This window comes from Burkholderia ubonensis (assembly GCF_902833085.1).
In the GTDB taxonomy this organism is placed as follows: domain Bacteria; phylum Pseudomonadota; class Gammaproteobacteria; order Burkholderiales; family Burkholderiaceae; genus Burkholderia; species Burkholderia ubonensis.
Map to the genome: position 1 here is coordinate 1 of NZ_CADFEB010000007.1, position 56,616 is coordinate 56,616.

The window sequence follows — 56,616 nt, forward strand, 5'->3', positions numbered from 1 at the left end:
GCCACCCGAAGTACCGCCACCCGAAGTACCGCCACCCGAAGTGCCGCCACCCGAAGTGCCGCCACCCGAAGTGCCGCCACCCGAACCACTGCCACCGGATCCTCCGCTGTTGGATGCATTGCCGGTGGCGTTGCCGCCGCTGCGACCGTTGCCGGTCGCGCCACCCGCGGTCGAGCCTATCGTTCCACCGACACTTGCGGGCCCGACGGTGCCGTTTCCGTTACTTCCGCTTCCGCCGCCCGGGCTGGCGCCGCTTCCACTGCCGGCACCACCGTTGCCGCCGACACCGCCGCTGGCGTACTTGCCTGGTGCGCATGCAGACGGATCGGCGGCGCATGCGGCCGCGTGCCCGGCAACGGGCACCGTGACGTCCTCTCCGCCGATTGCCAAGGGCGCGGCGTCGGGCATCGCGGTCTGCGCAGCCTGCAATGGCGCGGTGAAGGGTGGGGCGTCGTCGCCCGACTGTCCGGCGACGGGTCCGATGGACGTTGCGTCCTGCGCGACGGCATAAGTGCCGCAGCAGCAAGCGAACGCGGCCGCGGCCAGCAAGGTCGCGCGGTAGCACCGTCCCGCCGAGCGGAACGGCTGTTTGGTCTTATGCATCATTGGCCTCCCAAAGCGCGCGATGCCTCGTCGCCGCGCGGCTGTGTGCGTGTAGTGCCCGGGAGCCGGAGATGCGTTGTGGTTTCAGCGGCCGATCTCGTCCGGGCCGGCGCGTGGCGTCAGCCTGGAACATCGATCGGCACGCGGGCCCGCCGTGCGCAGCCTTATCCGCGAGATTCGTGCCATTGGTCGCTCAGGCCCGTGCCGCAAGGCGCGCGCGTGTCGCGCGACCGATGTTGAAACATCGGGGAGGGGGTTTGGTTTCCGGAATGAAACGTCTGGAGGAAGATCAGCGCGCCGGCGCGTGGGCCGCGCGCTGCCAGCGGTGGAACAGGATCGACGCGATCCAGAGAATCAGGAACAGCGCGACGATCCCGTATCCGAGCGCGCCGAACCGCTCGCCGACCGCGTCGAGCGCATCGCGCACGCGGCCCGTCAGCGCGAGCTTGTCCGCGAGCAGCCCCGCGGCCTCGATGCCGCCGATCGCAAGCGCGACGGCCGCCGAGACGAACGTGATGCTCGCGTTGTACAGGAGCTTGCGCTGCGGATCGTCCATCGCCCAGCCGTACGCGTGGATCATCAGCACGTTGTCGGTCGAGTCGATCAGCGTCATGCCGGCCATGAACAGCGCGGGAAACAGCAGGATCGCGTAGAGCGGCAGGCCCTGGCTCGCCTGCGCGGCGGCGATCGCGAGCAGGCCGATTTCAGTTGCAGTATCGAAACCGAGTCCGAACAGCACGCCGACCGGATACATGTGCCAGCTCTTCGTGACGAACCGGAACAGCGGACTCAGCAGGCGCGCGATGACGCCGGCCCTGCGATGCGTGTGCGCGGCGTCGGCGCCGGCGCCGCCCGATCCGCCGTTGCGGTATCGCCGCCACACGTCGCACAGGATCGCGAGGTTCACGCATGCGAGCACGAGCAGGAACGTCGCGGACACCGCGGTGCCGATCGTGCCGCCGATGTCGCGGAACGCATCGAAGCGCTCGCGCAGCGCGAACGCGGTCAGTGCGACGCCGAGCGTCGCGGCGACCACGATCGTCGAGTGGCCGAGCGAGAAGAACAGGCCGACCGTCAGTGGACGCCGGCCTTCCTGCATCAGCTTGCGCGTCGCGACGTCGATCGCGGCGATGTGATCGGCGTCGACCGCGTGGCGCAGCCCGAGCCCATACGCGATCGCGGCCGTGCCGAGCAGCAGCGGCCGCTCGCGCAGCGCCGCGAACGCCCACAGCCAGACGGCCGCATTGGCGGCGAGCAAGCCCGCATAGAGCATCAGCAGGCGGCGCAGGGCAGGGGTGGGCGGCATCGGCATCGATTCGTCAGACGGATTGCGATGGATTGTGGCACGGGCAAAAAAGCGCTGCGGCCCGGTCAAAAATCCTGCGCCGCGTTCTCCGGTCATCCTCGATGAACATAAAAAAAGCCCGTCCGCGAACGGACGGGCTTCAGGTGCAGCCTTGGCCGATGTTACCGCGTGTCGGTGCGCTTCGCGTTGATCACCGCATCCGACACGTTCGCCGGCGTCTCCGCGTAGTGCTTGAACTCCATCGTGTACGTGGCGCGACCCTGGGTGGCCGAGCGCAGCGACGTCGAGTAGCCGAACATCTCGGCGAGCGGCACCTCGGCGCGCACGAGCTTGCCGCCGCCGCCCGCGATGTCCTCCATGCCCTGCACGATGCCGCGCCGGCTCGACAGGTCGCCCATCACGTTGCCCATGAAGTCCTCGGGCGTCTCGACCTCGACCGCCATCATCGGCTCGAGCAGCACCGGCTTCGCGCGGCGCATCGCTTCCTTGAACGCCATCGAGCCGGCCATGCGGAACGCGTTTTCGTTCGAGTCGACGTCGTGGTACGAGCCGAACGTCAGGTGCACCTTCACGTCGACGACCGGGTAGCCCGCGAGCACGCCGCTCTTCAGCGTCTCCTCGATGCCCTTGTTGACCGCCGGGATGAACTCGCGCGGAATCACGCCACCCTTGATCTCGTCGAGGAATTCATAGCCCTTGCCGGGGTTCGGCTCGAGCTTGATCACCGCGTGGCCGTACTGGCCGCGGCCGCCCGACTGCTTGACGAACTTGCCCTCGACGTCGTCGGCCGCGGTGCGCACCGTCTCGCGATACGCGACCTGCGGCTTGCCGACCGTCGCCTCGACGCCGAACTCGCGCTTCATCCGGTCGACGATGATCTCGAGGTGGAGCTCGCCCATCCCGGAGATGATCGTCTGGCCCGATTCCTCGTCGGTCTGCACGCGGAACGACGGGTCTTCCTGCGCGAGGCGGTTCAACGCGAGGCCCATCTTTTCCTGGTCGGCCTTGGTCTTCGGCTCGACCGCCTGCGAGATCACCGGCTCCGGGAATTCCATCTTCTCGAGGATGATCGGCTTGCCCGGGTCGCACAGCGTGTCGCCCGTCGTCGCTTCCTTCAGGCCGACCGCGGCCGCGATGTCGCCCGCGCGCACTTCCTTGATTTCCTTGCGCTCGTTCGCGTGCATCTGCAGGATCCGGCCGAGCCGTTCCTTCTTGTCCTTGGTCGGGTTCAGCACCGTGTCGCCCGAATTGACGACGCCCGAATACACGCGGAAGAAGATCAGCTGGCCCACGAACGGGTCCGTCATGATCTTGAACGCGAGCGCGGAGAACGGCTCGTCGTCGCTCGGATGACGTTCCGCTTCCTTGTCGTCGAGCGTATGGCCGAGGATCGCGGGCACGTCGACCGGCGACGGCAGGTAGTCGATCACCGCGTCGAGCATCGCCTGCACGCCCTTGTTCTTGAACGCGCTGCCGCACAGCATCGGCACGATCTCGTTGGCGATCGTGCGCTTGCGCAGCGCGGCCTTGATCTCGTCCTCGGTCAGCGAGTTGTGGTCGGTCAGGTACTTCTCGAGCAGTTCCTCGCTGGCTTCGGCGGCGGCCTCGACCATCTTCTCGCGCCACTCGTGCGCGATGTCGACGAGGTTCGCCGGGATGTCCTCGTAGGCGAACTTCACGCCCTGGCTGTCGTCGTCCCAGACGATCGCCTTCATCTTGACGAGATCGACGACGCCCTGGAAATGGTCCTCCGCGCCGATCGGAATCTGGATTGGCACGGCGACGCCCTTCAGGCGCTCGCCGATCTGCCGCTGCACGCGGAAGAAGTCGGCGCCGACGCGGTCCATCTTGTTGACGAACGCGATGCGCGGCACCTTGTACTTGTTCGCCTGGCGCCACACGGTTTCCGACTGCGGCTGCACGCCGCCGACGGAGTCGTAGACCATGCACGCGCCGTCGAGCACGCGCATCGAACGCTCCACTTCGATCGTGAAGTCGACGTGCCCGGGGGTGTCGATGATGTTGATCCGGTGTTCCGGATAATTGCCGGCCATGCCCTTCCAGAACGCAGTCGTCGCGGCCGACGTGATCGTGATGCCGCGTTCCTGCTCCTGCTCCATCCAGTCCATCGTGGCCGCACCGTCGTGCACTTCGCCGATCTTGTGGCTCACGCCGGTATAGAACAGGATGCGTTCGGTAGTCGTGGTTTTGCCGGCATCGATGTGGGCGCTGATCCCGATATTGCGATAGCGCTCGATGGGGGTTTTGCGGGGCACGTGAACCTCCAGTGGTTCGGGTCGTAAGCCGGCCGGCGGCGCCGGACCGGGGGAATCAATTGAGATTTAAAGCATAGCGCTTGCGTGTGGCTTTTGCAGATGCGGGTCGCCTCGCCGGAATCAAGCGGGCGCCGCGCGAAAAAAAAGCCGGCGCGCGCGAGGCGGCCGGCCGGCATGCATGGCGTCGCGCGCGTTACTGCGGCTTCGGCAGCCCGTCGAGCTTCATGCCGGGCTTGATGCCCTTCGCCGCGAACCAGCCCTTGCTCATCTCGAGCGCATAGACGCCGTTGTTGCGCGGGCAGTGGTTGCTGGTCGTCTCGGCCTGCATCTCGTCGATGTCGGTGATCGTGCCGTCCGCGCGGATGAAGGCGATCGACAGCGGGATCAGCGTGTTCTTCATCCAGAAGCAGTGCACCGCGTTTTCGTTGAACACGAACAGCATCCCTTCGTTCGGCGCGAGCTGCGAGCGGTACATCAGCCCCTGTTCGCGGTCGGCGTCGTTGGCCGCGACGGCCGCGTCGATCACGTACATGCCGGCGCGCAGCTTCGCGCGCGGAAACTCGCTCGGCTGCTTGGCGCCGGGCGGCATCTGCGCGACGGCGGCTTGCATGCCGAGCGCGGCGACGCCGAACACGACGGGAAACATGGCGGCGCGCGCAAGGCGGCCGAGCGACGAGCGCAGGGAGAATCGCACAGCAGGGCTCCTTTCGGGAAAACGAGACCCGCATGGTACGCGAAGCGCACGTGCGGGCACACAAAAGAAAAAGGCAGATCGCCTTGCGGTGACCTGCCTTTCAACGCCGTAAGAACGGCAACTGCTGGTTCTTGACTGCGTTATTCTTACAGCTTGCTTACTTAGTTCGAAGCAGCAGCCGGGGCTTCAGCGGCGCTAGCAGCAGCCTTCTTCGAAGCGTGGTGCTTCTTTGCGTGGTGCTTCTTAGCAGCCTTCTTCGCCGGTGCCGAAGCAGCTTCTGCCTTTTCTGCTGCCGGAGCTGCCGGAGCAGCTGCCGGTGCCGAAGCTTGTGCGAAAGCTGCCGTTGCGAAGAGACCAGCGACCAGAGCGGCGATCAGTTTGTTCATGTTGTGTTCCTCAGCTTTAGTTAATTAACCAAATGACCCGGCATAGGAGTCATGTCGTCTAACGGTGCCATCCACCTTTCGGTTGACAGACGCTCCAAGAAATTTCTCTTTGCGCTGCGGGCGCCGAATCGCATTCGAAAAAACGTCGTTTGCACGACGCAAAGCGGCTCGGACGCCAATGCCGGATAGCTCTGGGTGGCATCTGCGTCGTTTAACGCACGATCTTCGCAGGTGGTTGACGAAAAAAATCACGCGTCACGCAAATGTCATTCGGTGCGCGCGAAACCGTCCCACGGCGCACGCGGCGGCAGGGTGATTGTTTCTCCCGGAGCAATGCCGAGCGCGAATATATCCAGTGAGCCGATGCCGACCCGCACGAGGCGCAGCGTCGGAAAGCCGACTGCCGCCGTCATCCGGCGCACCTGGCGGTTCTTGCCTTCGGTGATCGCGAGCTCGATCCAGGTGGTCGGGATCGCGGCGCGGTAACGGATCGGCGGATTGCGCGGCCACAGTGCGTCGGGCGGCTCGATGAATTCGGCGCGGCACGCGCGCGTCACGTAGTCGCCGAGATCGACGCCGCGCGCGAGCGCCTTCAGGTCGGCCGGCCCCGGCGCGCCTTCGACCTGCGCCCAGTAGCGCTTGACGAGCTTGTGGCGCGGCTCGGCGATGCGGGCCTGCAGCGCGCCGTCGTCGGTGAGCAGCAGCAGGCCTTCGCTGTCCGCGTCGAGCCGGCCGGCCGCGTAGACGCCGGGCATCTTTACCCAGTCGCCGAGCGACGGCCGCGTTTCGTGCGCGGAAAACTGGCAAATCGTACCGAACGGCTTGTTGAGGGCGATCAAGGTCATGGCAGGGACGCGCGCCCGGTGCGGCGGTGCGCGCCGGGCGGTCTATGGCAAATGGCGGAATCTTAATGCATAATACGGAACGCCAAGTCATCTGTCTTATATAAGACATAAGGGAAGACTTGATACGCAGCGCCGCGCATCGCGCCGCCGCGCCCGAATGGGGCGCTAGAATAGCGGCTCGCTGCGGCAGTCACGGGGGGTGGCCTTGATGCGCTCCCTGGCGCACGCAGCTTCGACCAGAATTACCTGCTCAGCCACGTCACTGGAGTCGATCATGCCGTATCAGCACATCAAGGTTCCGGACGGCGGTGACAAGATCACCGTCAACCAGGATTACACGCTCAACGTTTCCGACCAGCCGATCATTCCGTACATCGAAGGCGACGGCACGGGCTTCGACATCACGCCGGTCATGATCAAGGTCGTCGACGCCGCGGTCGAACGGGCGTACAAGGGCAAGCGCAAGATCCACTGGATGGAGATCTACGCGGGCGAGAAGGCGACGAAGGTCTACGGCCCGGACGTGTGGCTGCCGGACGAGACGCTGCAGGTGCTGAAGGAATACGTGGTGTCGATCAAGGGGCCGCTGACGACCCCGGTCGGCGGCGGCATCCGCTCGCTGAACGTCGCGCTGCGCCAGGAGCTCGACCTGTACGTGTGCCTGCGCCCGGTCCAGTACTTCAAGGGCGTGCCGTCGCCGGTGCGCGAGCCGCAGAAGATCGACATGGTGATCTTCCGCGAGAACTCGGAAGACATCTACGCGGGCATCGAATGGGCGGTCGGCTCGGAGCAGGCGAAGAAGGTCATCAAGTTCCTGCAGGACGAGATGGGCGTGAAGAAGATCCGCTTCCCGGAAACCTCGGGGATCGGCGTCAAGCCCGTGTCGACGGAAGGCACCGAGCGGCTCGTGCGCAAGGCGATCCAGTATGCGATCGACAACGACCGCAAGTCGGTCACGCTGGTGCACAAGGGCAACATCATGAAGTTCACGGAAGGCCTGTTCCGTGACGCCGGCTACGCGCTCGCGCAGAAGGAGTTCGGCGGCGAGCTGATCGACGGCGGTCCGTGGATGCGCGTGAAGAACCCGAAGACGGGCAACGAGATCGTCATCAAGGACTCGATCGCCGATGCGTTCCTGCAGCAGATCCTGCTGCGCCCGGCCGAATACGACGTGATCGCGACGCTGAACCTGAACGGCGACTACATCTCCGACGCGCTGGCCGCGCAGGTCGGCGGCATCGGCATCGCGCCGGGCGCGAACCTGTCGGATTCGGTCGCGATGTTCGAGGCGACCCACGGCACCGCGCCGAAGTACGCGGGCAAGGATTACGTGAACCCCGGTTCCGAGATCCTGTCGGCCGAAATGATGCTGCGCCATCTCGGCTGGACCGAGGCGGCCGACACCATCATCGCCGCGATGGAAAAGTCGATCCAGCAGAAGCGCGTCACGTACGACTTCGCGCGCCTGATGGAAGGCGCGACGCAGGTGTCGTGCTCGGGCTTCGGTGAAGTGCTGATCGAGAACATGTAAGTCCCTCCGGGGTGCGCCGGCGCATTGCCGGCCGCCCCGGCGCCTACTGCCGGCGCCGGGGCGTTTCGTGGATGGCAGGTTTGGCAGGGCGCTCCGGTGCCCGGAAACGCGACGCCGCGTCGCGGCCCGCGTGCCCTGCAAGGTAGAACATGACGGCCCTCGCAATACCCGCGCCCGGTTGAAGGTGCGCTTCTCTCTTACGCGACCGACCCGGTCGCCCTCCCGCCGGTTACCGCCGGCGATCTTCAGTCCCAATTCTCACGTAGCAACGCATCGACCATGTCCACTTCGCCCAAGATCATCTACACCCTCACCGACGAAGCGCCCGCGCTCGCGACCTACTCGCTGCTGCCGATCGTCAAGGCCTTCACGCGCTCGTCCGGCGTCGCCGTCGAAACGCGCGACATCTCGCTCGCCGGCCGCATCATCGCCGCATTCGCGGACGTCCTGCCGCCCGAGCAGAAGGGTTCGGACGATCTGGCCGACCTGGGCCAGCTCACGCTGAAGCCGGAAGCGAACATCATCAAGCTGCCGAACATCAGCGCGTCGGTGCCGCAGCTGAAGGCCGCGATCGCCGAGCTGCAGGCGCAGGGCTACACGCTGCCGGCCTATCCGGAAGAGCCGTCGACCGATGAAGAGAAGGCCGTCAAGGCCCGTTACGACAAGATCAAGGGCAGCGCGGTGAATCCGGTGCTGCGCGAAGGCAACTCCGACCGCCGCGCGCCGCTGTCGGTCAAGAACTACGCCCGCAAGCATCCGCACAAGATGGGCGCGTGGCAGGCCGACTCGAAGGCGCACGTCGCGCACATGAGCGAAGGCGACTTCTACGGCAGCGAGAAGTCCGCGTTGATCGCCGACGCCGGCAGCGTGAAGATCGAGCTGACGAAGGCCGACGGCACGCAGCAGGTCCTGAAGGAGAAGACGGCGGTCAAGGCCGGCGAGATCATCGACGCGTCGGTGATGAGCAAGAAGGCGCTGCGCAGCTTCCTCGAAGCGCAGATCGCCGACGCGAAGGCGCAGGGCGTGCTGTTCTCGGTGCACCTGAAGGCGACCATGATGAAGGTCTCGGACCCGGTCCTGTTCGGCCACGCCGTGTCGGTGTACTACCAGGACGCGCTCGCGAAGCACGCCGACGTGCTCGCGCGGGCCGGCTTCAACCCGAACAACGGCATCGGCGACCTGTACGCGCGCCTCAAGGACCTGCCGGCCGACACGCGTGAAGCGATCGAAGCCGACATCAAGGCCGTGTACGCGGCGCGTCCGCGCCTCGCGATGGTCAACTCCGACAAGGGCATCACGAACCTGCACGTGCCGAGCGACGTGATCGTCGACGCGTCGATGCCGGCGATGATCCGCGAGTCGGGCCGCATGTGGGGCCCGGACGGCGAGCTGTACGACGCGAAGGCCGTAATTCCGGATCGCTGCTACGCGGGCGTCTACCAGGCCGTCATCGAAGACTGCAAGCGGCACGGCGCGTTCGACCCGGTCACGATGGGCAGCGTGCCGAACGTCGGCCTGATGGCGCAGGCGGCCGAAGAGTACGGTTCGCACGACAAGACGTTCCAGATTCCGGCGGACGGCGTCGTGCGCGTCACCGACGAAGCGGGCAACGTGCTGCTCGAGCACGCGGTCGAAGCGGGCGACGTGTGGCGCATGTGCCAGGCCAAGGATGCGCCGATCCAGGACTGGGTCAAGCTCGCGGTGAACCGCGCCCGCGCGACCGGCGCGCCGGCCGTGTTCTGGCTCGATCCGGCGCGCGCGCACGACGCGCAGGTCATCGCGAAGGTCGAGCGCTACCTGAAGGATCACGACACGAACGGCCTCGACATCCGCATCATGACGCCGGTCGACGCGACCCGCTTCTCGCTCGAGCGCATCCGCGCGGGCAAGGACACGATCTCGGTGACGGGCAACGTGCTGCGCGACTACCTGACCGACCTGTTCCCGATCATGGAACTCGGCACCAGCGCGAAGATGCTGTCGATCGTCCCGCTGATGGCAGGTGGCGGCATGTTCGAAACGGGGGCGGGCGGCTCCGCGCCGAAGCACGTCCAGCAGTTCGTCGAAGAGGGCTTCCTGCGCTGGGATTCGCTCGGCGAATTCCTCGCGCTCGCGGCGTCGCTCGAGCACCTCGGCCAGGCTTACGGCAACCCGAAGGCGCTCGTGCTCGCGAAGACGCTCGACCAGGCGACCGGCAAGTTCCTCGACGAGAACAAGTCTCCGGCGCGCAAGGTCGGCGGCCTCGACAACCGCGGAAGCCACTTCTACCTGTGCCTGTACTGGGCGCAGGCGCTTGCCGCGCAAACCGACGACGCGGCGCTGCAGGCGCAGTTCGCGGGCGTTGCGAAGGCGCTCGCCGACAACGAGGCGCGCATCCTCGAGGAGCTGGGCGCAGCGCAGGGCAAGCCGGTGAGTATCGGCGGCTACTATCGCCCGAACGTCGAGCTGACGAGCCAGGCGATGCGTCCGAGCGCGACGCTGAACGGCATCGTCGACGCGGTCGCCTGACGTCGTCTGCATGATCGCCCGAACGGGCGCGATCGCACGCATGACGACAGGAGGCGGGTTGCGCAACGCGGCGTGGATCAGCGATCCGCGCAGGCGATGCCGCCCGCCGTCCGGATTGCCTGCCGATCGAAACGAAGACGCCCCGGATGCCCGGGGCGTTTTTCATGGTGGGTCATGTTCAGACGTGGACGATTTCCCACTCGGCGATCTCGCCCGGGATATCGAGGGTTGCCGTGTCCAGTTCGGACAGTTCCGGGCAGTTCACGCCGCGCGCGATGTGGTCGACCGCATGTTCGGGGCACGAGAACGCGCCGAGCAATGCATTGCCGAACGTCGCTTCCCAGACGCCGTTGCCCGGCAGGATGTAGAACGACCCGAGCGCTGAGCCAAAGCGAAATCCCTTCATTTCCGTTCTCCCTTTCTGATCACATGCGATTCGTTTGCGCCGCCTGCCGGTGTCCGGCAGGTTCCGGCTCGACTGGCGGTTGCGTCGGGTTCGTCGGTGGTGTGTGCCGAACGTCGCTGCGTAACGCCAGTGCATGTGAAGAAGTCTACGTCCGGGGTCCGCTCGGATGGTGCGTGTAGAAGCACTGATCCAAACAAAAATTCATTTTAAAAAACAATGAATTACATATTATGTTTTGCATTGTGGAACGATTTTTGGCATCGCGAAACAGGATATTTGTGCTCTGCACCACGAATTTTTACAAGGCAAGGGCGCGTTCCATATCGTGAAATTATGGGCGAATTTGACGAGCGAAGCGCGTGACAGGAGCGGCATGGTCGCGGCGTGACCGTCGCGCACGCGATCACGAGGAGGTGGAGTGACGGGAGCGGCGCGCGTGTGCGCCGGGCATGCGGCGTTTCGCCGCCTGGATGTGGCGGTCGCTTAACAGCCCGGGTGCCCGGTTATGATGACGCGGGCAGCCCTGCGGACGGCCGCCGCTTCCCGAACCATACCGTCGAGAACGAGGAACGATTGATGATACGGAGAACCTTCCTGTCGCGCGCCGTCGGCGTCGCCGTCGCGTCGCTGGTCGCGCGCAGCGCGTGGGCGCAGCACGCGGGTCACGCCGGCATGGCCGATATGGAGATGGACGACGTGCCCGGGATGTCGGGAATGGCGTCGCACGGGCAGCACGGCAAGCATGCGCCGGCGGCGCGTCCGGCTCCGCTCGCCGCCGCCGACGCGTTGCCGGCCGGTGCGCCGCTGGCATCGCTGCGCACGCTCGCGAACGAGAGCCGTGAGCCCGGGACGTTTCGCGCGACGCTCGTCGCGCAGCCGGTCGCGCGCCCGATGCTGCGCGGCGCTCGCCCGACGACGTTCTGGCAATTCGGCGACGGTGCCCGGGGGCCGGTCGTCGGGCCGCTGATCGACGTGCGTGAAGGCGATACGGTCGAGATCCGTTTCGTGAACCGGTTGCCGCAACCGTCGACGATACACTGGCACGGGCTGCCGGTGCCGCCCGACCAGGACGGCAATCCGTCCGCGCCGGTCGCGCCGGGCGCGTCGCACGTCTATCGGTTCACGCTGCCGAAGGGGAGCGCGGGGACGTACTGGTATCACCCGCATCCGCACATGATGACGGCCGAGCAGGTGTTTCGCGGGCTGGCGGGGCCGTTCGTCGTGCGCGCGGCGGACGATCCGCTCGCCGGCTGGCCGGAACGCAACCTGTTCGTGTCAGATCTGAAGCTCGCTCGCGACGGCACGATTGCGCCGAACGACATGATGGACTGGATGAACGGCCGCGAAGGCCAGTTCGTGCTGGTCAACGGCGCGCGGCGGCCGCGCGTCGAGGTTGCCGGCGATGAGCGCTGGCGCGTGTGGAACGCATGCAGCGCGCGCTATCTGCGGCTCGCGTTCGACGACGGCCGCGCGTTCGAGCAGGCCGGCACCGACGGCGGGCTGCTGGAGACGCCGCGTCGCGTCACGTCGCTGCTGCTCGCGCCGGGCGAGCGCGCGGAGTTGCTGGTGCGTGCCGGCGAGCGCGCGTCGCGCGCGGTGCTGGTCGCGGCCGAATACGATCGTCGCAAGATGGCGATGTCGGACGACGGGCACGGCAGCCTGCCGCCGGATCCGGCGCTGCCGCTCGCCGACGTCGCATTCGCGCCGGCCGCCGCGCGATCGCTGCCCGCGGCGCTGCGCGCGGTGCCCGAGCTCGGGAAGCCGGTCGCGGACAAGACGGTGGCGTTCGGCGAGGAAATGGACATGGACGCGATGATGGCCGGGCCCGCGCACGGCCGTCCGTCCGGCATGCGCTTCACGATCAACGGTGATGTGTATGCACCGCATCGGGCGATGCTGACGAGTCGTGCAGGCGACGTCGAACGCTGGACGATCCGCAACGAAACCGACATGGATCACCCGTTCCACTTGCACGGCACGCAGTTTCAGGTGATCGAGCGTGCGTCGGGCGGTGCACGCACGCCTGAGCCGTTCCGTGCATGGCGGGACACCGTGAACGTGCGCAGCGGCGAGGTCGTGACGATTCTCACGTCACAGGACGTGCCGGGCGAGCGTATGTTTCACTGCCACATCCTCGAACACGAGGATCTCGGGATGATGGGAACACTGAAAGTCGTCTGATCCGTCGACGGCCAAGGGCCGCACGAGTCGGCGGCGCACGATGCGTCGTGCGTCGTCGACGTTCGGAATCGAAGGCAGCAAAAAAGCCGCGCATCGTATTCGGTGCGCGGCTTTTTTTGTATTGCGGTTTCGCAGCGCTTTTTGTCTCGGCCCGGCCGCGATCGATGCGCGTGGTTTAAAGCGGGGCCGATATTCATCCGGAAACGCAAATTAGAACTCGTCCTATTGGCCGGGATGTTCGCCCTTCCTATACTGGGCCCCTATCGCCTTGGGAGATGACAGGCTCCGGTTGTCGAGTGCGACGGAAGAACGCCATTTCCGGAATGCCGGATGCCCCATCGGCCTCGATGCTTCGGAAAAAGGCGGATGTGCGGCGCGAATAATTTCAAGATTAAGTAGGTGAAATTCGTGTCGGGATTTTTTTGATTTCAATATGGTTATACATCTTATGAAAATAATTAGTCGTCCATATTATGATCGGGCAGCGCACGGGTCGAATTCCTCTTCGGGCATGACGCGTGTACTGGTCATGCGCGCGGTCACGGCAGGCGTGGCAGGCATGCTGGGATTGACGCTCGCGAATGCACGCGCGCAGACGCTCGAGGATAGGGTGGGCTCGCTGGAAAGCGACGTGTCGTCGATCAACAACGATCTCTCGGGCGTGAAAAATGATGTCTCCGACATCAAGGACCGCCTCAAAAAATCGCTGCCGTCCCCCGGCACCGGCAAGGACAGCGTGGCCGTTGGCGAGAACTCAAATGCGTCCGGGACCGGCAGTACGGCGGTGGGTGTGAACGCATCGGCGACTGGCGACTCGAGCACGGCGATCGGCGAGGGCGCCGAGGCATCGGGCAAGGACAGCACGGCAAACGGCGCGCACGCGAAGGCGACCGGTGATTCGAGCACGGCGACCGGCGCGGACTCCGAGGCATCGGGCAAGGACAGCACGGCAAACGGCGCGCGCTCGAAGGCGACCGGTGATTCGAGCACGGCGACCGGCGCGGACTCCGAGGCATCGGGCGACGACAGCACGGCAAACGGCGCGCGCTCGAAGGCGACCGGTGATTCGAGCACGGCGACCGGCGCGGATTCCGAGGCATCGGGCGACGACAGCACGGCAAACGGCGCGCGCTCGAAGGCGACCGGTGATTCGAGCACGGCGAACGGCGCGGATTCCGAGGCGTCGGGCAAGGACAGCACGGCAAACGGCGCGCGCTCGAAGGCGACGGGCGACTCGAGCTCGGCGACGGGCGCGGATTCCGAGGCGTCGGGCAAGGACAGCACGGCAAACGGTGCGCGCTCGAAGGCGACCGGCGACTCGAGCTCGGCGACGGGCGCGGATTCCGAGGCGTCGGGCAAGGACAGCACGGCAAACGGTGCGCGCTCGAAGGCGACGGGCGATTCGAGTTCGGCGACGGGCGCGGATTCCGAGGCGTCGGGCAAGGACAGCACGGCAAACGGTGCGCGCTCGAAGGCGACGGGCGATTCGAGCTCGGCGACGGGCGCGGACTCCGAGGCGTCGGGCGACGACAGCACGGCAAACGGCGCGCGCTCGAAGGCGACCGGTGATTCGAGCACGGCGAACGGCGCGGATTCCGAGGCGTCGGGCAAGGACAGCACGGCAAACGGTGCGCGCTCGAAGGCGACCGGCGACTCGAGCACGGCGAACGGCGTCGATTCCGAAGCGTCGGGGAACGACAGCACGGCGGCGGGCACGCGCGCGCGGGCGACCGGCAACAACTCGACGGCAATGGGTACGAATGCCAAAGCGTTCGGCGACGGCAGTTCCAGCTTCGGCAGCGGCGCATCGTCGTCAGGCGCGAACAGCACGGCGCTCGGCACGGGTGCGGCCGCGACCGGCAGGAATTCGGTCGCACTTGGCTACGGCTCGATTGCCGACCGTGACGATACCGTGTCGATCGGGTCACCGGGCCACGAACGCAAGCTCGCGAACGTCGCCGATGCGGTGATGCCTTACGATGCCGTCAACCTGCGCCAGTTGAACGCCGTGGCGCGGCGCGCGTACAGCGGCGTCGCGGCCGCGACTGCATTGTCGATGATTCCGGACGCCGGTCCGGGCCAGACGGTCGCGGTCGGCATCGGCATGGGCAGCTATCTTGGCTACCAGGCCGTTTCGCTGGGCGCATCGATCCGGATCGGCGAAAACCTGAAGGTGCGTGCCGGAGCGGGGATGAGTTCAGCCGCGACGACGTGGGGTGCTGGTGCGTCGTATAGCTGGTAAGCCATGCGGGTGGCGGCGCAGATGTTGGATCGCAGCGACAGCGTGCGGTCGAAAGACGATCTGTGCGCCTGACTCGACAATCGCGGCATTTGCGTCGTAATTGTGCGAATCGGCAGGCCAATCGACAGAAAGCGTCGATTGGCCGCAAAAAAAGAAACCCGGCGTTTCGCCGGGTTTCCTCGTCCGAAATCCGTTGCCCTCAGGCTGCCTGGATATTCGAAGCCTGCTTGCCTTTCGGTCCTTGGACGACCTCGAAGCTCACCTTCTGGCCTTCCTTCAGGGTCTTGAAGCCCTGCATGTTGATGGCCGAGAAGTGTGCGAACAGATCCTCACCGCCCTCGTCGGGAGTGATGAAACCGAAGCCCTTCGCGTCATTGAACCATTTGACAATACCAGTTGCCATACCTACTTCCCCTGTCACACAGTCGCTACCTACCACGAGCACGCTCGAAAAGCCAAACGACCGGAAAATACAGCCGTTCCCCCCTCACAGCTCACCTCGGCCTTTATCACTTTGCCGTTCAGACAAATTGAAAAAAGTGCCAGCTTGATTGTTGGCGCTCTTTATTGGAGTGTCAAGAAAATTTTTAGACGTATAGGGGGCCGTTGTAAAGAACCCATTTTCAGGGTTTTTCCGGCTTTGCCTGTCGGCATCGTCGCAAGCGCGCGGACTTGAAAAGTCGCATAATCGGCTCATATACCAGGCTCGAGTGACACGCGTTCGAGCTTCCCTTGCTTGTGGGATACTGGATGCGGACGCGACGTCGCGGTGCGATTCCCCGTGACGGTGCGTGTCCCGCGCCACCTGTGAAAGCCGGCACCGCAGCCGGCTTTCGTATGGCGCGAGCGCAAGCGTGTGGTTCCGGGCTTCCGGGGAGGGCGCCGGCCGGTCGGTCGGGTAATGGCAGGATTGCGGGCCTGTCCGAGTTGTTTAGAATGGGTGTATGGCGATTATCCCGGACAAGCAGGACAGCACCGTCCTGGAACGCAAGCAGCAGAAGCTGAAGCCGCCTTCGATGTACAAGGTGGTGCTGCTCAACGACGACTTCACGCCGATGGAGTTCGTCGTAATGGTCGTGCAGGAGTATTTCAAGAAGGATCGCGAGACCGCCACGCAGATCATGCTGAAGGTCCATCGCGAAGGGCGAGGGGTTTGTGGGGTCTATACGCGGGACATCGCGTCGACCAAGGTTGAGCAAGTCGTTACCCATGCGCGGCAGGCAGGGCATCCGCTGCAGTGCGTGATGGAGGAAGCATGATTGCCCAGGAATTGGAAGTCAGCCTGCACATGGCGTTCATGGAAGCACGTCAGGCGCGCCATGAGTTCATAACGGTCGAGCATCTGCTGCTGGCCCTGCTGGATAATCCGACGGCGGCCGAGGTGTTGCGCGCGTGTGCGGCGAACATCGAGGACCTGCGTCAGAACCTGCGCAATTTCATCCACGACAATACGCCTACCGTTCCGGGCACCGACGACGTCGATACGCAACCGACGCTCGGTTTTCAGCGCGTGATCCAGCGCGCGATCATGCATGTCCAGTCGACTTCCAACGGCAAGAAGGAAGTGACCGGCGCGAACGTGCTCGTCGCGATCTTCGGCGAGAAGGACTCGCACGCGGTGTACTACCTGCAGCAGCAGGGCGTGACCCGCCTCGACGTCGTCAACTTCATCTCGCACGGCATCGCGAAGACGAACAGCGGCGAGGCCGCGAAGGCGAGCGACGCGAATGCCGAGAGCGAGGACGCGAACGCACAGAAGGAAACCCCGCTCGCGCAGTTCACGCAGAACCTGAACCAGATGGCGAAGGACGGCCGCATCGATCCGCTGATCGGGCGCGAATCCGAAGTCGAGCGCGTCGTGCAGGTGCTGTGCCGCCGCCGCAAGAACAATCCGCTGCTCGTCGGCGAGGCCGGCGTCGGCAAGACCGCGATCGCGGAAGGGCTCGCATACCGCATCACGCGCGGCGAAGTGCCGGACATCCTCGCGAACGCGCAGGTCTACTCGCTCGACATGGGCGCGCTGCTCGCGGGCACCAAGTATCGCGGCGATTTCGAGCAGCGCCTGAAGACGGTGCTGAAGGAATTGAAGGAGCGTCCGCACGCGATCCTGTTCATCGACGAGATTCATACGCTGATCGGCGCGGGCGCCGCGTCGGGCGGCACGCTCGACGCGTCGAACCTGCTGAAGCCCGCGCTGTCGTCGGGCACGCTCAAGTGCATCGGAGCCACGACGTTCACCGAATATCGCGGCATCTTCGAGAAGGATGCGGCGCTGTCGCGGCGCTTCCAGAAGGTCGACGTGACCGAGCCGACCGTCGAGCAGACGGTCGCGATCCTGCGCGGCCTGAAATCGCGCTTCGAGGAGCACCACGGCGTCAAGTATTCGTCGGGCGCGCTGTCGGCGGCGGCCGAGCTGTCGGCGCGCTTCATCACCGACCGTCACCTGCCGGACAAGGCGATCGACGTGATCGACGAGGCGGGCGCCGCGCAGCGCATTCTGCCGAAGTCGAAGCAGAAGAAGACGATCGGCAAGAGCGAGATCGAGGAAATCATCGCGAAGATCGCGCGCGTGCCGGCGCAGAGCGTGTCGCAGGACGACCGCAGCAAGCTGCAGACGCTCGACCGCGACCTGAAGAGCGTCGTGTTCGGCCAGGATCCGGCGATCGACGCGCTCGCGGCATCGATCAAGATGGCGCGCGCGGGCCTCGGCAAGATGGACAAGCCGATCGGCGCGTTCCTGTTCTCCGGCCCGACGGGCGTCGGCAAGACCGAGGTGGCGCGCCAGCTCGCGTTCACGCTCGGCATCGAGCTGATCCGCTTCGACATGTCGGAATACATGGAGCGCCACGCGGTGAGCCGCCTGATCGGCGCGCCGCCGGGCTACGTCGGGTTCGACCAGGGCGGCCTCTTGACCGAAGCCGTCACGAAGAAGCCGCACTGCGTGCTGCTGCTCGACGAGATCGAGAAGGCGCATCCGGACATCTACAACGTGCTGCTGCAGGTGATGGACCACGGCACGCTGACCGACAACAACGGCCGCAAGGCGGATTTCCGCAACGTCATCATCATCATGACGACGAACGCGGGCGCCGAGTCGATGCAGAAGGCGACGATCGGCTTCACGACGCGCCGGGAAACCGGCGACGAGATGGCCGACATCAAGCGCCTGTTCACGCCGGAGTTCCGCAATCGTCTCGACGCGATCATCAGCTTCCGCTCGCTCGATGAGGAAATCATCATGCGCGTGGTCGACAAGTTCCTGATCCAGCTCGAGGAGCAGCTGCACGAGAAGAAGGTCGACGCGCTGTTCACCGACGCGCTGCGCAAGCATCTCGCGAAGCACGGCTTCGACCCGCTGATGGGCGCGCGGCCGATGCAGCGGCTGATCCAGGACACGATCCGTCGCGCGCTCGCCGACGAACTGCTGTTCGGCAAGCTGGTGAACGGCGGTCACGTGACGGTCGACGTCGACGAAAACGACAAGGTGCAGCTGTCGTTCGACAAGCTGGCGAATCCGCCGCACAAGCCGAACGAGGAAGCGGTCGAAGTCGAATAAGCAACGGTCATTCCGTTTCAGCCAACGGCGCGGGAAGTCTTCCGCGCCGTTTCGTTTTATCTGGCGCCGGCGGCGCCAGCGCGGGTGCAGGGGAGTGAGAGAAGTGTCGCAACAACAACGGACGTTCGACAGCATCGTCGAACGCGAACAAGGGCTGCGCCACGCGTTGTCGTCGGGGCAGATGGCGATGATCGCGATCGGCGGCGCGATCGGCACCGGGCTGTTTCTCGGCAGCGGCTTCGCGATCGGGCTCGCCGGCCCGAGCGTGATGATTTCGTATGCGATCGGCGCGCTGATCGCACTGCTGCTGATGGGCGCGCTCGCGGAAATGACCGTCGCGCATCCGACCGCCGGTTCGTTCGGCGCGTATGCGGAGCATTACGTCGGCCCGCTCGCGGGCTTTCTCGTGCGCTACGCGTACTGGTTCGCGGTCGTGTTCGCGATCGGCACCGAGATCAGCGCGATCGCGGTGTTCATGAAGTACTGGTTCCCGACGGTGCCCGGGTGGTACTGGGTGGTCGGCTTCTCGGCGCTGCTGATCGCCGTGAACATGGCGAGCGTCACGCTGTACGGGGCGGTCGAGTACGCGTTTTCGCTGCTGAAGATTGCGGCGATCGTCGTGTTCGTCGTGCTCGGCGCGTATCTGGTCTGGTCCGCGCCGGCCGCGTCCGGCATTGGCTTCGCGAACTACACCGCGCACGGCGGCTTCCTGCCGAAGGGGCCGTGGGGCACCTGGGTCGCGGTGATCGTCGCGATCTTCAGCTACATGAGCATCGAAGCCGTCGCGATCGCGGCGGGCGAGGCGCGCGACCCGGAGCATGCGGTCACGCGCGCGTTCCGCTCGACCGTATTCCGGCTCGTGCTGTTCTATCTGCTGACGCTCGCGCTGATGCTCGCGATCGTGCCGTGGACGCAGGCCGGCACCGACGAAAGCCCGTTCGTGAAAGTGATGGCCGCGACGCGCGTGCCGTATGCGGCCGGCGTGATCAATTTCGTCGTGCTGGTTGCCGCGCTGTCGGCGATGAACAGCCAGCTCTACGTAACGACGCGGATGATGTTCAGCCTGTCGCGTGCCCGCCTCGCGCCGGCGGTGTTCGGCCGGCTCGGCACGAACGGCGTGCCGCGCGCGGCGCTGTGGGTATCGACGAGCGGCGTCGCGGTCGCGGCCGTGCTGGTCGCGCTGTCGCCGGACACCGCGTTCACCGTGATGATGGCGATCGCGATGTTCGGCGCGCTGTTCACGTGGCTGATGATCTTCGTCACGCATCTGCGCTTTCGCCGGCATTATCGCGGCCCGGCGCTCGCGTTCCGGATGTGGTGGCATCCGTTCGGCAGCCTGCTCGGCGCGGGCCTGCTCGCCGCGATCCTCCTGACGACCGCGTTCACGCACGAATTCCGGATGACGATGGTGGTCGGCGTCGCGTTCGTCGTGCTGCTGACGCTTGCTTACGCGCTGCATTACCGGCACCGGCACGCGCGCTGAGCGGCGCGGCAACCGCGCACGGTCTCTCCTCGGGATGCACGCATGCTAAGGCTGCGTTAAGCGTGCGCCGATTACATTCGATCCGTCCGCACGGAGGCGGCCTGTGCCGCCTCGCGTTTCCCGCATGAGGTTCGAATGAAAAAACTGCCCGAAATCACCCTCGCATTCTGGATCATGAAGATCTGCGCGACCACGCTCGGCGAAACCGGCGGCGACCTGCTGTCGATGACGCTGAACGTCGGCTACGCGGTGAGCTCGATCCTGCTGTTCGGCTTCTTCCTCGTCACGCTCGGCGCGCAGCTGAAGACGACGCGCTATCGTCCGGCGATCTACTGGGCGGTGATCGTCGCGACCAGCACCGCCGGCACGACGATGTCCGATTTCATGGATCGCACGCTCGGCCTCGGCTATGCGGCGGGCTCGTCGATCCTCGTCGCGATCCTGCTGGCGATCTTCGCGGTGTGGCGCATGACGGGCGAATCGCTGTCGGTCGACACGATCCGCACGCGCAAGGTAGAGCTGCTCTACTGGGTGGCGATCCTGTTCTCGAACACGCTCGGCACCGCGCTCGGCGATTTCCTCGCGGACAGCTCGGGCCTCGGCTTTGCCGGCGGCGCGCTGCTGATCGGCGGCCTGCTCGCGGCGATCGTGCTGGCGCACTATTTCACGCGGATCTCGGGCGTGTTGCTGTTCTGGGCGGCGTTCGTGCTGACGCGCCCGTTCGGCGCGACGGTCGGCGACCTGCTGACGAAGCCGGTCGCGAAGGGCGGGCTCGCGCTCGGCACGGTCGGCTCGTCGGCGGTGCTGCTGGGCGTGCTGGTGGCGATGGTCGCATACGCGACGTTCGCGGCGGCGCGTCGGCCGGCGCCGGGCATGGCGCGAATCGGCCGGCCGGCGCAAGAATAAACGGGGAAGGGGACGGGGCGGCGCAGGCGCCGCCCCGGTTGCCGTTCAGTGACGGCCGGTGCTGCCGAAGCCGCCCGCGCCGCGATCGCTCGCGGCGAAGTCGTCGACGATATTGAACTGCGCCTGCACGACCGGCACGATCACGAGCTGCGCGAGGCGTTCGAACGGGTTCAGCACGAATTCCGTCTGGCCGCGGTTCCACGTCGAGATCATCAGCTCGCCCTGGTAGTCGGAGTCGATCAGGCCGACCAGGTTGCCGAGCACGATGCCGTGCTTGTGGCCGAGGCCCGAGCGCGGCAGGATCAGCGCCGCGTAGCCGGGGTCGGCGAGATGGATCGCGAGGCCGGTCGGCACGAGCGCGGTCTCGCCCGGCTTCAGCGTCAGCGGCGCGTCGAGGCACGCGCGCAGGTCGAGCCCGGCGCTGCCGGTCGTCGCATAGGCGGGCAGGTAGTCGCGCATGCGCGCGTCGAGGATCTTCAGGTCGAGTTTCATTCGGTCGTCGATTCGGGGAAAGGACGCGGCGGCAGCCGTTGCGCCGTCGCGCGTGGCATCAGATCAGTCGGTTGTCGGGCAGGCGCTTCGCGATTTCGTCGACGAGCACGTGCGCGAGCTCGTCCTTCGGCGCGCGAGGCAGGCGCGTGATGCCGGCCGCGTCGAACAGCGCGACTTCGTTGTCGTCGCGGCCGAACGTCTGCGGGCCGAGATTGCCGACGAGCAGCGGCACGTTCTTGCGCTTGCGCTTCTCGTCGCCGTGCACGTCGAGGTCGCCGCTTTCCGCCGCGAAACCGACGCAGAACGGCGGATCGGGGAGCGCCGCGACCGACGCGAGGATGTCCGGGTTCTCGACGAACGTCAGCGCGGGCATCTTGCGGTCGGCGGTCTTCTTCATCTTGTGTTCGGCCGGGTGCGCGACGCGCCAGTCGGCCACCGCGGCCACCGCGATGAAGATGTCCGCGTCGGGCACCGCGTTCATCACTGCGTCGTACATCTGCTGCGCGGTCTGCACGTCTTCCCGGTACACGCCCCACGGCGTTGCCAGCGCAACGGGGCCGGCGACCAGGTGCACTTCCGCGCCGGCCTGCTGCGCCGCGCGCGCGAGCGCGAAGCCCATCTTGCCGCTCGAGCGGTTGGTGAGCCCGCGCACCGGGTCGAGCGGTTCGAAGGTCGGGCCGGCCGTGATCAGCACGCGCCGGTGCGCGAGCCGTTTCGGCTGGAAGTGCGCGACGATCGCCTCGTAGATCGCCTCCGGCTCGAGCATGCGGCCGTCGCCGACCTCGCCGCACGCCTGCGCGCCCGAATCGGGGCCGAGCACCGACACGCCGTCCGCGCGCAGTTGCGCGACGTTGCGCTGGGTGGCCGGGTTCTGCCACATCTGGCGGTTCATCGCGGGCACGACGAGCAGCGGACAATCGCGCGCGACGCACAGCGTCGACAGCAGATCGTCCGCGAACCCGTGCGCGAGCTTCGCGAGGAAGTCGGTCGACGCGGGCGCGATGACGATCGCGTCGGCTTCGCGCGACAGGTCGATGTGCGCCATGTTGTTGTCGACGCGCGGGTCCCACTGGCTCGTATAGACGGGCCGGCCGGACAGCGCCTGCATCGTGACGGGCGTGATGAACTGGGTCGCGGCTTCCGTCATCGCGACCTGCACGGTCGCGCCCGCCTTGGTGAGCAGGCGGGTCAGCTCGGCGATCTTGTAGCAGGCGATGCCGCCCGTCAGGCCGAGGACGAGGTGCTTTCCTGCGAGTTCTGCGTGTGCCAACTCGGGCCTCCGAAGGGGTCGATCAAGACGGACGGCGCGAGGCCGGCCGTCGACGCAGAGTATGCGCGCTTAGCGTGCGCCGCGCACGCGACGCAGCTCGTCGTAGATCAGCAGTACCGCGCCGACCGTGATCGCGGAATCGGCGAGGTTGAACGCCGGGAAATGCCAGGCGCCGACGTGGAAGTCGAGGAAGTCGATCACGTGGCCGTAGACGAGCCGGTCGATCACGTTGCCGAGCGCGCCGCCGAGGATCAGCGCGAGCGACAGGCTGAACAGGCGCTGGTGGCCGTGGCGCTTCAGCAGATAGCAGATCACGAGCGTCGCGCCGATGCCGAGCGCGGTGAACGCCCAGCGCTGCCAGCCGCCCGCTGCCGCGAGAAAGCCGAACGCGGCGCCGCGGTTGTAGACGAGCACGAGGTTGAAGAACGACGTCAGCGCATGCTGCGCGCCGTATGCGAAGGTCTTCAGGATCGCGATCTTCGTCAGCTGGTCGAACAGGATGACGATCAGCGAAATGCCGAGCCACGGCGCGAGCGCGCCACTTGCCGATTTCGACAGGGTTTTCGCCATTTATGCCGCGCTCCGGGCTTCGCCGTTTTCAAACAGGTTCGAGAAGCAGCGGCCGCACAGCGTCGGGTGATCGGCGTGCGCGCCGACGTCCTCGCGGTAGTGCCAGCAGCGCTCGCACTTCTGGTACGTCGACGCGGCCACGTCGACGCTCTCGTGCGCTTCGTCGTCGACCTTGACGACCGTCGCGGCCGACGTGATCAGCACGAACTTCAGGTCGTCGGCGAGGCTCGTCAGCGCGTCGTAGCGCTCGCCGCTCGCGTGCACCGTGACTTCCGCCTGCAGCGACGAGCCGATGCGGTTCGCGGTGCGCGCTTCCTCGAGCGCCTTCGTGACGTTGCCGCGCACGTCGCGCAGGAGCGTCCACTTCGCGATCAGCGCGTCGGCGTTGCCGACTTCCGGATACGCGTAGTACGTTTCCGTGAAGATCGTGTCGCTGGCCGGCTGGAACACCTTCCACGCTTCCTCGGCGGTGAACGACAGGAACGGCGCGAGCACGCGCAGCAGGCCCTGCGTCAGGTGATAGAGCGCCGTCTGCGCGGAGCGGCGTGCGGTCGAATCGGCCGCGCTCGTGTACAGGCGATCCTTCAGCACGTCGAGGTAGAAGCCGCCGAGGTCTTCCGAGCAGTACGTCTGCAGCTTCGCGACGACCGGGTGGAACTCGTACTTCTCGTAGTGCGCGAGCAGCTCCGCCTGCAGCTGCTCGGAGAACGCGACCGCATAGCGGTCGATCTCGAGCCACTCGCCGACCGGCAGCGCGTGCTGCGCGTAGTCGAAATCGGACAGGTTCGCGAGCAGGAAGCGCAGCGTGTTGCGGATGCGGCGATAGCCTTCCGTCACGCGCTTCAGGATTTCCTCGGAGATCGCGAGCTCGCCCGAGTAATCGGTGGATGCGATCCACAGACGGATGATCTCTGCGCCGAGGCGGTTCGCGACTTCATGCGGATCGATGCCGTTGCCTAGCGACTTGCTCATCTTGCGGCCTTCGCCGTCGACCGTGAAGCCGTGCGTGAGCAGGCCCTTGTACGGCGCGCGGCCGTCGAGCATCGACGCGGTCAAGAGCGACGAGTGGAACCAGCCGCGGTGCTGGTCCGAGCCTTCGAGGTACAGGTCGGCCGGGAACTGCAGCGCGTCCTTGTGCGAGCCGCGCAGCACGTGCCAGTGCGTCGTGCCCGAGTCGAACCACACGTCGAGCGTGTCGCGGTTCTTCTCGTACATGTTCGCGTCGTCGCCGATCAGCTCGCGCGGATCGAGCGACTGCCACGCCTCGATGCCCGACTGCTCGACGCGCTTCGCGACTTCCTCCAGCAACTCGAGCGTGCGCGGATGCAGCTCGCCCGTTTCCTTGTGCACGAAGAACGCCATCGGCACGCCCCACTGGCGCTGGCGCGACAGCGTCCAGTCCGGGCGGTTCTCGATCATGCTGTGCAGGCGCTGCTTGCCCCACGACGGGTAGAACGCGGTCGCGTCCACGCCCGCGAGCGCGGTTTCGCGCAGCGTCGCGCCGCCGTCGTGCGGCGTCACGTCCATGCCGGCGAACCACTGCGACGTCGCGCGGTAGATGATCGGCGTCTTGTGACGCCAGCAGTGCATGTAGCTGTGCGTGTACTTCTCGTTGCGCAGCAGCGTGCCGGCGGCGTTCAGCGCGTCGACGATCTTCGGGTTCGCGTCCCAGATCGACAGGCCGCCGAACAGCGGCAGCGATTCGATGTAGCGGCCGTCGCCCATCACCGGGTTGATGATGTCCGAATCGGTCATCCCGTGCGCCTTGCAGGACACGAAGTCCTCGACGCCGTAAGCGGGCGACGAGTGCACGACGCCGGTGCCGGTGTCGGTCGTCACGTAGTCGCCGAGATAGACGGGCGACGTGCGCTTGTAGCCGGGGTGGGCCGCGGCGAGCGGGTGGTTGAAGCGCAGGTTGACGAGCTTCTCGCCGGGCGTCGTCGCGACGACGCGCCCGGTCAGCTTGAACTCTTCCATGCACGCGGCGACGCGCTCTTCCGCGATGATCAGCAGGCCGCGCTCGGTGTCGACGAGCGCGTAGACGATCTCCGGATGCAGGTTCAGCGCCTGGTTCGCCGGGATCGTCCACGGCGTGGTGGTCCAGATCACGATGCCGCCGTCGGCGCGCGGCAGCGCGGCCAGGCCGAACGCCTGCGCGGTCTTTTCCGGCTCCGCGAACGTGAACATCACGTCGATCGTCGGGTCGGTGCGGTCCTTGTACTCGACTTCCGCCTCGGCGAGCGCCGAGCCGCAGTCGAAGCACCAGTTCACCGGCTTCAGGCCGCGATACACGTAGCCCTTCTCGATGATCTTGCCGAGCGCGCGGATTTCGCCGGCCTCGTTGACGAAGTTCATCGTCTTGTACGGGTTGCTCCAGTCGCCGAGCACGCCAAGCCGCTTGAAGCCGCCTTTCTGCTTCTCGATCTGCTCGGTCGCGTACGCGCGCGCCTTGGTCATCACTTCGGCCGCCGGCAGCGACTTGCCGAACTGCTTCTCGATCTGGATCTCGATCGGCATCCCGTGGCAGTCCCAGCCGGGCACGTAGGGCGCGTCGAAGCCCGCCATGTTGCGCGACTTGACGACGATGTCCTTCAGGATCTTGTTCACCGCGTGGCCGAGGTGGATGTCGCCGTTCGCATACGGCGGGCCGTCGTGCAGGATGAACTTCGGCCGGCCCTGGCTGGCTGCGCGGATCTTCTCGTAGATGCCGCGCGCTTCCCATTCCTTGACCCACTGCGGCTCGCGCTTGGGCAGGTCGCCGCGCATCGGGAACGGCGTGTCGAGCAGGTTGACCGGATACTTGGCCTGCGGTTTCGAATCGGCTTTCTTGTTGCTCATGATGAGATCGCTATCAAATCGGGGGACGCTCGAGCGTCGTGAATCGGGTGAGCGCGCGCGTCGGCGGCGCCGGGATGCGGCGCATGGCGCCGCCAGCCGGGGTCAGCTAATTCGGTCGGTGGCCGACGTCGAGAAGCCGGTCGTGCGGCTGCCGGGCGCGTGGTCGCGCGCCGCGAAGTACGCGCGGGCGTTCGCGACGTCCTGTGCGATCGCGCGCGACAGCGCTTCGAGATCGTCGAACTTCGCCTCGTCGCGCAGCTTCTGCAGGAATTCGACGCGCACGAGCTTGCCGTAGGCGTCGCCGTGCCAGTCGAGCAGGTGGACTTCGAGCAGCACGCGGCCCGAATCGACGACGGTCGGGCGCAAGCCAAGGCTCGCGACGCCGGGCAGCGGGGTGTCGGCGAGGCCGTGGACCTGGACGACGAAGATGCCCATCAGCGCCGGCCGCTTGTGCGCGATCGGCAGGTTCAGCGTCGGGAAGCCGAGGTCGCGGCCGAGCTTCAGGCCGTGCGTGACGTGGCCGCTGATCGCGTAGCCGTGGCCGAGCGCCTGCGCGGCCGCGGCGAGATTGCCCGCCGCGAGCGCGGCGCGCACGCCCGAGCTGGAGATGCGCGCGCCGTCGCTGCCGGCGACCGTGCCCATCTGCTCGACCTCGAAGCCGTACTGCTCGCCGGCCGCCTTCAGCGTGTCGAACGTGCCCGCGCGCTTCGCGCCGTAGCAGAAATCGTCGCCGACCATCATCCAGCGCGTGTGCAGCCCGCCCACGAGCGTGCGCTCGACGAACGCCTGCGGCGACTGGCTCGCGAACGTATGGTTGAAGTGCTCGACGACGACCCGGTCGACGCCGTGCTCGCGCAGCGCCTCCAGCTTGTCGCGCAGCATCGCGATGCGCGGCGGCGCGCCGGCCGGATTGAAGAATTCGCGCGGATGCGGCTCGAAGGTCATCACGCAGACGGGCAGGCCGCGCGCGTCCGCTGCCGCGCGCACGCGCGCGAGCAGGGCCTGGTGGCCGCGATGGACACCGTCGAAGTTGCCGATCGTCAGCGCGCACGGGGCGCGGCTTTCGGCATTGGGCAGGCCGCGGAAGACTTTCACGATAGCGGGTGCAGCGTCGGGGAATGAGCGGATCGAGGCCGCAAAGCAGAAGATTATAAACGCTCGGGCGGGCCGGCGGCTCAGGAGGCGGGAAACGCGAGGCCGAATGGTAAAATTCGCGGATGAAAAAACTCGTGATCCTGATTTCCGGTCGCGGCAGCAACATGGAGGCCATCGTCCGCGCGTGCGCGCAGGAACGGTGGCCGGCCGAGGTCGCCGCCGTGATCGCCAACCGGCCCGACGCGTCCGGCCTGGCTTTTGCCGCGTCGCACGGGGTGGCGACCGCGGTGGTCGACCACCGGTCGTTCGACGGCCGCGACAGCTTCGACGCGGCGCTCGCCGCCGAAATTGACCGTTTCGCGCCCGACCTCGTCGTCCTCGCGGGCTTCATGCGCATCCTCACGCCGGCATTCGTCAGACGATACGAGGGCCGGATGCTGAACATCCACCCGTCGCTGCTGCCGAGCTTCAAGGGCATCCACACGCACCAGGCGGCGCTCGACGCCGGCGTCGCGCTGCACGGCGCGACCGTGCACTTCGTCATCCCCGAACTCGACAGCGGCGCGATCGTCGCGCAGGGCGCAGTGCCGGTGCGCGCGGGCGACGACGCGGCGGCGCTCGCGCAGCGCGTGCTGACGGTCGAGCACGTGCTGTATCCGCGCGCGGTTCGCTGGTTCGTCGAAGGGCGCCTGCGCCTCGAGAACGGCCGCGCGGTCGTGGCGCCGGAAGAGGCGCGCTGGATTTTCGCGGACCAACCGCATACCAAAACAAGTGAGGGCGTATGAAGCTGCACGGATTCCTGATCGGCCAGACCGAGACTTTGCTGGCCGAGGTGCTGAAGTTCGCCGGCCCCGCCGACGCGACGACGAGCCGGTTCTTCCGCGCGCACCCGAAGCTCGGGCATGCCGAGCGCGGCGTGATTGCCGAGGCCGTGTTCGCGGTGCTGCGCCGGAAGATGGAGTTCGCGCACCTCGCCGAGAGCGGCACGGGCAGCCCCGCGCGGCGTCTGACGCTGCTCGGCCTGATGCAGACGGTCGGCCGCAATGCGCTGAAGCCGTTCGTGTCCGACGCGGAAGCGGCCTGGCTCGAACACGTGTCGAAGATCGATCCGGCGAGCCTGCCGGTGCGCGTGCGCGCAAACCTGCCGGACTGGATCCAGCAGGCGCTGTCGTCGCGCTTCGACGCCGAGGAACTCGCGCAGCTCGCCGCCGCGATGAACTACCCGGCGCCGCTCGACCTGCGCGCGAACGCGCAGAAGGCGACCCGCGACCAGGTGATCGACGCGCTGCGCGCGAACGGCATCGACGCGGGCGCGATGCCGTTCGCGCCGTTCGGCGTGCGGGTCGCCGGCAAGCCGGCGCTCACCAAGCTCAAGGTGTTCGAGGAAGGCATGATCGAGGTGCAGGACGAGGGCAGCCAGCTCTTGTGCTCGCTCGTCGCGCCGCGCCGCGGCGAGATGGTCGTCGACTTCTGCGCGGGCGCGGGCGGTAAAACGCTCGCGCTCGGCGCGATGATGCGCTCGACCGGCCGCCTGTATGCGTTCGACGTGTCCGAGAAGCGGCTCGCGAAGCTGAAGCCGCGCCTTGCGCGCAGCGGGCTGTCGAACGTGAACCCGGTGCTGATCGACAGCGAGCACGACGCGAAGATCAAGCGGCTCGCCGGCAAGATCGACCGCGTGCTGGTCGATGCGCCGTGCAGCGGCCTCGGCACGCTGCGCCGCAACCCGGACCTGAAGTGGCGCCAGTCGCGCGCGTCGATCGACGAGCTCACGCCGAAGCAGGCGTCGATCCTCGCGAGCGCGGCGCGTCTCGTGAAGAAGGGCGGGCGGCTCGTCTACGCGACCTGCAGCGTGCTCGACGCGGAGAACGAGGCGATCGTCGCGCAGTTCCTCGCCGATCATCCGGAGTTCGTGCTGGTGCCCGCGCAGAAGGTGCTGGCCGACCAGCGCATCGCGCTCGACACCGGTGACTACCTGTCGCTGTGGCCGCACCGCCATGCGACCGACGGCTTCTTCGCTGCCGTGCTCGAGCGGCGCGCGCAGGCCGCACAGGCCGCACAGGCGTAACGGCGGGCCGCACGGATGATGCAGAACCTGCAGAGTCGCCTGCTGTCGCGCCGCCTCGAGTCGGTGATCCGGGACTTCAACCAGCCGGTGATGCTCTGGCAGGCGGCGATCCTGGTCGGTGCGCTGTGCTTCGCGTGGCTCGCCGCGCGCTTCGTGCACGGCCGCATCGACGCGCGCCGCCGCGCGGCCGGGCGCGGGCCCGGCGCCGGCGCGCAGAGCCTGAAGCGCGCGCTGTTCCCGCTGTTCGGCGGCGTGTTCGTGTGGATCGCGCAGCTCGCGTTCGACCCGTTCATGTCGACGGCGCTGCTGTCGCTCGCGCTCGTGCCGCTCATCGGCATCGGGCTCATCTACGTGCTGTTCTTCTTCGCGCGGCGCGTGTTCGCGCGCGACGGCAGCACCCATGCGTGGCTGTCGATCGTCGAGAAGATCGTGTCGACCGTCGTGTGGGCCGCAATGGTGCTGACCGTGCTCGGCATCCAGCGCGACGTGATCGCGTGGCTCGACAGCGTGCAGTTCCGCGTCGCGAACGCGCACCTCACGCTGCTGTCGCTGATCTCCGGCGCGCTGTGGATCTGCGTGACGCTGCTGGTCGCGATGTGGCTCGGCTCGGTGCTCGAGGATCGCCTGACGCGCGCGAGCACGCTCGACGCGAACCTGAAGGTCGTGCTGTCGCGGGTCGGGCGCGCGCTGCTCGTGTTCGCGGCGGTGCTGATCGGGCTGTCGCTCGTCGGCATCGACGTCACCGTGCTCGGCGTGTTCGGCGGCGCGGTCGGCGTCGGGCTCGGCTTCGGCCTGCAGAAGATCGCGAGCAACTACGTGTCGGGCTTCATCATCCTGCTCGACCGGTCGCTGCGGCTCGGCGACGCGATCAGCGTGGGCGGCCTGCAGGGCATCGTCACGCAGATCCGCACGCGCTATACGGTCGTGCGCGGCCTCGACGGCAACGAGACGCTGATCCCGAACGAGAAGCTGATCACCGACGTCGTGCAGAACCAGTCGTCGTACCTGACGCGGGGCTACGCGAAGGTCGCGGTGCAGGTCGCGTACACGAGCGACGTCGAGCACGCGCTGACGCTGCTCGCCGAAGCCGCGAAGGGCGTGCCGCGCGTGCTCGAGGAGCCGGCGCCGACGCCGTATCTCGTGAGCTTCGGCGCGGACGGCATCGATCTGGAGCTCGGCTTCTGGATCGAGGACTCCGCGAAAGGCACGTCGGGCGTGCGCTCGACGGTGAACCGCAACATCTGGCGGCTCTTCAGCGAGCACGGGATCTCGATCCCGTTCCCGCAGCGCGAGGTGCGCGTCGTCGGCCTGCCGGACGGTTTCGCGGCGACGCGTGCCGACGACGGCGCCGGTACGGCCGTCCGAGCGGTCGTGTAAGCCGGCCAGACGCGGAGCGCCGGGCCGGCGGAGTCCGCCGCTGGACTGCCGGCGTTGCTTCAAGGCAAGAAATATTCATTTTTTACAAAGACTTGGAACGGTTGAAGTAAAATTCTGGTCTATTCAGCGGTATGCTTTCATTTTTCTGACGTCGGCGCGTGCCGGCGTCGTTCACTCCACAGGTAACTGCCTTGTTGAATTCCCTGCTCGACTTTCTTTCTCACGGGCTTCTGCGCTTCTCGTGGTGGCAGATCGTGCTGTTCGCGCTCGCGGTCACGCACGTGACGATCATCGGGGTGACGGTCTACCTGCATCGCTGCCAGGCGCACCGCGCGCTGGAGCTGCATCCGATCGCCAGCCATTTCTTCCGCCTCTGGCTGTGGATGACGACCGGCATGCTGACCGGCCAGTGGGCGGCGATTCACCGCAAGCACCACGCGAAGTGCGAGACCGAGGAAGATCCGCACAGCCCGCAGACCCGCGGCATCTGGAAGGTGTTCCTCGAAGGCGCCGAGCTGTACCGTGCGGAAGCGAAGAACGAAGAGACGATGCGCAAGTTCGGCCACGGCACGCCGAACGACTGGATCGAGCGCAATATCTACTCGAAGTACCCGATTCTCGGCGTCAGCCTGATGATGGTGATCGACGTCGCGCTGTTCGGCGTGCTCGGCCTGACCGTATGGGCCGTGCAGATGGTCTGGATCCCGTTCTGGGCGGCGGGCGTCGTCAACGGTTTCGGCCACTTCTGGGGCTACCGCAACTTCAACTCGGCCGATGCGAGCACGAACCTGTTCCCGTGGGGCATCGTGATCGGCGGCGAGGAACTGCACAACAACCATCACACGTTCGCGACGTCCGCGAAGCTGTCGAACAAGTGGTACGAGTTCGACATCGGCTGGATGTACATCCGCATCATGTCCGCGTTCGGTCTCGCGAAGGTGAAGAAGGTCGCGCCGACGCCGCGCCTGAACAAGCCGAAGACGGTGCTCGACCAGGAAACGCTGCAGGCCGTGCTGTCGAACCGCTACGAGGTGATGGCGCGCTACGGCAAGGCCGTCAAGCGGGCGTACCGCCAGGAGCTCGCGCGCCTGAAGGAGCTCGGCTCGGGCGAGAAGTACCAGCTGATGCGCGGCGGCCGCAAGTGGTTCCACAAGGATGCGGACGGCCTCGACGAGCCGCAGAAGAAGCTGCTGCCGGAAATCTTCGCGAACAGCCAGAAGCTGCAGACGTACTTCCAGCTGCGCCAGGATCTCGCCGCGATCTGGGATCGCTCGACCGCGTCGCGCGAACAGCTGCTGGCTCAATTGCAGGATTGGTGCCATCGCGCCGAACAAAGCGGCATCAAGGCGCTGCAGGAATTTGCGATGCGCCTGCGCCGCTACGCCTGATTCGAAATCGATTAGAATCTCAGGACGTCACAAACCCCGCGCTGGCGGGGTTTTTTCTTTTCGGCGACCGTAAAGCATGGGGCCAGAGTAAGCGCTAAAGCGCTAACTCTGGCCGACAGGAGATATGGAGATGCAATCGACGATCAAACCCGTCGAGTACGACCGGCCGGTCGCGGCAGGCGCAGTCTGCGGCGTCGGGCAAGCATGGGCGAAGGTGCCCGAGACGCCGTCCCCCGACGAGCGCGCTGCACTGAAAGCGCGCATCAAGGCGCTGCTGGCCCGCGAGAAGGCAGTCCTGGTCGCGCACTATTACGTGGACGCCGAATTGCAGGAACTCGCCGACGAAACCGGCGGCTGTGTCGCCGATTCGCTCGAAATGGCCCGCTTCGGCCGCGACCACGATGCGCAGACGCTCGTCGTCGCGGGCGTGCGCTTCATGGGTGAAACCGCGAAGATCCTGAGCCCGGCCAAACGGATCCTGATGCCGGACCTCGACGCCACCTGTTCGCTCGACCTCGGCTGCCCGGCCGACGAATTCTCCGCGTTCTGCGATGCGCATCCGGACCGCACCGTCGTCGTCTACGCGAACACCAGCGCCGCCGTGAAGGCACGCGCGGACTGGATGGTCACGTCGTCGATCGGCCTCGAGATCGTCGCGGATCTCCACGCCCGCGGCGAGAAGATCATCTGGGCGCCGGATCGCCATCTCGGCAGCTACATCCAGAAGAAAACCGGCGCGGACATGCTGCTGTGGCAGGGTTCGTGCCTCGTGCACGACGAATTCAAGGGCATCGAGCTCGACCTGCTGCGCGCCGAATACCCGGACGCGAAGGTGCTCGTCCACCCGGAATCGCCGGAGAACGTCGTCGCGCTGGCCGACGTCGTCGGCTCGACGACGCAGCTGATCGACGCGGCGGTGAAGCTGGACGCGACGCGCTTCATCGTCGCGACCGACCTCGGCATCCTGCACAAGATGCAGCTCGCGGCACCGGGCAAGACCTTCATCGCGGCGCCGACGGCCGGCAACAGCGCGACCTGCAAGAGCTGCGCGCACTGCCCGTGGATGGCGATGAACGGCCTCGCGAACCTCGCGGACGTGCTCGAGCGCGGCCATAACGAGATCTTCGTCGATCCGGCGATCGGCGCGCGCGCGCGCCTGCCGATCGACCGGATGCTCGAGTTCGCGGCCGCTCACAAGAAGCGCGTGCAGGCGAGCGGCGACCTGCAGCGCGACCAGCAACTGTTCGCGAACGTGGGGGCGGCATGACGACCGGTGCCGTTTCCCCGCTTTACGAAACGATCCGTGCGCAATACGGCGCCGCATTCGACGACGCACTTGCGCGCAACGTCGCCGATGCGATTGCCGAGGACGTCGGCACGGGCGACCAGACCGGGCGGCTCGTGCCGGCCGGCGAGCGCCGCCGTGCGCGCATCATCGTGCGCGAAGAAGCCGTGCTGTGCGGCGTGCCCTGGTTCGACGCGGTGATGCGCCGGATCGATCCGGCGATCGACGTGCGCTGGCAGTATCGCGAAGGCGACCGGATGCAGGCCGATTCGATCGTCTGCGAACTCGAAGGCCCGGCGCGCGCGCTGCTGACCGCCGAGCGCAACGGACTGAACTTCCTGCAATTGCTGTCCGGCGTCGCGACGGCGACGCGCCGCTACGTCGACCGGATCGAAGGCACGCGCGCGCAGATCCTCGATACGCGCAAGACGCTGCCGGGCCTGCGGCTCGCGCAGAAGTACGCGGTGCGGGTTGGCGGCGGCGCGAACCAGCGGCTCGCGCTGTACGACGGGATCCTGATCAAGGAGAACCACATTGCCGCCGCGGGCGGCGTCGGCGAAGCGCTCGACGCGGCGTTCGCGCTGAATGCCGGCGTGCCGGTGCAGATCGAGGTCGAGACGCTCGCGCAGCTCGACACGGCGCTCGCGCACGGCGCGCAGTCGGTGCTGCTCGACAACTTCACGGTCGACATGATGCGCGAGGCGGTGCGCGTCGCTGCGGCCAAGGCCGTGCTCGAAGTATCCGGCGGCGTCAATTTCGATACGGTGCGCACGTTCGCCGAGACCGGCGTCGACCGCATCTCGATCGGCGCGCTGACGAAGGACGTGCGCGCGACCGATTATTCGATGCGCATCGTCGACTGACCGCGCGGCGCAATCCGCAGACAAAAAAAGCCGTTGGCGTCCTGCCAACGGCTTTTTTGCTGATGCGCCGCGCGGCTCAGCGGCGCGCTTTCGGCGTCAGCACGCTCGGCAGCGCCTTCGGCAGCGTATGCGGCCAGTCGCGGCTGAAATGCAGCCCGCGGCTTTCGCGTCGCGACTGGGCGCTCTTGACGATCAGCATCGCGACGTCGACGAGGTTGCGCAGCTCCAGCAGGTCGCGGCTCACGCGGAAGTTCGCGTAATACTCGTGGATTTCGTCGCGCAACAGCGACAGCCGGTGCTTCGCACGTTCGAGGCGCTTGTCGGTGCGCACGATGCCGACGTAATTCCACATCAGGCGCCGCAACTCGTCCCAGTTGTGCGCGACGACGACTTCCTCGTCGGGATCCGACACGCGGCTCTCGTCCCACGCGGGCAGCGCGCCCGGCGAGTCGACCTCGAAGCCGGACGTCTCGATCGCTCCGGCAGCCGCGCGGCCGATGACGAGGCATTCGAGCAGCGAGTTGCTGGCGAGCCGGTTCGCACCGTGCAGCCCCGTGTACGACGTTTCGCCGACCGCATACAGGCCGGCGAGGTCGGTGCGGCCCGCGAGATCGGTGACGACGCCGCCGCACGTGTAGTGCGCGGCCGGCACGACCGGAATCGGCTGCTTCGCGATGTCGATGCCGAACTCGAGGCAGCGCGCGTGGATCGTCGGGAAATGTTCGCGCAGGAACGCTTCCGGCTGGTGGCTGATGTCGAGGTACACGCAGTCGATCCCGCGCTTCTTGATCTCGAAGTCGATCGCGCGCGCGACGATGTCGCGCGGCGCCAGTTCTTCGCGCGGGTCGTGAGCGGGCATGAAGCGGGTGCCGTCCGGCAGCTTCAGCAGGCCGCCTTCGCCACGCACGGCCTCGGAGATCAGGAACGACTTCGCATACGGGTGGAACAGGCAGGTCGGGTGGAACTGGATGAATTCCATGTTCGCGACGCGGCAGCCCGCACGCCACGCCATCGCGATGCCGTCGCCGGTCGCGGTGTCCGGGTTGGTCGTGTACAGGTAGACCTTGCCTGCGCCGCCGGTGGCGAGCACCGTGTGCGGCGCTTCGATCGTGACCGTGCGGCCGCTGTCGACGTCGAGCGCGTACAGGCCGTGGCAGCGGCGGCCGGGCAGGCCGAGCCGCTCCGACGTGATCAGGTCGACCGCATGGTGGTTCTCGAGGAACGTGATGTTCGGATGCCGGCGCGCGCGCTCGGACAGCGTCGCGAGCACCGCGTGCCCGGTCGCGTCGGCGGCGTGGATGATGCGGCGGTGGCTGTGGCCGCCTTCGCGGGTCAGGTGAAAGCCGAGTTCGGCGGCGTCGTCCTTCGTGAAAGGCACGCCCTGCGAAATCAGCCATTCGATCGCTTCGCGGCCGTGCTCGACGATGTAGCGCGTCGCGCTCTCGTCGCACAGGCCGCCGCCGGCGACCAGCGTGTCGTCGACATGGTTCTCGATGCTGTCCGCGGAATCGAGCACGGCGGCGATGCCGCCTTGCGCGTTGTCGCTCGCGCCTTCCATCATCGAACGCTTCGCGATCAGCGCGACCCGCCGCGTGTCGGCCAGATTGAGCGCGACCGACAGGCCTGCCAGGCCGCTGCCGACGATCGCCACATCGAATTTCATTGCTGCATCTCCATCATTTCACGCTTGATCTTGTGTTTTCCGGCGGCGCAGCCGCGGAAAGGAGAGAGCATACCGCGTCGGGCAAAAGCGTGCGCGCAAAACAAAAAGCCCCGCGATTGCGGGGCTTTTTGGTCACCGTCAGGCTGGCAGAAACCGGAGATTACTTGATCTTGGTTTCTTTGTATTCCACATGCTTGCGGACGACGGGATCGAACTTCTTGATCGCCATCTTTTCCGGCATGTTGCGCTTGTTCTTCGTGGTCGTGTAGAAGTGACCCGTGCCAGCGGTCGACTCGAGCTTGATCTTGTCGCGTGCGCCTTTTGCCATGATTGTGCTCCTTGGGCTTAGGCTTCGCCGCGTGCGCGCAGGTCAGCGAGCACGGAATCGATGCCGTTCTTGTCGATCAGGCGCAGGCCGGCGTTCGAGACGCGCAGGCGCACCCAGCGGTTTTCGCTCTCCACCCAGAACCGGCGGTTTTGCAGGTTCGGCAGGAAGCGGCGCTTCGTCTTGTTGTTTGCGTGGGAAACGTTGTTGCCGCTCATCGGCGCTTTCCCAGTTACTTGGCATACGCGTGCCATGAGAGCACTCCTAATACGCTAAATTCGGGGTTCGATCGCCGGTGAAGGTTCTCATCGCGCAGCCACGTGATCCATAGCTGCACTCAGAACGCCGAAGCCCTTAACAGACAAGGCCCTTCGATGGCTAGAACTGGTTGGAAAAAAGACAGACGGCGATTCTAGCAGAAAAAGTTCAGGAAAATCAAACGTAATTTCAACGTGCCGTCGTGGCGCGCGTGAGCCCGCCGCCGGAGTCCGTCTGGTGGCGGGCTCCGGCGGGCCGGCCTGCACGGTCCGACGCAGTTTACAGCAAGCCGGCGCGCGAGAACGAGAACGTTTCGGTCGCGCCGACGACGACATGATCCAGCAGGCGCACGTCGAACAGCGCGAGCGCATCGCGCAGCACGCGGGTCAGGCGCCGGTCCTCCGCGCTCGGCTGTACCGCGCCGGACGGGTGGTTGTGCGCGACGACCAGCGCGGCGGCGTTCACCGACAGCGCGCGGCGCACGATCTCGCGCGGGTAGACGGCCATCCGCGTCAGCGAGCCGCGCGCGCTTTCCTCGCTGTCCACCAGACTGTTGCGCGCGTCGAGGTACAGGGTCATGAACACTTCGTACGGGCGCGTGCCGATCACGAGGCGCAGGTAATCCTCGACCGCGCCGGGCGAATCGATCAGCAGATGCTCCTGCGCCTTCTCCGCGAGCGCGCGCCGCGCGAGCTCGGCGACCGCGGACAGCCGGGCGATGCGGGCGTCGCCGATGCCGGGGCGGCCGCGGAAATCGTCCGGAGTCGCGTCGAGCAGCCCGCGCAGCGACTTGCCGAAGTGTTCGAGCAGTGCACGCGCGCTGTCGAACACATTGTGGCCGGGCACGCCGGTGCCGAGCAGCAGCACGATCAGCTCGTCGTCGGACAGCGCGGCCGGCCCGCGCTCGAGCAGCCGCTCGCGCGGCAGGTCGGGCCGTTTCGCGCGCGCCGCGCCGCGCTTGGGCTGCCCGGACGCGTGCGGCGTGGCGTCGGCGGCGGCGCGGCATGCGGGGAGGGGCGACAATTGTTGCGGCATGGTTGATTCTCCGTTGTGGCGGGCAGGCAGGCCTGTGCAACGTCGTCGCACTTTCCGCCTTGCGCGCTCAGGTGACTTACAATATCGGTTTTGCGCCGGGCCTCGCGGCCGCATCGGGCGCCGACTGAACGAGTAATTCATGAGCCTCATCGATCTTTCCGAAGTGAAGCCCGGTTCGCACGTCACGCTGCACTACCGGCTGGCACTGGCCGACGGCGCCGACATCGTCAACACCTTTTCCGACAAGCCCGCGACGCTGCTGCTCGGCGCAGGGCAGCTGGCGCCCTCGCTGGAACAGATTCTCGTCGGGCTCAGGGTGGGCGACCATTCGACTTATCAGCTAGCGCCCGAACAGGCATTCGGGCCCCGAAATCCGGACATGCTCCAGCGCGTGACGCTGAAGACGCTGCGCGAGAACGGGATGATCGGCGAGGACTTCACGCCGGGCGACCTGATCGAATTCAACGCACCGGACGGCGGCCGATATGCAGGGGTGCTGAAGGAAGTCGGCGAAACCTCCGCGCTGTTCGACTTCAATCATCCGCTCGCGGGCCAAGCGCTCACGTTCGAAGTGAAAATCATCGGGATCCTGTAATCATGAGCACCACCGATACGCTGTCCGGACAGACCGTCGCCGCCGACGCCGAAATCCTGCTGGCCCAGCCGCGCGGCTTCTGCGCGGGGGTCGACCGCGCGATCGAGATCGTCGAGCGCGCGATCGCGATGTACGGCGCGCCGATCTACGTGCGCCACGAGATCGTCCACAACAAGTACGTGGTCGAGGACCTGAAGAAGAAGGGCGCGATTTTCGTCGAGGAACTCGAGGAAGTGCCGTCCGGCAATACCGTGATCTTCAGCGCGCACGGCGTATCGAAGGCGGTGCGCGACGAGGCCGGCGTGCGCGGGCTGCGCGTCTACGACGCGACGTGTCCGCTCGTCACGAAGGTGCACGTCGAAGTGGCGAAGATGCGCCAGGATGGCGTCGACATCGTCATGATCGGGCACAAGGGGCACCCGGAGGTCGAGGGCACGATGGGGCAGGTCGAACGCGGGATGCATCTCGTCGAAAGCGTCGAGGACGTGCAGAAGCTCGAGCTGGCCGATCCGGAGCGCATCGCGCTCGTCACGCAGACGACGCTGTCCGTCGACGACGCGGCCGAAATCATCGCCGCGCTGAAGGCGAAGTACCCGAAGATCCGCGAGCCGAAGAAGCAGGACATCTGCTACGCGACGCAGAACCGCCAGGATGCGGTGAAGTTCATGGCGCCGCAGTGCGACGTCGTGATCGTCGTCGGCAGCCCGAACAGCTCGAATTCGAGCCGGCTGCGCGAAGTGGCCGAGAAGCGCGGCGTCGCGGCATACATGGTGGATGCGCCCGACCAGATCGATCCGGCGTGGGTCGCCGGCAAGCGCCGCATCGGCGTGACGGCCGGCGCGTCGGCGCCCGAGGTGCTCGCCCAGGCAGTGATCGCGCGTCTGCGCGAACTCGGCGTGCGCAACGTCCGCGCGCTCGACGGGATCGAGGAGAGCGTGTCGTTCCCGCTGCCGCGCGGCCTGAACCTGCCGCCCGCAGTCTGACCCGCCGTACACTGCGGTACACCGAAGCGCGCCCCACGGCGCGCTTTTTTTTCGCGCCTCGAAACCGCAATCGCAACCGACATTCCCGCAGATGGTGCAACCGGGTTGCTATTCTCTGCCAAGCCCTTGTCTCAAAATTGGTTGCAATGCAGGAAAACCCCATCAAATCAGGAATATTGGCGTTCTATAAATGGAGTTACAATTCGCCCGTTTTCAGGCCGGAATGGTCTTGGAACCCGGTTTTGGCAAGGCGCAGGAGACCTATTTAATGCATGTGAAGTTGGCTTACGCCGTGTCCGTCGCCGCAGCGGTTGCAATGCTCGCCGCCTGCAGCAAAAAGAGCGACGACGGGGCGGGCAAGGAGGCTGCGGCGTCCGCGGCACCGCCGGCCAGCGACGTGCGCGTCGTCAAGATCGGTCATGCCGCCCCGTTGACGGGCAGCATCGCGCATCTCGGCAAGGATAATGAAAACGGGGCACGTTTGGCGATCGAGGAAATCAATGCGCATGGCCTGACGATCGACGCGCACCCGGTGCGGCTGGAACTGGTCGCCGAGGACGACGCGGCCGATCCGAAGATTGGCACGCAAGTTGCACAGAAGCTGGTCGACGACCGGGTCGTGGCCGTGGTGGGGCACCTCAATTCGGGGGTGTCGATCCCGGCGTCGAAAATTTACAGCGACGCAGGCATCGTGCAGATTTCACCGTCCTCGACCAACCCCGCGTATACGAAGCAGGGGTTCAAGACCACTTATCGCGTCGTGGCGACGGACGCGCAGCAAGGCCCTGCGCTCGCCAGCTACGCGCTGCATGCGCTTCACGCGAAGCGCTTCGCGGTCGTCGACGATGCGACCGCCTACGGCAAGGGGCTTGCCGACGAATTCGAGAAGGCCGTCAAGGCGGCGGGCGCGCAGATCGTCGCGCGCGAAGCGACCAACGACCGCGCGACGGACTTCAAGGCGATCCTGACGAAGATCAAGCGTGACCATCCCGACGTCATCATGTACGGCGGCATGGACGCGACGGGCGGCCCGTTTGCGAAGCAGGCGATGGCGCTCGGTATCGGAGCAAAAATCCTTGGCGGCGACGGCGTGTGTACCGACAAGGTGGTCGAGCTCGCGGGCAACGCGGTGCAGAACCTGGTCTGTTCGCAGGCGGGGCTCGCCCTGTCGCGGATGGAGAAAGGGGCGGACTTCGAGAAAAAGTATGAGGACCGTTTCCACACGCCGGTGCAGATCTACGCGCCGTTCACGTATGACGCGGTCTACGTGATCGTCGATGCAATGAAGCGCGCCAACTCGATCGAGGCGTCCAAGGTGCTGGCTGCGATGCCGTCGACCGACTACCGCGGGGTGATCGGTCACATCGCATTCGCGCCGAACGGCGATCTGAAAGAGGGGGCGATTACGCTCTACGACTTCAAGGAGGCAAAGAAAACCGTCCTCGATGTCGTGACGATGTAGCGACGGGACTCGTGACGGCGCCGGAACAGTGCGGTGCCGTTTCTGTATCCGCTCCGGCGGCAGGTCCGGCCGTACAGGCCGGGCGGCGCGCGCCGGGACGATCCACCCTTACCGGTCTTTTCTAGTACCCGCAGTGCCGCCGAGACGACGTGATTCTCCGCTTACCCGCGGGGCGCAGCCTCATCCGGCAGCACGGGCCAAGGAGCTTTAAATGGATATTTTCGTCCAGCAGGTCCTCAACGGGCTGGTGCTCGGCAGTGTCTACGCCATCATCGCGTTGGGCTATACGATGGTGTACGGCATTCTCGGCATCATCAACTTCGCGCACGGCGATGTGCTGATGATCGGCGCGATGGTCGCGCTCTCCGCGATCACCGTGCTGCAGAACCATTTCCCGCAGCTCGGCAACGTCGCGACACTGACGATCGGCCTGGGCATCGCCGCGATCGTGTGCGCCGTCGTCGGCTACACGATCGAGCGGGTCGCGTACCGGCCGCTGCGCCGCGCGCCGCGTCTCGCGCCGCTGATCACCGCGATCGGCGTGTCGATCCTGCTGCAGACCGCCGCGATGATCATCTGGTCGCGCAACCCGCTGCCGTTCCCGCAGCTGCTGCCGACCGACCCGATCAACGTGATCAAGGCCACCGACACGACGCCCGGCGCCGTGATCTCGATGACCGAAATCGTGATCATCGCCGTCGCGTTCCTCGTGATGGGCGGCCTGCTGCTGCTGGTGCACAAGACCAAGCTCGGCCGCGCGATGCGTGCGATCGCGGAAAGCCCGAACACCGCCAGCCTGATGGGCGTGAACCCGAACTTCGTGATCTCGGCGACCTTCATGATCGGCTCGGCGCTTGCCGCGCTCGCCGGCGTGATGATCGCGTCGGAGTACGGCAACGTGCACTTCTACATGGGCTTCATCCCGGGCATGAAAGCGTTCACGGCAGCCGTGCTGGGCGGCATCGGCAACCTCGCGGGCGCGATGGTCGGCGGGGTGGTGCTCGGTCTCATCGAGCAGCTGGGCGCCGGCTATATCGGCAATCTGACGGGGGGCGTGTTCGGCAGCAACTACCAGGACGTGTTCGCGTTCATCGTGCTGATCATCGTGCTGGTGTTCCGTCCGTCCGGCCTGCTGGGCGAACGTGTCGCGGACCGCGCGTAACGGAAGGGGAGCAACAACATGACATCCATTCAACCGATCGAAACCTCGACGACGCTCGTCGAAGAACGCAACACCGCGAAGACCGTCACCATCGGGATCCTCACCGCGGCGTTCGTGATCGCTGCGCCGATCATCATCGGCGCAGCGGGCGGCAACTACTGGGTCCGCGTGCTGGACTTCGCGATGCTGTACGTGATGCTCGCGCTCGGCCTGAACGTGGTGGTCGGCTTCGCCGGCCTGCTGGACCTCGGCTACATCGCGTTCTACGCGGTGGGTGCGTATACGGCGGCTCTGCTGAGCTCGCCGCACCTGACCACGCAGTTCGAGTGGATCGCGAACCTCGCGCCCGGCGGGCTGCACGTGCCGTTCCTGATCATCGTGCCGATCGCGATGGCGATCGCCGCGATCTTCGGGATCCTGCTCGGCGCGCCGACGCTGCGGCTGCGCGGCGACTACCTCGCGATCGTCACGCTGGGCTTCGGTGAAATCGTGCGGATCTTCATGAACAACCTCGACCGTCCGGTGAACATCACGAACGGCCCGAAGGGGATCACGGGGATCGATCCGGTGCACGCCGGCGACTTCAGCCTCGCGCAGTCGCACTCGCTGTTCGGCATCCAGCTGCCGTCGGTCTACATGTACTACTACCTGTTCGTGCTGTGCGCACTGCTGGTGATCTGGACGTGTACGCGCCTGCAGCACTCGCGCATCGGCCGCGCATGGGCGGCGATCCGCGAAGACGAGATCGCGGCGAAGGCGATGGGCATCAACACCCGCAACGTAAAGCTGCTCGCGTTCGCGATGGGCGCGTCGTTCGGCGGCCTGTCGGGCGCGATGTTCGGCTCGTTCCAGGGCTTCGTGTCGCCGGAATCGTTCACGTTCTGGGAGTCGATCGTCGTGCTGGCCTGCGTGGTGCTCGGCGGCATGGGCCACATCCCGGGCGTGATCCTCGGCGCGGTGCTGCTCGCGATCTTCCCGGAATTCCTGCGTTCGACGATGAGCCCGCTGCAGCATGCGATCTTCGGCCACGACGTCGTGGATACCGAAGTGATCCGCCAGGCGCTGTACGGCCTCGCGATGGTGGTCATCATGCTGTATCGCTCGGAAGGCCTGTGGCCGGCGCCGAAGCATGAGGACAAGATCGCGAAACTGGCGAAGCGCAGCGCCAAGTCGGCGCGCGCATAACGGACTGACAGCGGAAGGAGAAACACACATGAGCGACAAGCAAATCCGACTGTCCGTGAAAGGCGTGAACAAGCGCTTCGGCGGCCTGCAGGCGCTGTCCGACGTCGGCCTCGAGATCAGGGAAGGCGAGATCTACGGCCTGATCGGCCCGAACGGCGCCGGCAAGACGACGTTCTTCAACGTGATCACGGGCCTGTACACGCCGGACTCCGGCGAGTTCCGGCTGGACGGCGCGGAATACAAGCCGACCGCGGTGCACCAGGTCGCGAAGACGGGCATTGCGCGGACGTTCCAGAACATCCGCCTGTTCGGCGGGATGACGGCGCTCGAGAACGTGATGGTGGGCCGCCACGTGCGGACCAAGCACGGGCTGCTGGGCGCGGTGTTCCAGACGCCGGCGGAACGCCAGGAAGAGCGCGAGATCAAGGAGCGCGCAATCGAGCTGCTCGAATACGTCGGCGTGCTGCAGTACGCGGACTACACGTCGCGCAACCTGTCGTACGGCCACCAGCGCCGCCTGGAAATCGCGCGCGCGCTCGCGACCGATCCGAAGCTGCTCGCGCTCGACGAGCCGGCGGCCGGGATGAACGCGACGGAGAAAGTGGAACTGACGCGCCTGCTCGACAAGATCCGTTCGGACGGCCGCACGATCCTGCTGATCGAGCACGACGTGAAGCTCGTGATGGGGTTGTGCAACCGGATGACGGTGCTCGATTACGGCAAGGTGATCGCCCAGGGTCTGCCGCAGGACGTGCAGAAGGACCCGAAGGTGATTGAGGCATATCTCGGCGCAGGGGTGCACTGATGGCAGCGGCAATGTTGAAAATCAAGGGCTTGCAGGTCAACTACGGCGGCATCCAGGCCGTCAAGGGCGTTGACATGGAAGTCCGCCAGGGCGAGCTCGTGACGCTGATCGGCGCGAACGGCGCAGGCAAGACCACGACGATGAAGGCGATCACGGGTCTCAAGCCGTACTCGGCGGGCGACATCGAGTACGACGGCAAGTCGATCAAGGGCGTGCCGACGCACGAACTGCTCAAGCGCGGCCTCGCGATGGTGCCGGAAGGCCGCGGGATCTTCGCGCGCATGTCGATCATCGAGAACATGCAGATGGGCGCGTATCTGCGCAACGACGCGGACGGGATCAAGAAGGACGTCGACCGGATGTTCGGCTTCTTCCCGCGCCTGAAGGAGCGCGCGACGCAGCTCGCCGGCACGCTGTCGGGCGGCGAGCAGCAGATGCTCGCGATGTCGCGCGCGATCCTCTCCAAGCCGAAGCTGCTGCTGCTCGACGAGCCGTCGATGGGCCTGTCGCCGATCATGGTCGAGAAGATCTTCGAAGTGGTGCGCACGATCTCGAAGGAGGGCATCACGGTGCTGCTCGTCGAGCAGAACGCGCGCCTCGCGCTGCAGGCGGCCGACCGCGGCTACGTGATGGATTCGGGCACGGTCACGATGGAAGGCGACGCGAAGCAGATGCTCGACGACCCGAAGGTGCGGGCAGCGTATCTGGGCGAATGAACGGGCTCCGCGCGTCGCCGCAGGCGGCGCGCAAGGGCTTTCGAAAGGCTGTCACGGTTCGCCGTGACGGCCTTTTTTCATGGTGAGCGCCGTCCGCGACTGGCCGTCCGCGACCGGCCGTCCGCAACCGGCCGTCCGCAAATCGACATGCACGCGGCGTAGCATGGGAAGTCCATCGGCACACGGAGAACACGCATGAGCCTGGATTACGGTTTCGTGAAGGCGAAGGTCAAGGCAGTGGCGGGGCTGAAGGCGTTGCCGCACGGCAGCGAGATCCAGTACCACATCCACCTGACGCTCGCGCTGCCGGATGGCGACTGGGACGTCGCGATCAACGTCGGCACCAACGACGCGGACGACCTGTTGAACTACAAGCTCGTCTACGACTTCCATCACCCGATCACGCAGACGCTCGCCGACGCAACGCAGGGCTATGCCGATCTGACGGGGCAGGCCGCGCTGCCCGCGCTCGACTACCTGCGCAGCGACATCCTGAACGAGACCGGCGCGTGGCGCGCGAGCGACGTGATGGACGGCAGCGAGCACCCGGAGCCGATTCCGTCGCTGCTGCGCCTCGTCGAGGCCGCGCAGTCGCAGGGGCTGGACGTGGTCGTGTTCGGCCGCACGTACGTCGAAGGCAACGGCATCCACGACACGCACATGAACCAGGGCTCGTCGGGCCCGCACTTCCTGCATCGCGCGGGCGACGACCACAACGACCACAACGACATCTGGCAGGACGGCGCGCTGATCGTGCGCGTGAGCGGCACGCAGTGGGCCGCGTATTTCGCCGCGTTCGAACAGCAGACGGTGCCGACCGACGCGCTCGGCAATCCGCTGCCGGGCGCGGAGCCGATCACGCACTGACGCCGGCCGACGGTGCCGCCGGCGTGCGCGTCACGCCGCCGGCAGCGCCTTGCCGAACGAGATGCGTTCCTCGACGCGGTAGCCGAGCGCCGCATAGAAACGGCACGCGTCGTCGTTGCCGGGCAGCACCTGCAGGTTGACCTTCAGGCAGCCGCGCGCGGCGAGCGCGGCCTCTGCATGGGCGACCAGCGCGCGGCCGACGCCGAGCCGGCGCGCGTCGTGCGCGACGCCGAACGAGTACAGCCAGCCGCGATGCCCGTCGAAGCCCGCCATCAGCGTGCCCACGACGCGCGCGCCGCTGACCGCGACGAAGAACAGCTCCGGCTGCGTCGCGAGCTTCAGCTCGATCGACCGCAGCGGATCGCGGTGCGGCGGCGCGTCCGTCTCGCTGTACTGAGGGAACGCATCGCGCCAGACCGCGAGCACGGCGTCGGTATCGGCGCGATCGAACGGACGGATCGCAACGTCATCGGCGGCGGCATCCATCGCGCGGACTCCTCAGAGCGTGTCGAGAATCGAGCGCAGCATCGCCATCATCTGGTCGATTTCCTCGGTCGTCACGTTCAGCGCCGGCATGAAGCGCAGCAGGTTCGGGCGCGCCGCGTTGAGCAGCAGGCCGTCCGGCTGCATATCGCGCGCCTTCTCGACGATCTGCGGACCGATGTCCTTGCCGAGCAGCAGCGCGCGCAGCAGGCCCTCGCCGCGCTCGCCCTCGAAGCCGCGCTCCTCCGACAGCTCGAGCAGCTTGCGCTTCAGGTATTCGCCGCGCGCGCGCACGCCTTCGAGGAAGCCGGGCGCGACGAGCTGCGAGATCACCGAGTAGCCGGCCGCCGTCATCAGCGGGTTGCCGTTGTAGGTGCCGCCCTGGTCGCCGGCCTCGAACACCGCGACGTCGGCCTTCGACAGCAGTGCCGCGAGCGGCACGCCGCTGCCGATGCCCTTGCCGAGCGTCATGATGTCCGGCTCGATGTCGGCGAGCTCGTACGCGAACAGCGTGCCCGCGCGGCCGCAGCCGCTCTGCACTTCGTCGACGATCAGGAGCAGGTTGTGCTGCTTCGTCAGCGCGCGCAGCGCGCGCATGAATTCGCGGGTCGCGGGGATTACGCCGCCTTCGCCCTGGATCGGCTCGAGCATCACCGCGACGGTCTTCCCGTTGATCAGCTTCTCGACCGACTCGATGTTGTTCAGCTCGGCCTTCGGGAAGCCCGGCACCTGCGGCGCGTACAGCGTGTCCCAGCCCGGCTTGCCGCTCGCCGACATCGTCGCGAGCGTGCGGCCGTGGAAGCTGTGGTCGAACGTGATGATCTCGTATGCGCCGTCCTTGAACTTGCGGCCCCACTTGCGCGCGAGCTTGATCGCGCCTTCGTTCGCTTCGGCGCCGCTGTTCGTGAAGAACACCTTGTCGAACGCGCTGTGCTGCGTGAGCAGGCCCGCGAGCTTCGCCATCGGCTCGTTGTAGAACGCCGGCGACGGGTTCAGCAGCTTTTCCGCCTGCGACTTGAGCGCCTCGACGACGCCGTCGTTGCAGTGGCCGAGGCTGTTGACCGCCCAGCCCTGGATGAAATCCAGATAGCGCTTGCCGGTGTGATCGTAGAGCCATGAACCCTTGCCGTGCGTGAACACGATGTCGGGGCGGGTCGTGATGTACATCAGCGAGTCGATCGGATAATCGTTCAGGGGCATGACGGCAGACTCCTGCTGGAGGTCAAAGGGAAAAGGACAATAAAAAAGCCACGGGTGATGCCGTGGCTGGGTGGTTCGAACAGCTTGTGCGTAACCGGTGAAGCGGGGCAGGGGTTACGCGCGAGTCCGTGACGAGCCGGCGGCATCCGGGCGGAGCGGCGAGCGGCGACGTCGGAGAGTGGACAGGAAGCGGTTCATGTGCGCAAGCATACGGCATCCCGCATCCCACTGTAAACCGCCGCGATGCAACAAATGTGTCGCTGCGGCGTTGGGGCGCGGGAGCCGGCCCGGGCTCAGACCGGATGCGCGAGATCGGCGGCGCTCGTGAACGAGTCCGCGTAGAACTCGTCCGCGGGCAACCCGTGATGCTGCGTGAAGTCGCGCTGCGCGGACTCGACCATCACCGGCGCGCCGCACGCGTAGACCTGGTGCGCCGACAGGTCGGGCAGGTCCTCGATCACCGCGCGATGGACGAAGCCGGTGCGGCCGGTCCACTGGTCGGCGTCGTCCGGCTCGGACAGCACCGGCACGAACCGGAAGTTCGGAATCTCGCTCGCCCATTGCTCGGCGAGCTCGGCGAGGTAGATGTCCTTCTTGCGGCGCGCGCCCCAGTAGAGCGTCATCGGACGCGTGATGCCACGGTGCTTCACGTGCTCGATGATCGCCTTGATCGGCGCGAAGCCGGTGCCCGACGCGAGCAGCACGATCGGCTTGTCCGAATCCTCGCGCAGGAAGAACGTGCCGAGCGGGCCCTCGAAGCGCAGGATGTCGCGCTCCTTCATCGCGCCGAACACGTGGTCGGTGAACTTGCCGCCCGGCATGTGGCGGATGTGCAGCTCGACCGGACCTTCCTCGTGCGGCGCGTTCGCCATCGAGTAGCTGCGGCGCGAGCCGTCCTTCAGGATGAATTCGATGTACTGGCCCGCGAGGTACTGCAGCCGCTCGTTGGCCGGCAGCTGCAGCTTCAGCACCATCACGTCGTCGGCCTTGCGCTCGAGCGCGGCGATGCGGCACGGCAGCTTCTTGACCTGCACCCCGTCGACGCCGGCGATCTCGCGCACGTCGATCTCGAGATCGCATTGCGCCTTCGAGCAGCACAGCAGCGCGAGGCCGCGGGTGCGCTCGTCGTTGGACAGCGCCGACGCGGCGTGCGGGCCCTGCTCGATCTGGCCCGACACGATCTGCCCCTTGCAGGAGCCGCACGCGCCGTTCTTGCAGCCGTACGGCAGATGGACGTTCTGGCGCAGCGCGGCCGCCAGCACGGTTTCGTCCGACTCGACCTGGAATTGCCGGCCGCTTTGCTTGAGAGTGACGTTGAATGCCATAGAACCAACTAGAACAAAATGTGGGGACCGTGCATGTTGCGCACGGCAGCTACAATGCAACCCGTTGCGCGCCGCGCAACGGTGGCTACTGATTTCGCAAACATCATGATCGCGACACGAATCCTGCGCCGTCCGCGCGTGCTGATCGTCGGCTGCGGCGACGTCGGCCTGCGCTGCATCGCGCAATGGCGCGCGCGGCGCGGCGAGCTGCGGATCGTCGCGCTGACGAGCCATCCGGCCCGGCGTGACGAACTGCGCGCCGCGGGCGCGACGCCGATCGTCGGCGACCTCGACCGACCGTCGACGCTGGCCCGCCTCGCGGGGCTTGCTCCGCGCACGATCCTGCATCTCGCGCCGCCGCAGCCCGATGGCCGCGACGACCGGCGCACGCGTGCGCTCGTTGCCGCATTGACCGTGCCCGGGCGGCGGCTCGCGCAGCCCGCGCCGGCAACCGGCAGGCTGCGGGCCGCACGCGCGGCGCTGCGGCAGGCCGGCACGCCCTCGCGGGCAGCGCGTATTGTACCCGACGGTCTTCGCGCGCCCACGCTCGTCTACGCGAGCACGACCGGCGTGTATGGCGACTGCGGCGGCGCGCGCATCGACGAAACGCAGCCGCTCAATCCCGCCAATCCGCGCGCGTTGCGCCGGGTGTCGGCGGAGCGGCAACTGCGCGCCGCGACCGTGCGCGGCGGGCTGTCGGCGCGCATCGTCCGGATCCCCGGCATCTACGCGGCGAACCGGCTGCCGCTCGCGCGCCTCGAGCGCGGCACGCCGGCGCTTGCGCCGGCCGACGACGTCTACACGAACCACATCCATGCCGACGACCTCGCGACGATCCTGCTGTGCGCGGCCGCGCGCGGCAAGCCGTCGCGCGCCGTGCACGCGTCGGACGACAGCGAACTGCGGATGGGAGAGTATTTCGACCGGGTTGCGCAGGTGTTCGGCCTGCCGCCGCCGCCGCGCGTGAGCCGCGCCGACGCCGAGCGCCTGCTCGAGCCGACGCTCCTGTCGTTCATGCGCGAGTCGCGGCGGCTGTCCAACGCACGGCTCAAGCGCGAATTGTGCGTGACGTTGCGCTATCCGACCGTAGACGATTTCCTTCAAACGCTCGCGCCCGGCGGCGCGTCAGGTCAGCGCGGGTAACGCCTCGATCAGCAGGAAGCAGAGCAACGCGCCGATCAGCGCACCGATCAGGTTCGGATGGTATTTGTGCGTCGCGCGCATGAAGGCCAGCAGCCCGCCGATCGCAAGCGAGCCGACCACGGCGAACGCGATCATCACGTAGGACAGGTAGATCGAATCGGTGATGTGCATGATGTCTCCCCAGCATCGCTGTTCGTAACAGCTTGTAATTCGAGTATAGCGGGGGATCGGGCGGCCGCTGCGCGGCCGATCGCCGAACGGTCGTGCGGATTTTCCCTTACAGGGTTTTGACGGTATTGCGCAGCGCCGCCAGATCGGCCTCGCTCAACCAGCGCCAGGCGCCCGGCTCGAGGTCGGCCGGCAGCGCGAATCCGCCGATGCTTTCGCGGTGCAGCGCCACCACGCGATTGCTCGCCGCCGCGACCATCCGTTTCACCTGATGATATTTGCCTTCGAGCACGGTCAGCGCGAGCACGTGCGCGTCGCGCGCGTCGGCCGCGACCGCGGCGATCGGCTTCGGCTCGCCGTGCAGCTGGACGCCCGTGCGCAGCGCGTGCAGCTGCGCGTCGTCGAGCGGGTGACGCACGGTCGCGACGTAGGTCTTCGGCACCTTGCGCTTCGGCGACGTGTACGCGTGAACGAACTGGCCGTCGTCGGACAGCAGCAGCAGGCCGGTCGTGTCCTGGTCGAGGCGGCCGACGCACTGCACGCCGCGCGCGACGAGCGGCGGCGGCAACAGGCTGAACACGCTCGCGTGATGCTGCGGATCGCGCGAGCACTCGTAGCCCGCCGGCTTGTTCAGCGCGAGATACGCGCGGGCATGGAACGGCCATGCGACGCCGTCGACCGAAACGACCAGGCCGTCGGTGTCGAATTCGGCGTCGGGGTCGGTGCAGGGTGCGCCGGCGACCGCGACGCGCGCCGCCTCGACGAGGCCGCGGCACTGGCGGCGCGAGCCGAAGCCCTGGGTGAAGAGAATGCTTTCGAGATCCATAGCGCGCGCATTCTATCAAGCGGCGCCCGCTTGCCGGCACGACGGCGCGCGCGCTGGTAAGCTGCCGGAGCGCCGCGGGCGGCTCGCGCGCGCGGCATCCGATCCATCACCACGAACAAGAACATGACCTTCGATCTGCTCTCCCTCGGCCGCAAGGCGGCCGCCGTCGCGCTCGCGGCGACCGTGTCGACGGCCGCATTCGCGCATGCGCGGCCGGCGAAAACCGATCCGGCGGCCAACGCCGCGCTGGCCGTCGCACCGACCGCCGTCACGCTCGATTTCACCGAGACGCTCGAGCCGGCCTTCAGCTCGATCATCGTCGTCGACGGCGCCGGCAAGACGGTGTCGGACGGCAAGGCGAGCATCGAGGCCGCGAACCGCAAGCGGATGACGGTGCCGTTGTCCGCGCTCGGGGCGGGCGGCTATACCGTCAAATGGGTGGCTGTCGCGACGGACGGACACCGCACGCAAGGCACGTACCGCTTCAGCGTGAAATGACCGCAGTGGCGGGGTGGCGTCCGCTGCCCCGCATTCGACACGGAGACGCTCGCATGAACCCGACGACGCTTGACGCACTCGCCGATTTTCCCCGGCTGCTCGAAGCCCACTACGCGGCGGTGCCCGACGGGTATGCGCGCTGGACGCCCGGCGACTGGGAGGGCATTCCGAGCGAACGGTTTTCGCCGCTCGGGCAGCTTTGCCATGTGCGGGACATCGAGATCGACGGGTATCACGTGCGCTTGCGCCGGATGCTCGAGGAGGATCGGCCGCGGCTCGTGTCGCTCGACAGCGATGCGCTCGCGCTCGAGCGGCGCTACGACGATGCCGGCGCGTCCGACGTGCTTGCCGCGTTTCGCGAGGCCCGGCGCCGGACGGTCGACATCGTGTCGCGCCTCACGCCGGCCGAGCTGGCGCGCACCGGCGAATTCGACGGCTACGGTGCGCTGACGGTGCGCGGGCTCGTCCATTTCCTGTGCAGCCACGATCAGCAGCACCTGGCCGGGATGCAGTGGCTGCTCGGCAGGATCGACGCCGAGCGGCACGCGCGCCGAGCGTGCGCATGAGGCGCATGCGGCGCCGGATTGGCTCGAATTTCTGGATAATCCATCCAGCCCAAGCCGGCTGACCGGCCGTGTTGACCGGCCTACACTCGGAGCTTCGTTCAACGAGAAAGGAGTCAACCGTGGCCACTCATACGCTCGCAGGCAAGGTCGTCCTGATCGCAGGCGGCGCCAAGAACCTCGGAGGATTGATCGCGCGGGACCTGGCGGGCCATGGCGCGAAGGCGGTGGCGATCCATTACAACAGCGCGGCGACGCAGCCGCAGGCCGAGGAAACGGCCGCCGCGGTGCGGACGGCGGGCGCCGACGCCGCGACGTTCCAGGCCGACCTGACGACGGCCGGCGCGGTCGAGCAGCTGTTCGATGCGGTGAAGCAGCGCTTCGGCAGGATCGACATCGCGATCAACACCGTCGGCAAGGTGCTGAAGAAGCCGATCACCGAGATCACCGAAGCCGAGTATGACGAAATGTTCGCGGTCAACAGCAAGTCCGCGTTCTTCTTCATCAAGGAAGCGGGGCGGCATCTCGAGGATCACGGCAAGCTCGTCACGCTCGTGACGTCGCTGCTCGGCGCGTTCACGCCGTTCTACGCCGCTTACGAGGGCGCGAAGGCGCCGGTCGAGCACTTCACGCGCGCGGCGGCGAAGGAGTACGGCGCGCGCGGGATCTCGGTGACGGCCGTCGGGCCGGGCCCGATGGACACGCCGTTCTTCTATCCGGCCGAAGGCGCCGACGCGGTCGCGTACCACAAGACGGCAGCCGCGCTGTCGCCGTTCAGCAAGACCGGCCTGACCGACATCGAGGACGTCGTGCCGTTCATTCGCCACCTGGTGACCGACGGCTGGTGGATCACCGGCCAGACGATCCTGATCAACGGCGGCTATACGACCAAGTAATCGACCCGGTAATCGACCGGGCGGGTCCGTGCACCGCAATGGCCGGTTTGCGTGGACAATGGACGGGCGCGCGGGCATCACGGCCGCGCGCCTTTTTCGCATCCGGCGCGCCGGACGACGGCGGGCGCCCGAACCCACGCTACTTGCCGATGGACAAGCTGGACCAGGTCAGGATCTTCCTTCAGGTTGCCGAGATGGGCAGCTTCATCAAGGCGGCGCACGCGCTCGACGTGCCGCGCGCGACCGTGTCGGCGGCCGTCCAGCAGCTCGAGGCGGGCTTCGGCACGCGCCTCCTGCATCGCACGACGCGGCAGGTGCAGCTGACCGCCGACGGCGCGCTGCTGCTCGAGCGCGGCCGGCGCCTGCTCGCCGAGGCCGACGAGCTCGACCGCCTGTTTCACGGTCGCGACCGGGACGTGGTCGGGCGGCTCAACGTCGACGTGCCGAGCCGGATCGCGCGCCGCGTGATCGCGCCCGCGCTGCCGTCGCTGTTCCGGCGTCATCCGAAGCTGCAGCTGTCGCTCGGCTCCACCGACCGCTCGATCGACCTCGTGCAGGAGGGCGTCGATTGCGCGATCCGGGTCGGCCGGCTCGCGGACAGCAGTCTCGTCGTGCGGCCGCTCGGGCAATTCGTGCTGATCAACTGCGCGAGCCCCGCCTACCTGCGCGAATGCGGCGTGCCCGAGCATCCCGATGCGCTCGCGCGCGGGCACCACGCGGTCGGCTACGCATCGCCGACGACGGGCCGCGAACTGCCGTGGGAAGTGTGCGAGCACGGCGCGGTGCGCCAGTTCGCGTTGCCGAGCCGCGTGATCGTCAACAACGCGGAGACCTACATCGCGAGTTGCATCGCGGGGATGGGGCTGATCCAGATTCCGCGCTTCGACGTCGCGGATCTGCTCGCCGGCGGCGCGCTCGTCGAGGTGATGCCGGGGCATCGCGCCGCGCCGATGGACGTGTCGGCCGTGTATCCGCATCGCCGGCACCGGTCGCGCCGGCTCAATGCGTTCATCGAGTGGTTCGCGGAGCTGATGGGCGACGCGCTGGGGGAGCTGGCGCGCGGCGGGTGACCGGCGTGATACGGCAGGCGCGTGCGCCGCGCGCTCATTCGGTGCGATGCGGGACGTTGTCCGGGAACGGATAGGGGGCGTGCGGGCCCGGCCAGTCCGGCACGGGCGGCTGGCTCAGGATGTCGCAGCCGTACAGCGCGAACCAGAGCGCGGACGCCAGCAGACCCGCGCAGATCCGTTTCGACGTTGCTCGCAGGGACATAGGCCGCCTCCGTGCTGCGTTGTGCCTGTTGCTTGGACAATCGGGCAGGCCGGTGCGTTGCGCTGCGAGCGCGTAAGCGCTTGGGACGTCATCGTCTTTCAGTTGCGGCGGAGGCGGGGCGTCTGATTTCGGTGGAAATGCGCTCCCTTACGACGCCGATCGCCTGCTTGAGCGCGTACAGGTCCCGAAAGTAGCGCTTCGGCATGCGCATCTGACTGGCGTGCGCATCGATGTCATCGATTTCCCGGTTCCAGCGCGCGATCTGGTCACGGGTCGGCTGCCGGTTGGCCCAGATTTCGTCATCCAGCAGCTTGAGCTCCCCGTAGCAGATCAGCAGCCGCTTTTTCAGATGCGCCTCCACCATGCGCGGCAATACCTGCAACAGGCCCAGGAGCAATGCCGCAAAAGGAACCAGGACGAGCAGGCGCCGTTCGATGAAGCTGGCCAGCCAGAATGGCAGGTAGCGCTGCAGAAGGGGACGGCCGGATTTGAAGTAGCGCGTGCTTTCGTCCGCAATCGGAAATTCCTCGGTGTTCAGGTTGGGGAACGTGCCGATCGGGGTGAAGTAGTCCTCGTGGCCGTGGACCATTTTGGCGACATCGAGCAGCAGATAGACGAAGGCGGGATGCAGTGTGTCTTTCGCCACGAGCAGCGCCGTGGCGGCCAACAGCGTGACGTCTGCCTGCGGCCGATCGTCGGCGACGCTGGTCGACGCGCGCGGATAGACGATCTTGGACAGGGATGGAAACTTCTGCGCGAGCGCGTCTGCCTGCGCGAAACTCATCAGCTTCAGGTCGCTGTTGAGCAAGGTTTGCTGCATCGGCGCGTCGGGCCGGCCGATGAAAAAAGCGGCATCCAGCTGCCCGTGCTCGAGGCGCTGATAGGCGGTGGCCGCATCCACTTGAGCGAGGGTCGTATTGTCCCGTGTGATGCCGCTATAGCCGAGCAGGACGAGGGAGACATTGAGCAGGCCGCTGCCGGGCACGCCGATGCCTACCCGTTTGCCGCGCAGTTGCGACAGCCGGTCGACCGTCGTGCTGCCGCGATAGAACACCCAGATCGGCTCATACGAGACGGCGGCGATGGTCTGCAGGTGGTCCAGCTCCTTCGGCGTCGTCGTGCCCGATTGAATGAAACCCACTTCGTACTCGCTGTCGGGCTTCGTCAACCGCTCGTAATTCTCGATCGAGCCGGAGGAGCTGCGGATATCGAGCGTGATGCCGTCGCGCTTGAGGATCGCGGCGTAGCGATCTGCGAAGCCGCGATAGATGCCGTTGTCGGCGCCCGTCGTCATGACGATCGTATGGCGCAACGCAGGCTGGATGACGCTGACGAGCACCCATCCCAGCCCGGCCAGGATCAATGCGGTACCGGCCACGACGAGGTACCGGCGTACCGGCGACGCGGACGGTTTCTCGTGCCGGCGAAGCGCTCCGTGATCACTGGGCATCGTTGGGTCTTCTCTCGTCGGGCCTCGTGTGGGCCGCCTGGTCAACGTCGGAGGTCTGTCAGGGGTCTTGAGGTTGATCGTGACGGTTTTCTTGCGCAGTCGCGCCGCAGGACGGCAACTTCCGCTGAAATTACCACAGAAACGCGTGCTGGAAGACTGGGGAGCCTTGGCTGATAAGGCTTTGAAGGGATTTGATGGTGCCCAGGGCCGGAATCGAACCGGCACGCCTTGCGGCGGGGGATTTTGAGTCCCCTGCGTCTACCAATTTCACCACCTGGGCTTTTCCGGACCGCGCATGCAATTGCGCGCGGCGAAAGGGCGCATTATCGCTGAAAATGCGGGGCCGGGCAAGCAGCCCGGCCGCCGGTCAAAGCTCGTACGACTCGGCTTCGCCCTTGAGCGCCTGCTCGATCAGCTTGCGGTTCAGCGTCGGCGACAGCAGCTCGACGAGCGTGTACACATAGCTGCGCAGGTACGCGCCCTGCTTGAGCGCGACGCGCGTGACGTTGCTGCCGAACAGGTGGCCGACCGGAATCAGCCGCAGGTTGCGGTCGCGCTCCGGGTTGAACGCGATGTCGGCCATGATCCCGACGCCGAGGCCGAGCTCGACGTAGGTCTTGATCACGTCGGCGTCGATCGCCTCGAGCACGATGTCCGGCGACAGCCCGCGCAGCGCGAACGCATGGTTGATCTTCCTGCGGCCGGCGAACGCGTCGTCGTAGGTGATCAGCGGGTACTGCGCGAGATCGTCGAGCGTCGGCGTCTTGCGCTCGAGCAGCGGATGATCGGCGGGCACCACGGCCGCGTGATGCCACTGGAAGCAGGGCAGCGACACGAGCTCCTTGTAATCCGCGATCGCCTCGGTCGCGATCGCGAGATCGGCCTGGTCGTGGATCACCATCTCGGCGACCTGCGTCGGGCTGCCCTGCAGGATCGACAGGTGCACCTTCGGGAAGCGCTTCTTGAATTCGGCGATCGCGGCCGGCAGCGAGTAGCGGGCCTGCGTGTGGGTGGCCGCGATCGTCAGGTTGCCCTGATCCTGCGCGGCGTAATCCTTTCCGACCCTTTTCAGGCTTTCGACCTCCTGGAGGATCCGCTCGACCGACGCGAGAATGATCCGCCCCGGTTCGGTGAGCGAACGCACGCGCTTGCCGTGCCGCGTGAAGATCTCCACGCCGAGCTCGTCCTCGAGCTCGATGATCGCCTTCGACACGCCCGGCTGCGACGTGTACAGCGCCTTGGCGGCCTCGGTGAGGTTGAAATTCTGCCGGACGGCCTCGCGCACGAAGCGAAATTGGTGCAGGTTCATTTATAACCCTTCCGCATATCAACAGAATTTTTTAGTCGTTTGAAATATAAGGGGAGTTTATTACGATTCACCCGAGTTTTTCAAATATGGATATCTGTTTTCGTCATTAGCAATCCACCGGCCCGCGGATGGCCGGGCGCGGCGGCGAAACGGAGATTCGGGCGCGACGTGGCTAGGACGTCGCGCGGTCAACACGAAAACCCTGGGGTCCCCGAATGTATCAGTACGACCAGTACGACCAGACGATCGTCGACGAGCGTG

52 protein-coding genes, 1 tRNA gene and 2 pseudogenes (1 of these 55 only partly in view) are annotated in these 56,616 nt (G+C 66.6%); 29 read left to right on the top strand and 26 right to left on the bottom strand.

Annotated features, from left to right (window positions below):
* From HWX31_RS34765 to HWX31_RS19840, 6 genes and pseudogenes are all read right to left on the bottom strand, one after another.
* A pseudogene (locus HWX31_RS34765) lies at positions 1–603 on the bottom strand (hypothetical protein); the annotation flags it as partial.
* Positions 604–892: 289 nt separating this feature from the next.
* A complete protein-coding gene (locus HWX31_RS19820) occupies positions 893–1,909 on the bottom strand; it encodes a HoxN/HupN/NixA family nickel/cobalt transporter (RefSeq protein WP_174966033.1) in 1,017 nt (338 codons plus the stop codon).
* Between the two features lie 161 nt (positions 1,910–2,070).
* Positions 2,071–4,185, bottom strand: coding sequence for an elongation factor G (fusA, locus tag HWX31_RS19825; RefSeq protein WP_174966034.1), 2,115 nt, complete (start codon positions 4,183–4,185; stop codon positions 2,071–2,073).
* A 193-nt stretch (positions 4,186–4,378) separates the two neighbouring features.
* Entirely contained in the window at positions 4,379–4,879 is a 501-nt protein-coding gene (locus HWX31_RS19830; protein WP_059752475.1) for a DUF192 domain-containing protein, read from the bottom strand.
* 161 nt (positions 4,880–5,040) lie between these two features.
* Positions 5,041–5,265: a hypothetical protein gene (locus HWX31_RS19835; RefSeq protein ID WP_071733224.1), complete on the bottom strand. Its 225-nt coding sequence runs from the start codon at positions 5,263–5,265 to the stop codon at positions 5,041–5,043.
* A 266-nt stretch (positions 5,266–5,531) separates the two neighbouring features.
* Positions 5,532–6,110, bottom strand: a complete 579-nt coding sequence (locus HWX31_RS19840) for a pseudouridine synthase (RefSeq protein WP_174966035.1) — start codon at positions 6,108–6,110, stop codon at positions 5,532–5,534.
* Positions 6,111–6,384: 274 nt separating this feature from the next.
* Here HWX31_RS19840 and icd point away from each other — a divergent pair, with 274 nt between their 5' ends.
* Positions 6,385–7,641, top strand: coding sequence for an NADP-dependent isocitrate dehydrogenase (icd, locus tag HWX31_RS19845; protein WP_174966036.1), 1,257 nt, complete (start codon positions 6,385–6,387; stop codon positions 7,639–7,641).
* A 279-nt stretch (positions 7,642–7,920) separates the two neighbouring features.
* Positions 7,921–10,149, top strand: a complete 2,229-nt coding sequence (locus tag HWX31_RS19850; RefSeq protein WP_174966037.1) for an NADP-dependent isocitrate dehydrogenase — start codon at positions 7,921–7,923, stop codon at positions 10,147–10,149.
* Between the two features lie 178 nt (positions 10,150–10,327).
* Here HWX31_RS19850 and HWX31_RS19855 read toward each other — a convergent pair whose 3' ends face one another.
* The gene (locus HWX31_RS19855; protein ID WP_059612862.1) at positions 10,328–10,555 is read right to left on the bottom strand and encodes a hypothetical protein; all 228 of its coding nucleotides are present in this window, start codon (positions 10,553–10,555) and stop codon (positions 10,328–10,330) included.
* Positions 10,556–11,131: 576 nt separating this feature from the next.
* Between HWX31_RS19855 and HWX31_RS19860 the strand changes: the two genes are divergently transcribed.
* From HWX31_RS19860 to HWX31_RS35000, 3 genes and pseudogenes are all read left to right on the top strand, one after another.
* Positions 11,132–12,736, top strand: coding sequence for a multicopper oxidase family protein (locus HWX31_RS19860; protein ID WP_174966038.1), 1,605 nt, complete (start codon positions 11,132–11,134; stop codon positions 12,734–12,736).
* Between the two features lie 559 nt (positions 12,737–13,295).
* Positions 13,296–14,465 (top strand): annotated as a pseudogene (locus tag HWX31_RS19865) (hypothetical protein); the annotation flags it as partial.
* 21 nt (positions 14,466–14,486) lie between these two features.
* Positions 14,487–14,978: a YadA C-terminal domain-containing protein gene (locus HWX31_RS35000; RefSeq protein ID WP_232430404.1), complete on the top strand. Its 492-nt coding sequence runs from the start codon at positions 14,487–14,489 to the stop codon at positions 14,976–14,978.
* A gap of 199 nt (positions 14,979–15,177) precedes the next feature.
* Here the strand turns inward: HWX31_RS35000 and HWX31_RS19870 are convergent, their stop codons facing one another.
* On the bottom strand, positions 15,178–15,381 hold the full coding sequence (locus HWX31_RS19870; protein ID WP_004196460.1) for a cold-shock protein: 204 nt from the start codon (positions 15,379–15,381) through the stop codon (positions 15,178–15,180).
* A 541-nt stretch (positions 15,382–15,922) separates the two neighbouring features.
* Between HWX31_RS19870 and clpS the strand changes: the two genes are divergently transcribed.
* From clpS to HWX31_RS19890, 4 genes are all read left to right on the top strand, one after another.
* A complete protein-coding gene (gene clpS / locus HWX31_RS19875; RefSeq protein WP_006398529.1) occupies positions 15,923–16,237 on the top strand; it encodes an ATP-dependent Clp protease adapter ClpS in 315 nt (104 codons plus the stop codon).
* Positions 16,234–18,534, top strand: a complete 2,301-nt coding sequence (gene clpA / locus HWX31_RS19880) for an ATP-dependent Clp protease ATP-binding subunit ClpA (RefSeq protein WP_059714471.1) — start codon at positions 16,234–16,236, stop codon at positions 18,532–18,534. The genes clpS and clpA overlap by 4 nt, the downstream gene beginning before the upstream one ends.
* A 103-nt stretch (positions 18,535–18,637) precedes the next feature.
* The gene (locus HWX31_RS19885; protein WP_059714473.1) at positions 18,638–20,017 is read left to right on the top strand and encodes an amino acid permease; all 1,380 of its coding nucleotides are present in this window, start codon (positions 18,638–18,640) and stop codon (positions 20,015–20,017) included.
* A 135-nt stretch (positions 20,018–20,152) separates the two neighbouring features.
* Positions 20,153–20,923 (top strand): COG4705 family protein, encoded by a 771-nt coding sequence (locus HWX31_RS19890; RefSeq protein WP_059752505.1) that lies wholly within the window; start codon positions 20,153–20,155, stop codon positions 20,921–20,923.
* Positions 20,924–20,968: 45 nt separating this feature from the next.
* Here the strand turns inward: HWX31_RS19890 and dut are convergent, their stop codons facing one another.
* The 5 genes from dut to HWX31_RS19915 all read right to left on the bottom strand — a co-directional run bounded on the left by dut (position 20,969) and on the right by HWX31_RS19915 (position 27,188).
* On the bottom strand, positions 20,969–21,415 hold the full coding sequence (dut, locus tag HWX31_RS19895; protein ID WP_010090930.1) for a dUTP diphosphatase: 447 nt from the start codon (positions 21,413–21,415) through the stop codon (positions 20,969–20,971).
* Positions 21,416–21,473: 58 nt separating this feature from the next.
* Positions 21,474–22,685, bottom strand: coding sequence for a bifunctional phosphopantothenoylcysteine decarboxylase/phosphopantothenate--cysteine ligase CoaBC (coaBC, locus tag HWX31_RS19900; RefSeq protein ID WP_045567308.1), 1,212 nt, complete (start codon positions 22,683–22,685; stop codon positions 21,474–21,476).
* A 69-nt stretch (positions 22,686–22,754) separates the two neighbouring features.
* Positions 22,755–23,255 carry a signal peptidase II gene (gene lspA, locus HWX31_RS19905; protein WP_045567309.1) on the bottom strand — a complete coding sequence of 167 codons (501 nt, stop codon included), beginning with the start codon at positions 23,253–23,255 and terminating at the stop codon, positions 22,755–22,757.
* The gene (gene ileS, locus HWX31_RS19910; protein ID WP_174964717.1) at positions 23,256–26,093 is read right to left on the bottom strand and encodes an isoleucine--tRNA ligase; all 2,838 of its coding nucleotides are present in this window, start codon (positions 26,091–26,093) and stop codon (positions 23,256–23,258) included.
* A gap of 102 nt (positions 26,094–26,195) precedes the next feature.
* Positions 26,196–27,188, bottom strand: coding sequence for a bifunctional riboflavin kinase/FAD synthetase (locus tag HWX31_RS19915; RefSeq protein ID WP_060232263.1), 993 nt, complete (start codon positions 27,186–27,188; stop codon positions 26,196–26,198).
* Positions 27,189–27,310: 122 nt separating this feature from the next.
* On the opposite strand from HWX31_RS19915, the gene purN reads away from it, so the two are divergent.
* The 6 genes from purN (at position 27,311) to nadC (ending at position 34,166) form a co-directional block, all read left to right on the top strand.
* Positions 27,311–27,973: a phosphoribosylglycinamide formyltransferase gene (purN, locus tag HWX31_RS19920; protein WP_059612848.1), complete on the top strand. Its 663-nt coding sequence runs from the start codon at positions 27,311–27,313 to the stop codon at positions 27,971–27,973.
* Entirely contained in the window at positions 27,970–29,253 is a 1,284-nt protein-coding gene (locus HWX31_RS19925; protein WP_174964716.1) for an RsmB/NOP family class I SAM-dependent RNA methyltransferase, read from the top strand. The genes purN and HWX31_RS19925 overlap by 4 nt, the downstream gene beginning before the upstream one ends.
* An 18-nt stretch (positions 29,254–29,271) precedes the next feature.
* Positions 29,272–30,630: a mechanosensitive ion channel family protein gene (locus tag HWX31_RS19930; RefSeq protein WP_174964720.1), complete on the top strand. Its 1,359-nt coding sequence runs from the start codon at positions 29,272–29,274 to the stop codon at positions 30,628–30,630.
* 191 nt (positions 30,631–30,821) lie between these two features.
* Positions 30,822–32,018 carry a DesA family fatty acid desaturase gene (locus HWX31_RS19935; RefSeq protein ID WP_059612845.1) on the top strand — a complete coding sequence of 399 codons (1,197 nt, stop codon included), beginning with the start codon at positions 30,822–30,824 and terminating at the stop codon, positions 32,016–32,018.
* A gap of 130 nt (positions 32,019–32,148) precedes the next feature.
* Entirely contained in the window at positions 32,149–33,285 is a 1,137-nt protein-coding gene (gene nadA / locus HWX31_RS19940; protein ID WP_174964715.1) for a quinolinate synthase NadA, read from the top strand.
* Positions 33,282–34,166, top strand: coding sequence for a carboxylating nicotinate-nucleotide diphosphorylase (gene nadC / locus HWX31_RS19945; protein ID WP_174964714.1), 885 nt, complete (start codon positions 33,282–33,284; stop codon positions 34,164–34,166). Before nadA ends, nadC begins: the two co-directional genes overlap by 4 nt.
* Positions 34,167–34,242: 76 nt before the next feature.
* Here the strand turns inward: nadC and nadB are convergent, their stop codons facing one another.
* From nadB to radC, 4 genes are all read right to left on the bottom strand, one after another.
* Entirely contained in the window at positions 34,243–35,829 is a 1,587-nt protein-coding gene (gene nadB, locus HWX31_RS19950; protein WP_174964713.1) for an L-aspartate oxidase, read from the bottom strand.
* Between the two features lie 160 nt (positions 35,830–35,989).
* Positions 35,990–36,157 carry a 50S ribosomal protein L33 gene (gene rpmG / locus HWX31_RS19955; protein ID WP_006478046.1) on the bottom strand — a complete coding sequence of 56 codons (168 nt, stop codon included), beginning with the start codon at positions 36,155–36,157 and terminating at the stop codon, positions 35,990–35,992.
* A 17-nt stretch (positions 36,158–36,174) separates the two neighbouring features.
* Complete coding sequence (rpmB, locus tag HWX31_RS19960; protein WP_004186391.1) at positions 36,175–36,408, bottom strand: 50S ribosomal protein L28; 234 nt, start codon at positions 36,406–36,408, stop codon at positions 36,175–36,177.
* Between the two features lie 283 nt (positions 36,409–36,691).
* Positions 36,692–37,447 carry a RadC family protein gene (gene radC / locus HWX31_RS19965; protein ID WP_174964712.1) on the bottom strand — a complete coding sequence of 252 codons (756 nt, stop codon included), beginning with the start codon at positions 37,445–37,447 and terminating at the stop codon, positions 36,692–36,694.
* A gap of 139 nt (positions 37,448–37,586) precedes the next feature.
* On the opposite strand from radC, the gene HWX31_RS19970 reads away from it, so the two are divergent.
* From HWX31_RS19970 to HWX31_RS20005, 8 genes are all read left to right on the top strand, one after another.
* The gene (locus tag HWX31_RS19970) at positions 37,587–38,042 is read left to right on the top strand and encodes an FKBP-type peptidyl-prolyl cis-trans isomerase (protein ID WP_010090945.1); all 456 of its coding nucleotides are present in this window, start codon (positions 37,587–37,589) and stop codon (positions 38,040–38,042) included.
* A gap of 2 nt (positions 38,043–38,044) precedes the next feature.
* Complete coding sequence (ispH, locus tag HWX31_RS19975; RefSeq protein ID WP_059612835.1) at positions 38,045–39,025, top strand: 4-hydroxy-3-methylbut-2-enyl diphosphate reductase; 981 nt, start codon at positions 38,045–38,047, stop codon at positions 39,023–39,025.
* Between the two features lie 268 nt (positions 39,026–39,293).
* Complete coding sequence (locus HWX31_RS19980; protein ID WP_174964719.1) at positions 39,294–40,487, top strand: branched-chain amino acid ABC transporter substrate-binding protein; 1,194 nt, start codon at positions 39,294–39,296, stop codon at positions 40,485–40,487.
* A gap of 211 nt (positions 40,488–40,698) precedes the next feature.
* Entirely contained in the window at positions 40,699–41,649 is a 951-nt protein-coding gene (locus HWX31_RS19985; RefSeq protein ID WP_174964711.1) for a branched-chain amino acid ABC transporter permease, read from the top strand.
* Positions 41,650–41,667: 18 nt separating this feature from the next.
* On the top strand, positions 41,668–42,834 hold the full coding sequence (locus tag HWX31_RS19990; RefSeq protein ID WP_174964710.1) for a branched-chain amino acid ABC transporter permease: 1,167 nt from the start codon (positions 41,668–41,670) through the stop codon (positions 42,832–42,834).
* Positions 42,835–42,862: 28 nt separating this feature from the next.
* The gene (locus HWX31_RS19995) at positions 42,863–43,639 is read left to right on the top strand and encodes an ABC transporter ATP-binding protein (protein ID WP_059618705.1); all 777 of its coding nucleotides are present in this window, start codon (positions 42,863–42,865) and stop codon (positions 43,637–43,639) included.
* Entirely contained in the window at positions 43,639–44,355 is a 717-nt protein-coding gene (locus tag HWX31_RS20000; RefSeq protein ID WP_059612831.1) for an ABC transporter ATP-binding protein, read from the top strand. The genes HWX31_RS19995 and HWX31_RS20000 overlap by 1 nt, the downstream gene beginning before the upstream one ends.
* 195 nt (positions 44,356–44,550) lie before the next feature.
* The gene (locus HWX31_RS20005) at positions 44,551–45,222 is read left to right on the top strand and encodes a DUF2278 family protein (RefSeq protein ID WP_174964709.1); all 672 of its coding nucleotides are present in this window, start codon (positions 44,551–44,553) and stop codon (positions 45,220–45,222) included.
* A 30-nt stretch (positions 45,223–45,252) separates the two neighbouring features.
* Here the strand turns inward: HWX31_RS20005 and HWX31_RS20010 are convergent, their stop codons facing one another.
* The 3 genes from HWX31_RS20010 to HWX31_RS20020 form a co-directional block, all read right to left on the bottom strand.
* Positions 45,253–45,708 (bottom strand): GNAT family acetyltransferase, encoded by a 456-nt coding sequence (locus tag HWX31_RS20010; RefSeq protein ID WP_059612828.1) that lies wholly within the window; start codon positions 45,706–45,708, stop codon positions 45,253–45,255.
* 12 nt (positions 45,709–45,720) lie between these two features.
* Positions 45,721–46,905 (bottom strand): acetylornithine transaminase, encoded by a 1,185-nt coding sequence (locus HWX31_RS20015; RefSeq protein WP_059752540.1) that lies wholly within the window; start codon positions 46,903–46,905, stop codon positions 45,721–45,723.
* Positions 46,906–47,198: 293 nt separating this feature from the next.
* Positions 47,199–48,230: a CDP-6-deoxy-delta-3,4-glucoseen reductase gene (locus HWX31_RS20020; RefSeq protein ID WP_174964708.1), complete on the bottom strand. Its 1,032-nt coding sequence runs from the start codon at positions 48,228–48,230 to the stop codon at positions 47,199–47,201.
* A 105-nt stretch (positions 48,231–48,335) separates the two neighbouring features.
* On the opposite strand from HWX31_RS20020, the gene HWX31_RS20025 reads away from it, so the two are divergent.
* Entirely contained in the window at positions 48,336–49,373 is a 1,038-nt protein-coding gene (locus HWX31_RS20025) for an NAD-dependent epimerase/dehydratase family protein (protein ID WP_174964707.1), read from the top strand.
* Here the strand turns inward: HWX31_RS20025 and HWX31_RS20030 are convergent.
* Both HWX31_RS20030 and HWX31_RS20035 read right to left on the bottom strand, forming a co-directional pair.
* Positions 49,356–49,544, bottom strand: coding sequence for a hypothetical protein (locus HWX31_RS20030; protein ID WP_010090958.1), 189 nt, complete (start codon positions 49,542–49,544; stop codon positions 49,356–49,358). The genes HWX31_RS20025 and HWX31_RS20030 overlap by 18 nt on opposite strands.
* A gap of 106 nt (positions 49,545–49,650) precedes the next feature.
* A complete protein-coding gene (locus tag HWX31_RS20035) occupies positions 49,651–50,367 on the bottom strand; it encodes a pseudouridine synthase (protein WP_174964706.1) in 717 nt (238 codons plus the stop codon).
* A gap of 123 nt (positions 50,368–50,490) precedes the next feature.
* On the opposite strand from HWX31_RS20035, the gene copC reads away from it, so the two are divergent.
* The 4 genes from copC to HWX31_RS20055 all read left to right on the top strand — a co-directional run bounded on the left by copC (position 50,491) and on the right by HWX31_RS20055 (position 53,394).
* Positions 50,491–50,865: a copper homeostasis periplasmic binding protein CopC gene (gene copC, locus HWX31_RS20040; protein WP_059633412.1), complete on the top strand. Its 375-nt coding sequence runs from the start codon at positions 50,491–50,493 to the stop codon at positions 50,863–50,865.
* 53 nt (positions 50,866–50,918) lie between these two features.
* Entirely contained in the window at positions 50,919–51,431 is a 513-nt protein-coding gene (locus HWX31_RS20045; RefSeq protein ID WP_174964705.1) for a DinB family protein, read from the top strand.
* Between the two features lie 119 nt (positions 51,432–51,550).
* The gene (locus HWX31_RS20050) at positions 51,551–52,324 is read left to right on the top strand and encodes an SDR family oxidoreductase (RefSeq protein WP_174964704.1); all 774 of its coding nucleotides are present in this window, start codon (positions 51,551–51,553) and stop codon (positions 52,322–52,324) included.
* Between the two features lie 149 nt (positions 52,325–52,473).
* Entirely contained in the window at positions 52,474–53,394 is a 921-nt protein-coding gene (locus HWX31_RS20055; protein ID WP_174964703.1) for a LysR family transcriptional regulator, read from the top strand.
* Between the two features lie 34 nt (positions 53,395–53,428).
* Here the strand turns inward: HWX31_RS20055 and HWX31_RS20060 are convergent, their stop codons facing one another.
* The 4 genes from HWX31_RS20060 to HWX31_RS20075 form a co-directional block, all read right to left on the bottom strand.
* Complete coding sequence (locus tag HWX31_RS20060; RefSeq protein ID WP_174964702.1) at positions 53,429–53,596, bottom strand: hypothetical protein; 168 nt, start codon at positions 53,594–53,596, stop codon at positions 53,429–53,431.
* An 88-nt stretch (positions 53,597–53,684) separates the two neighbouring features.
* On the bottom strand, positions 53,685–55,046 hold the full coding sequence (locus tag HWX31_RS20065) for a TAXI family TRAP transporter solute-binding subunit (RefSeq protein ID WP_174964701.1): 1,362 nt from the start codon (positions 55,044–55,046) through the stop codon (positions 53,685–53,687).
* Between the two features lie 195 nt (positions 55,047–55,241).
* Positions 55,242–55,326: transfer RNA gene (locus HWX31_RS20070), tRNA-Leu, on the bottom strand.
* Between the two features lie 87 nt (positions 55,327–55,413).
* A complete protein-coding gene (locus tag HWX31_RS20075; RefSeq protein WP_059612809.1) occupies positions 55,414–56,355 on the bottom strand; it encodes a CysB family HTH-type transcriptional regulator in 942 nt (313 codons plus the stop codon).
* Between the two features lie 215 nt (positions 56,356–56,570).
* Between HWX31_RS20075 and HWX31_RS20080 the strand changes: the two genes are divergently transcribed.
* Positions 56,571–56,616, top strand: partial view of a nitrite/sulfite reductase gene (locus tag HWX31_RS20080; protein WP_174964700.1) — the 5' end (the start) only. 1,634 nt of this gene lie beyond the right edge of the window; only the first 46 of its 1,680 coding nucleotides appear in the window; it begins with the start codon at positions 56,571–56,573; its stop codon lies off the right edge, out of view.

Bases quoted from the DNA above. Each gene is read 5' to 3' on its own strand.
- HWX31_RS19840 (WP_174966035.1), bottom strand. From the start codon at position 6,110: ATGACCTTGATCGCCCTCAACAAGCCGTTCGGTACGATTTGCCAGTTT.
- rpmG (WP_006478046.1), bottom strand. From the start codon at position 36,157: ATGGCAAAAGGCGCACGCGACAAGATCAAGCTCGAGTCGACCGCTGGC.
- HWX31_RS20035 (WP_174964706.1), bottom strand. From the start codon at position 50,367: ATGGATCTCGAAAGCATTCTCTTCACCCAGGGCTTCGGCTCGCGCCGC.
- ileS (WP_174964717.1), bottom strand. From the start codon at position 26,093: ATGAGCAACAAGAAAGCCGATTCGAAACCGCAGGCCAAGTATCCGGTC.
- HWX31_RS19995 (WP_059618705.1), top strand. From the start codon at position 42,863: ATGAGCGACAAGCAAATCCGACTGTCCGTGAAAGGCGTGAACAAGCGC.
- HWX31_RS20010 (WP_059612828.1), bottom strand. From the start codon at position 45,708: ATGGATGCCGCCGCCGATGACGTTGCGATCCGTCCGTTCGATCGCGCC.
- HWX31_RS20000 (WP_059612831.1), top strand. From the start codon at position 43,639: ATGGCAGCGGCAATGTTGAAAATCAAGGGCTTGCAGGTCAACTACGGC.
- clpS (WP_006398529.1), top strand. From the start codon at position 15,923: ATGGCGATTATCCCGGACAAGCAGGACAGCACCGTCCTGGAACGCAAG.
- nadC (WP_174964714.1), top strand. From the start codon at position 33,282: ATGACGACCGGTGCCGTTTCCCCGCTTTACGAAACGATCCGTGCGCAA.
- HWX31_RS19980 (WP_174964719.1), top strand. From the start codon at position 39,294: ATGCATGTGAAGTTGGCTTACGCCGTGTCCGTCGCCGCAGCGGTTGCA.
- HWX31_RS20075 (WP_059612809.1), bottom strand. From the start codon at position 56,355: ATGAACCTGCACCAATTTCGCTTCGTGCGCGAGGCCGTCCGGCAGAAT.
- lspA (WP_045567309.1), bottom strand. From the start codon at position 23,255: ATGGCGAAAACCCTGTCGAAATCGGCAAGTGGCGCGCTCGCGCCGTGG.
- HWX31_RS20060 (WP_174964702.1), bottom strand. From the start codon at position 53,596: ATGTCCCTGCGAGCAACGTCGAAACGGATCTGCGCGGGTCTGCTGGCG.
- HWX31_RS19890 (WP_059752505.1), top strand. From the start codon at position 20,153: ATGAAAAAACTGCCCGAAATCACCCTCGCATTCTGGATCATGAAGATC.
- HWX31_RS20005 (WP_174964709.1), top strand. From the start codon at position 44,551: ATGAGCCTGGATTACGGTTTCGTGAAGGCGAAGGTCAAGGCAGTGGCG.
- HWX31_RS19855 (WP_059612862.1), bottom strand. From the start codon at position 10,555: ATGAAGGGATTTCGCTTTGGCTCAGCGCTCGGGTCGTTCTACATCCTG.
- HWX31_RS20015 (WP_059752540.1), bottom strand. From the start codon at position 46,905: ATGCCCCTGAACGATTATCCGATCGACTCGCTGATGTACATCACGACC.
- HWX31_RS20055 (WP_174964703.1), top strand. From the start codon at position 52,474: ATGGACAAGCTGGACCAGGTCAGGATCTTCCTTCAGGTTGCCGAGATG.
- HWX31_RS19925 (WP_174964716.1), top strand. From the start codon at position 27,970: ATGAAGCTGCACGGATTCCTGATCGGCCAGACCGAGACTTTGCTGGCC.
- HWX31_RS20065 (WP_174964701.1), bottom strand. From the start codon at position 55,046: ATGCCCAGTGATCACGGAGCGCTTCGCCGGCACGAGAAACCGTCCGCG.
- HWX31_RS19990 (WP_174964710.1), top strand. From the start codon at position 41,668: ATGACATCCATTCAACCGATCGAAACCTCGACGACGCTCGTCGAAGAA.
- copC (WP_059633412.1), top strand. From the start codon at position 50,491: ATGACCTTCGATCTGCTCTCCCTCGGCCGCAAGGCGGCCGCCGTCGCG.
- icd (WP_174966036.1), top strand. From the start codon at position 6,385: ATGCCGTATCAGCACATCAAGGTTCCGGACGGCGGTGACAAGATCACC.
- HWX31_RS20020 (WP_174964708.1), bottom strand. From the start codon at position 48,230: ATGGCATTCAACGTCACTCTCAAGCAAAGCGGCCGGCAATTCCAGGTC.
- ispH (WP_059612835.1), top strand. From the start codon at position 38,045: ATGAGCACCACCGATACGCTGTCCGGACAGACCGTCGCCGCCGACGCC.
- HWX31_RS20025 (WP_174964707.1), top strand. From the start codon at position 48,336: ATGATCGCGACACGAATCCTGCGCCGTCCGCGCGTGCTGATCGTCGGC.
- nadB (WP_174964713.1), bottom strand. From the start codon at position 35,829: ATGAAATTCGATGTGGCGATCGTCGGCAGCGGCCTGGCAGGCCTGTCG.
- dut (WP_010090930.1), bottom strand. From the start codon at position 21,415: ATGAAACTCGACCTGAAGATCCTCGACGCGCGCATGCGCGACTACCTG.
- rpmB (WP_004186391.1), bottom strand. From the start codon at position 36,408: ATGGCACGCGTATGCCAAGTAACTGGGAAAGCGCCGATGAGCGGCAAC.
- HWX31_RS19985 (WP_174964711.1), top strand. From the start codon at position 40,699: ATGGATATTTTCGTCCAGCAGGTCCTCAACGGGCTGGTGCTCGGCAGT.
- HWX31_RS20030 (WP_010090958.1), bottom strand. From the start codon at position 49,544: ATGCACATCACCGATTCGATCTACCTGTCCTACGTGATGATCGCGTTC.
- HWX31_RS19870 (WP_004196460.1), bottom strand. From the start codon at position 15,381: ATGGCAACTGGTATTGTCAAATGGTTCAATGACGCGAAGGGCTTCGGT.
- HWX31_RS35000 (WP_232430404.1), top strand. From the start codon at position 14,487: ATGGGTACGAATGCCAAAGCGTTCGGCGACGGCAGTTCCAGCTTCGGC.
- HWX31_RS19850 (WP_174966037.1), top strand. From the start codon at position 7,921: ATGTCCACTTCGCCCAAGATCATCTACACCCTCACCGACGAAGCGCCC.
- clpA (WP_059714471.1), top strand. From the start codon at position 16,234: ATGATTGCCCAGGAATTGGAAGTCAGCCTGCACATGGCGTTCATGGAA.
- HWX31_RS19835 (WP_071733224.1), bottom strand. From the start codon at position 5,265: ATGAACAAACTGATCGCCGCTCTGGTCGCTGGTCTCTTCGCAACGGCA.
- HWX31_RS19820 (WP_174966033.1), bottom strand. From the start codon at position 1,909: ATGCCGCCCACCCCTGCCCTGCGCCGCCTGCTGATGCTCTATGCGGGC.
- radC (WP_174964712.1), bottom strand. From the start codon at position 37,447: ATGCCGCAACAATTGTCGCCCCTCCCCGCATGCCGCGCCGCCGCCGAC.
- nadA (WP_174964715.1), top strand. From the start codon at position 32,149: ATGCAATCGACGATCAAACCCGTCGAGTACGACCGGCCGGTCGCGGCA.
- HWX31_RS19970 (WP_010090945.1), top strand. From the start codon at position 37,587: ATGAGCCTCATCGATCTTTCCGAAGTGAAGCCCGGTTCGCACGTCACG.
- HWX31_RS20045 (WP_174964705.1), top strand. From the start codon at position 50,919: ATGAACCCGACGACGCTTGACGCACTCGCCGATTTTCCCCGGCTGCTC.
- purN (WP_059612848.1), top strand. From the start codon at position 27,311: ATGAAAAAACTCGTGATCCTGATTTCCGGTCGCGGCAGCAACATGGAG.
- HWX31_RS19930 (WP_174964720.1), top strand. From the start codon at position 29,272: ATGCAGAACCTGCAGAGTCGCCTGCTGTCGCGCCGCCTCGAGTCGGTG.
- HWX31_RS19860 (WP_174966038.1), top strand. From the start codon at position 11,132: ATGATACGGAGAACCTTCCTGTCGCGCGCCGTCGGCGTCGCCGTCGCG.